General features: G+C 70.3%; 56 protein-coding genes and 1 riboswitch (1 of these 57 only partly in view). Of the genes, 27 read left to right on the top strand and 29 right to left on the bottom strand.

Annotated features, from left to right (window positions below; genetic code table 11):
* Positions 1-525, top strand: partial view of an isoprenylcysteine carboxyl methyltransferase family protein gene (locus ABD327_RS08495; RefSeq protein WP_344449672.1) — the 3' portion only. The gene continues 21 nt to the left of window position 1, outside the view; 525 of the gene's 546 nt are visible here — the last part of the coding sequence; its start codon lies off the left edge, out of view; its stop codon occupies positions 523-525.
* Between the two features lie 77 nt (positions 526-602).
* On the opposite strand, the gene ABD327_RS08490 is transcribed toward ABD327_RS08495, so the two are convergent.
* Positions 603-1,094, bottom strand: a complete 492-nt coding sequence (locus tag ABD327_RS08490) for a DUF6292 family protein (protein ID WP_344449671.1) — start codon at positions 1,092-1,094, stop codon at positions 603-605.
* 637 nt (positions 1,095-1,731) lie between these two features.
* On the opposite strand from ABD327_RS08490, the gene ABD327_RS08485 reads away from it, so the two are divergent.
* The 7 genes from ABD327_RS08485 to ABD327_RS08455 all read left to right on the top strand — a co-directional run bounded on the left by ABD327_RS08485 (position 1,732) and on the right by ABD327_RS08455 (position 7,109).
* Positions 1,732-2,580, top strand: a complete 849-nt coding sequence (locus ABD327_RS08485) for a GntR family transcriptional regulator (protein WP_344449670.1) — start codon at positions 1,732-1,734, stop codon at positions 2,578-2,580.
* Positions 2,581-2,641: 61 nt separating this feature from the next.
* Positions 2,642-3,265 carry a GNAT family N-acetyltransferase gene (locus ABD327_RS08480; protein WP_344449669.1) on the top strand — a complete coding sequence of 208 codons (624 nt, stop codon included), beginning with the start codon at positions 2,642-2,644 and terminating at the stop codon, positions 3,263-3,265.
* Between the two features lie 1,128 nt (positions 3,266-4,393).
* Positions 4,394-4,621, top strand: coding sequence for a ribbon-helix-helix domain-containing protein (locus ABD327_RS08475; RefSeq protein ID WP_344449668.1), 228 nt, complete (start codon positions 4,394-4,396; stop codon positions 4,619-4,621).
* A 140-nt stretch (positions 4,622-4,761) separates the two neighbouring features.
* The gene (locus ABD327_RS08470; protein WP_344449667.1) at positions 4,762-5,652 is read left to right on the top strand and encodes a serine/threonine-protein kinase; all 891 of its coding nucleotides are present in this window, start codon (positions 4,762-4,764) and stop codon (positions 5,650-5,652) included.
* Between the two features lie 38 nt (positions 5,653-5,690).
* Positions 5,691-6,227, top strand: a complete 537-nt coding sequence (locus ABD327_RS08465; RefSeq protein WP_344449666.1) for a hypothetical protein — start codon at positions 5,691-5,693, stop codon at positions 6,225-6,227.
* A gap of 37 nt (positions 6,228-6,264) precedes the next feature.
* On the top strand, positions 6,265-6,645 hold the full coding sequence (locus ABD327_RS08460) for a DUF488 domain-containing protein (RefSeq protein WP_344449665.1): 381 nt from the start codon (positions 6,265-6,267) through the stop codon (positions 6,643-6,645).
* Positions 6,646-6,707: 62 nt separating this feature from the next.
* Positions 6,708-7,109 carry a four-helix bundle copper-binding protein gene (locus ABD327_RS08455; protein WP_344449664.1) on the top strand — a complete coding sequence of 134 codons (402 nt, stop codon included), beginning with the start codon at positions 6,708-6,710 and terminating at the stop codon, positions 7,107-7,109.
* 84 nt (positions 7,110-7,193) lie between these two features.
* Here the strand turns inward: ABD327_RS08455 and ABD327_RS08450 are convergent, their stop codons facing one another.
* Positions 7,194-7,487: a hypothetical protein gene (locus ABD327_RS08450; protein ID WP_344449663.1), complete on the bottom strand. Its 294-nt coding sequence runs from the start codon at positions 7,485-7,487 to the stop codon at positions 7,194-7,196.
* A gap of 106 nt (positions 7,488-7,593) precedes the next feature.
* Positions 7,594-7,827, bottom strand: coding sequence for a hypothetical protein (locus ABD327_RS08445; RefSeq protein ID WP_344449662.1), 234 nt, complete (start codon positions 7,825-7,827; stop codon positions 7,594-7,596).
* Positions 7,828-8,035: 208 nt separating this feature from the next.
* Between ABD327_RS08445 and ABD327_RS08440 the strand changes: the two genes are divergently transcribed.
* Positions 8,036-10,756, top strand: a complete 2,721-nt coding sequence (locus ABD327_RS08440; protein ID WP_344449661.1) for a poly(A) polymerase — start codon at positions 8,036-8,038, stop codon at positions 10,754-10,756.
* Between the two features lie 32 nt (positions 10,757-10,788).
* Positions 10,789-11,409 (top strand): pentapeptide repeat-containing protein, encoded by a 621-nt coding sequence (locus tag ABD327_RS08435; RefSeq protein WP_344449660.1) that lies wholly within the window; start codon positions 10,789-10,791, stop codon positions 11,407-11,409.
* A 53-nt stretch (positions 11,410-11,462) separates the two neighbouring features.
* Here ABD327_RS08435 and ABD327_RS08430 read toward each other — a convergent pair whose 3' ends face one another.
* Both ABD327_RS08430 and ABD327_RS08425 read right to left on the bottom strand, forming a co-directional pair.
* Positions 11,463-11,927 carry a DUF2267 domain-containing protein gene (locus ABD327_RS08430; protein ID WP_344449659.1) on the bottom strand — a complete coding sequence of 155 codons (465 nt, stop codon included), beginning with the start codon at positions 11,925-11,927 and terminating at the stop codon, positions 11,463-11,465.
* Between the two features lie 79 nt (positions 11,928-12,006).
* Positions 12,007-12,450: an Hsp20/alpha crystallin family protein gene (locus tag ABD327_RS08425; protein WP_344449658.1), complete on the bottom strand. Its 444-nt coding sequence runs from the start codon at positions 12,448-12,450 to the stop codon at positions 12,007-12,009.
* Positions 12,451-12,742: 292 nt separating this feature from the next.
* Here ABD327_RS08425 and ABD327_RS08420 point away from each other — a divergent pair, with 292 nt between their 5' ends.
* Positions 12,743-12,952, top strand: coding sequence for a hypothetical protein (locus ABD327_RS08420; protein WP_344449657.1), 210 nt, complete (start codon positions 12,743-12,745; stop codon positions 12,950-12,952).
* A gap of 30 nt (positions 12,953-12,982) precedes the next feature.
* Here ABD327_RS08420 and ABD327_RS08415 read toward each other — a convergent pair whose 3' ends face one another.
* Both ABD327_RS08415 and ABD327_RS08410 read right to left on the bottom strand, forming a co-directional pair.
* Complete coding sequence (locus ABD327_RS08415) at positions 12,983-14,080, bottom strand: protein kinase domain-containing protein (protein ID WP_344449656.1); 1,098 nt, start codon at positions 14,078-14,080, stop codon at positions 12,983-12,985.
* 99 nt (positions 14,081-14,179) lie between these two features.
* A complete protein-coding gene (locus ABD327_RS08410; protein WP_344449655.1) occupies positions 14,180-14,758 on the bottom strand; it encodes a hypothetical protein in 579 nt (192 codons plus the stop codon).
* 246 nt (positions 14,759-15,004) lie between these two features.
* Here ABD327_RS08410 and ABD327_RS08405 point away from each other — a divergent pair, with 246 nt between their 5' ends.
* Both ABD327_RS08405 and ABD327_RS08400 read left to right on the top strand, forming a co-directional pair.
* Complete coding sequence (locus ABD327_RS08405) at positions 15,005-16,534, top strand: type 1 periplasmic-binding domain-containing protein (RefSeq protein WP_344449654.1); 1,530 nt, start codon at positions 15,005-15,007, stop codon at positions 16,532-16,534.
* A gap of 22 nt (positions 16,535-16,556) precedes the next feature.
* Positions 16,557-18,305 carry a protein kinase domain-containing protein gene (locus ABD327_RS08400; RefSeq protein ID WP_344449653.1) on the top strand — a complete coding sequence of 583 codons (1,749 nt, stop codon included), beginning with the start codon at positions 16,557-16,559 and terminating at the stop codon, positions 18,303-18,305.
* Here the strand turns inward: ABD327_RS08400 and ABD327_RS08395 are convergent.
* Positions 18,286-19,911 (bottom strand): phytoene desaturase family protein, encoded by a 1,626-nt coding sequence (locus ABD327_RS08395; RefSeq protein ID WP_344449652.1) that lies wholly within the window; start codon positions 19,909-19,911, stop codon positions 18,286-18,288. The two genes, ABD327_RS08400 and ABD327_RS08395, sit on opposite strands and share 20 nt — an antisense overlap.
* A gap of 202 nt (positions 19,912-20,113) precedes the next feature.
* Between ABD327_RS08395 and bdeA the strand changes: the two genes are divergently transcribed.
* The 5 genes from bdeA to ABD327_RS08370 all read left to right on the top strand — a co-directional run bounded on the left by bdeA (position 20,114) and on the right by ABD327_RS08370 (position 26,964).
* The gene (gene bdeA, locus ABD327_RS08390) at positions 20,114-20,983 is read left to right on the top strand and encodes a bis(hydroxyethyl) terephthalate hydrolase (protein ID WP_344449651.1); all 870 of its coding nucleotides are present in this window, start codon (positions 20,114-20,116) and stop codon (positions 20,981-20,983) included.
* Between the two features lie 113 nt (positions 20,984-21,096).
* The gene (locus tag ABD327_RS08385; protein ID WP_344449650.1) at positions 21,097-22,263 is read left to right on the top strand and encodes an acyl-CoA dehydrogenase family protein; all 1,167 of its coding nucleotides are present in this window, start codon (positions 21,097-21,099) and stop codon (positions 22,261-22,263) included.
* A gap of 25 nt (positions 22,264-22,288) precedes the next feature.
* A complete protein-coding gene (locus ABD327_RS08380; RefSeq protein ID WP_344449649.1) occupies positions 22,289-22,876 on the top strand; it encodes a TetR/AcrR family transcriptional regulator in 588 nt (195 codons plus the stop codon).
* Positions 22,877-22,988: 112 nt separating this feature from the next.
* Positions 22,989-25,565 (top strand): protein kinase domain-containing protein, encoded by a 2,577-nt coding sequence (locus ABD327_RS08375; RefSeq protein ID WP_344449648.1) that lies wholly within the window; start codon positions 22,989-22,991, stop codon positions 25,563-25,565.
* Positions 25,558-26,964, top strand: coding sequence for an extracellular solute-binding protein (locus ABD327_RS08370; RefSeq protein ID WP_344449647.1), 1,407 nt, complete (start codon positions 25,558-25,560; stop codon positions 26,962-26,964). The genes ABD327_RS08375 and ABD327_RS08370 overlap by 8 nt, the downstream gene beginning before the upstream one ends.
* A gap of 6 nt (positions 26,965-26,970) precedes the next feature.
* Here ABD327_RS08370 and ABD327_RS08365 read toward each other — a convergent pair whose 3' ends face one another.
* The 8 genes from ABD327_RS08365 to ABD327_RS08330 form a co-directional block, all read right to left on the bottom strand.
* A complete protein-coding gene (locus tag ABD327_RS08365; RefSeq protein ID WP_344449646.1) occupies positions 26,971-27,777 on the bottom strand; it encodes an acyl-CoA thioesterase in 807 nt (268 codons plus the stop codon).
* A 129-nt stretch (positions 27,778-27,906) separates the two neighbouring features.
* Positions 27,907-28,734 (bottom strand): acyl-CoA thioesterase, encoded by an 828-nt coding sequence (locus ABD327_RS08360; RefSeq protein WP_344449645.1) that lies wholly within the window; start codon positions 28,732-28,734, stop codon positions 27,907-27,909.
* A 71-nt stretch (positions 28,735-28,805) separates the two neighbouring features.
* Entirely contained in the window at positions 28,806-30,506 is a 1,701-nt protein-coding gene (locus ABD327_RS08355) for a PD-(D/E)XK nuclease family protein (protein WP_344449644.1), read from the bottom strand.
* 203 nt (positions 30,507-30,709) lie between these two features.
* On the bottom strand, positions 30,710-31,210 hold the full coding sequence (locus ABD327_RS08350; protein WP_344449643.1) for an NUDIX hydrolase: 501 nt from the start codon (positions 31,208-31,210) through the stop codon (positions 30,710-30,712).
* Between the two features lie 69 nt (positions 31,211-31,279).
* Entirely contained in the window at positions 31,280-31,477 is a 198-nt protein-coding gene (locus ABD327_RS08345; protein WP_344449642.1) for a DUF397 domain-containing protein, read from the bottom strand.
* Entirely contained in the window at positions 31,474-32,430 is a 957-nt protein-coding gene (locus ABD327_RS08340; protein ID WP_344449641.1) for a helix-turn-helix domain-containing protein, read from the bottom strand. The genes ABD327_RS08345 and ABD327_RS08340 overlap by 4 nt, the downstream gene beginning before the upstream one ends.
* Before the next feature lie 213 nt (positions 32,431-32,643).
* Complete coding sequence (locus tag ABD327_RS08335) at positions 32,644-33,537, bottom strand: pyridoxamine 5'-phosphate oxidase family protein (protein WP_344449640.1); 894 nt, start codon at positions 33,535-33,537, stop codon at positions 32,644-32,646.
* A 10-nt stretch (positions 33,538-33,547) separates the two neighbouring features.
* Positions 33,548-33,982: a VOC family protein gene (locus ABD327_RS08330; protein ID WP_344449639.1), complete on the bottom strand. Its 435-nt coding sequence runs from the start codon at positions 33,980-33,982 to the stop codon at positions 33,548-33,550.
* Between the two features lie 112 nt (positions 33,983-34,094).
* Here ABD327_RS08330 and ABD327_RS08325 point away from each other — a divergent pair, with 112 nt between their 5' ends.
* Positions 34,095-34,640 carry a CGNR zinc finger domain-containing protein gene (locus ABD327_RS08325; protein WP_344449638.1) on the top strand — a complete coding sequence of 182 codons (546 nt, stop codon included), beginning with the start codon at positions 34,095-34,097 and terminating at the stop codon, positions 34,638-34,640.
* Positions 34,641-34,679: 39 nt separating this feature from the next.
* Here ABD327_RS08325 and ABD327_RS08320 read toward each other — a convergent pair whose 3' ends face one another.
* On the bottom strand, positions 34,680-35,003 hold the full coding sequence (locus ABD327_RS08320) for a DMT family transporter (RefSeq protein ID WP_344449637.1): 324 nt from the start codon (positions 35,001-35,003) through the stop codon (positions 34,680-34,682).
* Between the two features lie 19 nt (positions 35,004-35,022).
* A riboswitch (guanidine-III (ykkC-III) riboswitch) is annotated at positions 35,023-35,088 on the bottom strand.
* 152 nt (positions 35,089-35,240) lie between these two features.
* Here ABD327_RS08320 and ABD327_RS08315 point away from each other — a divergent pair.
* Both ABD327_RS08315 and ABD327_RS08310 read left to right on the top strand, forming a co-directional pair.
* Positions 35,241-35,714, top strand: a complete 474-nt coding sequence (locus ABD327_RS08315) for a TspO/MBR family protein (protein WP_344449636.1) — start codon at positions 35,241-35,243, stop codon at positions 35,712-35,714.
* Between the two features lie 96 nt (positions 35,715-35,810).
* On the top strand, positions 35,811-36,242 hold the full coding sequence (locus ABD327_RS08310; protein ID WP_344449635.1) for a TspO/MBR family protein: 432 nt from the start codon (positions 35,811-35,813) through the stop codon (positions 36,240-36,242).
* Between the two features lie 69 nt (positions 36,243-36,311).
* Here the strand turns inward: ABD327_RS08310 and ABD327_RS08305 are convergent, their stop codons facing one another.
* Together ABD327_RS08305 and ABD327_RS08300 are read right to left on the bottom strand one after the other, a co-directional pair.
* Positions 36,312-36,851, bottom strand: coding sequence for a Pvc16 family protein (locus ABD327_RS08305; protein ID WP_344449634.1), 540 nt, complete (start codon positions 36,849-36,851; stop codon positions 36,312-36,314).
* 169 nt (positions 36,852-37,020) lie between these two features.
* Entirely contained in the window at positions 37,021-38,379 is a 1,359-nt protein-coding gene (locus ABD327_RS08300; protein WP_344449633.1) for an MBL fold metallo-hydrolase, read from the bottom strand.
* Positions 38,380-38,534: 155 nt separating this feature from the next.
* On the opposite strand from ABD327_RS08300, the gene ABD327_RS08295 reads away from it, so the two are divergent.
* From ABD327_RS08295 to ABD327_RS08285, 3 genes are all read left to right on the top strand, one after another.
* Positions 38,535-39,110, top strand: coding sequence for a hypothetical protein (locus tag ABD327_RS08295; protein ID WP_344449632.1), 576 nt, complete (start codon positions 38,535-38,537; stop codon positions 39,108-39,110).
* 97 nt (positions 39,111-39,207) lie between these two features.
* Positions 39,208-39,738 (top strand): copper chaperone PCu(A)C, encoded by a 531-nt coding sequence (locus tag ABD327_RS08290; protein ID WP_344449631.1) that lies wholly within the window; start codon positions 39,208-39,210, stop codon positions 39,736-39,738.
* Positions 39,738-40,931, top strand: a complete 1,194-nt coding sequence (locus ABD327_RS08285) for a Dyp-type peroxidase (RefSeq protein ID WP_344449630.1) — start codon at positions 39,738-39,740, stop codon at positions 40,929-40,931. Before ABD327_RS08290 ends, ABD327_RS08285 begins: the two co-directional genes overlap by 1 nt.
* Positions 40,932-41,192: 261 nt before the next feature.
* On the opposite strand, the gene ABD327_RS08280 is transcribed toward ABD327_RS08285, so the two are convergent.
* The 7 genes from ABD327_RS08280 to ABD327_RS08250 form a co-directional block, all read right to left on the bottom strand.
* Entirely contained in the window at positions 41,193-41,882 is a 690-nt protein-coding gene (locus ABD327_RS08280) for an N-acetylmannosamine-6-phosphate 2-epimerase (RefSeq protein ID WP_344449629.1), read from the bottom strand.
* A 79-nt stretch (positions 41,883-41,961) separates the two neighbouring features.
* The gene (locus ABD327_RS08275) at positions 41,962-42,891 is read right to left on the bottom strand and encodes an ROK family protein (RefSeq protein WP_344449628.1); all 930 of its coding nucleotides are present in this window, start codon (positions 42,889-42,891) and stop codon (positions 41,962-41,964) included.
* 94 nt (positions 42,892-42,985) lie between these two features.
* The gene (locus ABD327_RS08270; protein ID WP_344449627.1) at positions 42,986-43,924 is read right to left on the bottom strand and encodes a dihydrodipicolinate synthase family protein; all 939 of its coding nucleotides are present in this window, start codon (positions 43,922-43,924) and stop codon (positions 42,986-42,988) included.
* Positions 43,921-44,952, bottom strand: coding sequence for an oligopeptide/dipeptide ABC transporter ATP-binding protein (locus tag ABD327_RS08265; protein WP_344449626.1), 1,032 nt, complete (start codon positions 44,950-44,952; stop codon positions 43,921-43,923). The genes ABD327_RS08270 and ABD327_RS08265 overlap by 4 nt, the downstream gene beginning before the upstream one ends.
* 14 nt (positions 44,953-44,966) lie before the next feature.
* A complete protein-coding gene (locus ABD327_RS08260; RefSeq protein WP_344449625.1) occupies positions 44,967-46,943 on the bottom strand; it encodes a dipeptide/oligopeptide/nickel ABC transporter permease/ATP-binding protein in 1,977 nt (658 codons plus the stop codon).
* Entirely contained in the window at positions 46,943-47,899 is a 957-nt protein-coding gene (locus ABD327_RS08255; protein WP_344449624.1) for an ABC transporter permease, read from the bottom strand. Before ABD327_RS08255 ends, ABD327_RS08260 begins: the two co-directional genes overlap by 1 nt.
* 21 nt (positions 47,900-47,920) lie before the next feature.
* On the bottom strand, positions 47,921-49,519 hold the full coding sequence (locus tag ABD327_RS08250; protein ID WP_344449623.1) for an ABC transporter substrate-binding protein: 1,599 nt from the start codon (positions 49,517-49,519) through the stop codon (positions 47,921-47,923).
* Positions 49,520-49,694: 175 nt separating this feature from the next.
* On the opposite strand from ABD327_RS08250, the gene ABD327_RS08245 reads away from it, so the two are divergent.
* Positions 49,695-50,435 (top strand): FadR/GntR family transcriptional regulator, encoded by a 741-nt coding sequence (locus tag ABD327_RS08245; protein ID WP_344449622.1) that lies wholly within the window; start codon positions 49,695-49,697, stop codon positions 50,433-50,435.
* A 30-nt stretch (positions 50,436-50,465) separates the two neighbouring features.
* On the opposite strand, the gene ABD327_RS08240 is transcribed toward ABD327_RS08245, so the two are convergent.
* From ABD327_RS08240 to ABD327_RS08230, 3 genes are read right to left on the bottom strand one after another with little or no spacing between them, the layout of a single operon-like run.
* Positions 50,466-51,647, bottom strand: coding sequence for an alpha/beta hydrolase (locus ABD327_RS08240; protein WP_344449620.1), 1,182 nt, complete (start codon positions 51,645-51,647; stop codon positions 50,466-50,468).
* Positions 51,644-52,738, bottom strand: coding sequence for a homogentisate 1,2-dioxygenase (locus tag ABD327_RS08235; RefSeq protein ID WP_344449619.1), 1,095 nt, complete (start codon positions 52,736-52,738; stop codon positions 51,644-51,646). The genes ABD327_RS08240 and ABD327_RS08235 overlap by 4 nt, the downstream gene beginning before the upstream one ends.
* 5 nt (positions 52,739-52,743) lie before the next feature.
* Positions 52,744-53,343, bottom strand: coding sequence for a TetR/AcrR family transcriptional regulator (locus ABD327_RS08230; protein WP_344449618.1), 600 nt, complete (start codon positions 53,341-53,343; stop codon positions 52,744-52,746).
* 115 nt (positions 53,344-53,458) lie between these two features.
* Here ABD327_RS08230 and ABD327_RS08225 point away from each other — a divergent pair, with 115 nt between their 5' ends.
* The gene (locus ABD327_RS08225; protein WP_344449617.1) at positions 53,459-54,253 is read left to right on the top strand and encodes an SDR family NAD(P)-dependent oxidoreductase; all 795 of its coding nucleotides are present in this window, start codon (positions 53,459-53,461) and stop codon (positions 54,251-54,253) included.
* Between the two features lie 211 nt (positions 54,254-54,464).
* Complete coding sequence (gene trxA, locus ABD327_RS08220; protein WP_344449616.1) at positions 54,465-54,830, top strand: thioredoxin; 366 nt, start codon at positions 54,465-54,467, stop codon at positions 54,828-54,830.
* Positions 54,831-54,909: the final 79 nt, after the last annotated feature.

Here is a 54,909-nt window from a genome sequence, read left to right as displayed (position 1 = left end):
CTCATCCTCCTGGTCGCGGCGGAACGCCTCGCCGAGGTCGCCGTGGCCCGCGCCAACACCCGCTGGAGCCTCGCCCACGGCGGAGTCGTCACCGGCCACGCCCACTACCCGTGGCTCGTCCTCCTGCACACCGCGCTCCTGGCCGGCTGCCTCCTGGAGACGGCCCTCGCCTCCCGCCCCTTCGTCCCGGCCCTCGGCTGGCCCATGCTCGCCCTCGTCATCGCCGCCCAAACCCTGCGCTGGTGGTGCATCCGCTCTCTGGGCCGCCAGTGGAACACCCGGATCATCGTCGTCCCCGGCCTCCCCCGCGTCACCCGGGGCCCCTACCGCTTCTCGTGGCTGCCGCACCCCAATTACCTGGCCGTGGTGCTGGAAGGCATCGCCCTTCCCCTGGTCCACTCGGCCTGGATCACGGCCCTGACCTTCACGGTCCTCAACGCGGCCGCCCTGTCCGTCCGCATCCGCTGCGAATCCCGGGCCCTGCGCACCCACCTGCGGCCGGCCCCCCCTCCCCGAAACGCCTGACCGCCGCCCTTCCCTCGGGAAGGCCGACGGCCGGGTCAGACCTCACGCTGAAGGGGAAGCGGGGGCTCCGGTGAGGCTCATGCCACCAGACGATAAGTCGAAGGTCGTTCCCGGAGGCCCTGGCAGAGGGTCGGCCATTCCAGAAGTCTGTTCGGAACGGGGACCGGCCGCCTCGGCTCACGGGGCGGGTCAAAACTTCGGAGGGTCTCCTGGAAACCGTCACGAGCCCTGATCTGACGGGTGACGAGGGGTTTGCTCTGCCGGAGGATCGTCCGGGACGCGATCTCGTCCGGCGAGGGGAGAACGCCGCCGCCCAGAAGAAGCGGGTCGGCGAGCACGGTGCGGACGCCTTGTTCTCCAGAGACGAACTCGCCGATGGCCCAGCCTTGCGTTTCGTTCCAGACCAGCGCCTCTTCGCCGGCGCGGATGGTCGCGTCCACGGGCAGGCTGGGATCGAGCCAGACATGGTCGATGGCGGTGCCTCGAAGGGCTAGCGCACGAACGACGGCGGTGATGTAGCCCCTGGACTCGTCGACCTCGGGGTCGGGATGGGGCAGCGGTATCTTCACGGTCACGTTGATGCCTCTCTGCGGGGTAAGAAGCCAGACCTTGAAGAAAAGATACAGGCGCCTTGAATGTGCGTCTATATCATTTAATGCGTGTTATTTGTACTTTGCTAACCTGTTTGTAGGTTTTGTCCGATAAGGCGGTATGGGTTGGCCGAAAGGCCGGACGAGACCCCTTGGCCCCGCAGCACATCGGGGTCTCGCTCACTTCGGCCCGGCCCTTCGGCGTCTTTGCCCCCGCTTGTTTCGAAGCGAACCGATGCCGGACCTATCGACGGGCGCCCTCGCTTACGAGGCCGAGGTCGGCCCGACTGGTGGGCGACTCCCCGGACAGGTCGAGGTGCGGTACTTCCACTTTCCCCTCCGCCCCCGTCTGCGCCGGGCTCGCTTCACTGCTGTTCACGGTGCCTCTCCTTGTCCGGCGGTCATCCGCTTCGAGATTGATGAGCCTGATCCCCGCTGGAGTGATCTGTTGACCTCTTCTGGATTGTGACTCATCTGACCTATACCAACAACTGGATTATTCCAAACTCTTTCCCGCGTGGGCATGTCGAATCTCTATGCTGGGTATCTCATCGGGTGCAGGTCCGAGGTCTGGCAAGTCGACCTCTGTGGAAGTTCGAGTCGAAGGAGCGTACGGATGGTCAGGCACGCCAAATGGCGGACAGTCGCTGATGACCTGCGCAAACGCATCGAGTCCGGTGAGTTCAACGTCTCGACGGGGCGTCCCCAGCTGCCCAAGGAGCTGGACCTCCAGAGCCATTACGACGCGTCCCGCAACACGATTCGCGACGCACTCCGTTGGCTGGCGGACCAGCGGGTGGTGGAGACCGAGGCCGGCAAGGGCACTTTCGTGATCTTCCAGACCGAGCCGTTCCATGTGACGCTCTCGCCGCGCAGTCTGATCCAGGGGCGGGATGGCATCACGGTGCCTGGCGGTGGTGAAGGCGTCGACTACAGCAAAGACGCCCTGGTCCAGGGTCGCACCCCTTCTGACACCGAGCCCCGGGTCGAGGTGCAGTTCGCTTCGGGGAAGGTGGCGCACTGGCTCGGCCTGCGTCCCGAGGAGCAGGTGGTCCTCCGGCATCAGACCCGGTCCATCGAAAGCAAGCCGTGGCTCATGCAGACCAGCTACTACCCGCTGGAGTTCGTCACCAAAGGGGCCACCAGGCTGCTGGAGGCCAAGGACATCCCTCAGGGAGTGGTGGCCTACCTCGGGGAATCGAAACTCGGGATCGTCCAGGTCGGCTACCACGATGAGATCAATGTCCGCCCGCCGAATCGGACAGAAGCGGACTTCTTCGGACTCCCTGAAAGCGGGTCTGTCCCTGTTTATGAAACTTTCCGCACAGCCTACGATCAGAACGGAAGAGCTTTCCGCTTCACTGAGACGATATGGCCTGCTGACCGCAACCGTCTCCACTATAACGTCGGTAGGGTTCCTCAAAAAGTGATCGAAGAACCCGGGCAGGCGAGTTCCGGCGTCTGACCCATTTCCGCTGTGCCCTTCTCGAAGGCGAGGAGGGCCTCGATCATTTGAGAAGACGACCGTGCTCTTTCAGCTCCATCTCGCGACCGCCGAAGACGTCGGAGAGATCACCCGCCTCATCGATGAGACGGGGACCTGGTTGCGCAAGAAGATCAGGACCGACCAGTGGAACCGCCCCTGGCCGAATGAGGCGGCCAGGAACGCGCGAGTGCGGGACGGGGTGGACAGGAAGCGGACCTGGCTGCTCCGCTACGGAAGGTCGCTCGTCGCGAGCGTCACCGTCGAGGTGGAAGGCAAACCAGGGCTGTGGACCGAGACGGAACTCAAGACCCCGGCCGTCTACCTGCACCGCCTGGTGGTCCACCCCGACTACCGGGGAATGCGGATCGGGGAGTTCCTGATCGGCTGGGGGGCGCATCTGGGGTTGTCGGAGAACCCGTTGGCGGAAGAGCTCCGCATCGACACCTGGAGCAAGAACCACAAACTTCACGAGTACTACATCGGCCAGGGCTTCTCCAAGGTCGGCGACGCCCGTGTCACGGAGGACAGAACGCCGTCAGGCCAGCTCCTCAGCAAGCCGGTCGACGCCATACCTTCGCGGGAGGAGCTGGATCGGATCGTCCAGGTCGAGGAGGAGAGCGCGCCGCTCCATGCCCAGCAGGCAGAGCCAGCCGGTCACCTCTGACTCCTTCACCCGGGCGGTGATCCGCCGGTAGGAGGCGGGCGACAGCTCGTCCTGCGAGTGCTTGATGATCGTCTCGTAGACCGTCGAGGACGCGACGAAGGTCAGGTCGGCACCGCTCCTACGCTGCTCCTCCTTGGCCGACGGAGCGTCCAGGAGCCGCGCGGCGCGGATGATCGCCTCCCCCATCACCCCGTAGGAGGCGGACTTCACCGGTCCCACGTGCAGGACCACCCTCAGCTGGATCCGCGTGCCCTCCGTCGACCGGAGGTTGTGCTCGCGCAGGAGTTCGGCCAGCGGGAACAGGAAGGGACTCAGCGCGTTCCCGGTTGGGGTGAGCAGGGGGAGGACCATCAGCATCCCGTCGCCCCTGTCCTCGAGATGGCAGCGAGGCCAGGGGATGCCGGCCCGGGTGCAGGCGAGGCGGACGATGTCGTACAGGGCCTCGTGGACGACCTCCCGGTCGGCGTCGGTGCGGGCGAGGGAACCGAAGCCCACGATGTCGACGAACAGGATCGAGGCGTGCTGGCCGGCGAAGCGCGGCCGGGGGCCGGTGAACCGGTCGGCGAGGAGGGCCGGGCGGCTGAAGGCGCGGACGAACGCCAGGGTCACCAGGTCCATCAGGTGGCGGACCTCCTCGGCGGACGTGGCGAGCTCGGCGGCCCGCCGGAACAGGGTCAGCTGGATCCAGGCGAAAGGGCCGATGCAGGCCGTGCTCCACAGCAGCACCAGGACCAGGGCGGGGATCGCCAGGCGGGGCTCCCGCATGGCGGCTCCGCCATAGAAGGCGGTTCCGTTGGTGAGGACGACCAGGGCGGATGCCCACAGCCGCCGCGCCCTCCTGCGCCGGGCGGCCGGTGAGCCTGCTTTCTCTTCCCCCATGGCGTGGATCCCCTTCCGATACGGGTCCCCGCCTTCGGTCCGAGCAGTCAGGCGGGTCTTGTGCAGCCATCATGCATATGATGTATGTATAGATAGCGTGTACTGTGACACTTATAGCTGTGTATCTGCACGGAACCAAGGGGTTTACTTTGCCTGTTGTGTGGCAACAAGACATACTGAGCGTGCCTGTGCTCTGCGGTCAGCTTGCTGACAGGAAGAGATGAACCCGTGCCCGGCGAAGGAGACCGCATGTCGAAGGCCGAAGCGTCCGTCAGGGAACGCATCACGGTGAATCTCACGCCCAAGTCGGTGCAGGCGCTCGAAGCGCTCACCGGCAACACCGGGGACACCAAGACCGACACGATCAACCGCGCCCTGCAGCTCTACGAGTTCCTCGACCGCGTCACTCGCGAGGGCGGCAAGGTCTACGTCCAGGAGTCGGAGTCGGAGACCCTGGAGCGGGTGCGCTTCCTGTGACCGGTTGATCTGTCCTTTCTCGCGGCGGAGGCGGGCCGGGACCTGGGTCCCGGGTGGCCGGGCAGGACAGGGCCTGGCACTCAGGTGTTCTTGTTCCTTATGTCGGATTCTGGGTTCGGTCGTGGAAGGAGACCGGACTCATGGACGACTGGGACGTGCCGGGATATACGGCGGTGCGGGAACTGGGGGCGGGGGCTTTCGGACGGGTGGTGCTGGCGACGCGGAACGCCGACGGGCGGCGGGTCGCGGTCAAGTGCCTGACGGACGCGGGACACCGGGAGGAGTTCGCCGAGGAGGCGCGGCTCCTGGAGGCGGTGCGCTCGCGTCACGTGGTGCGGCTCGTCGAGTACATCGATCATGCGGGGGACGTCGGGTCACCGGCGATCGTCATGGAGCTGCTCTCCGGGCGGACGCTCAAGGAGGTGCTGGCCGCGCGGGGGGCGTTGCGGCCGGAGGCGGCGCTCATGCTGTTCCGCGCGATTCTGCGCGGGTTGTCCGACGCGCACCGCGCCGGGGTCGTGCACCGGGACTGCAAGCCCAGCAACGTGCTGATCGGCGAGCGGGGTTCGGTGACGCTGGTGGACTTCGGTGTCGCCGGCAGGGTGGGCGAGGAGGCCGCCTCGATCGGGACGCCCGCCTACATGCCGCCGGAGCAGTGGCAGGGCATGCCCGCCTCTCCCGCAGGTGACCTGTACGCGGCGACGGCCGTCCTCTTCGAATGCCTGACCGGCCACCGGCCCTACGAGGGGCGCTACCTGATGCACCTGGCGGCCCAGCACCTGCATGCCCCGGTCCCCGACGAGGAGGTGCCCGAACCGCTACGGCACCTCATCCGGTGGGGTCTGGCCAAACTGCCGGAGGACCGGCCCCGCGATGCCGCCGACTTCCTCGCCGAGACCGAGTCCGCCGCCCGCCGCGCCTACGGGCGCTTCTGGGAGCGAAAAGGCCGTGCCGCCTTCGCCGACGCCCCTGTTCGCGGACGCCTGCGCACACGGTTCTTCCTCAACGGACACTGGGCACTGGCCGCTTGATCATGCGTGATGGAGGTCGTATGCGGAGGGAGAAGCCCATGGCGACAGGGAGGAAGCCCGCGGACTCCGGCGGTCTGGGGGGCGGGCTCGGCCTCCTGATCGCGGGTGGTCTGTGGCTCTGCCTCGGTCTGGCGCCGTTGTGGTACGGCTGGCCGGACATCCGGTTGGCGTTCGGCCTGACAGGGCAGCCCGGAACGGCCGTGGTGGAGAAGTGCGTGACGACGGGTTCGGGCAAGCAGACCCGCACGGACTGCCGCGGCTGGTTCACCCCGAATGAGCCGAGCCTTTCACCCCAGTACGTTCAGCTTCCCCCGGAGTCGGAGGAAGGAGAGGAATTCCGCGCCCAGATGCGCCGGGACGGCGAGTGGGCGCGTCCGTCCGATACCGCGGGAAGGTTCGCGACCCTCGCGCTTCCGGCGTTCGGCCTTCTCGTCCTCTCCCCGGTGCCCTTGGTGCTGGTCTTCCTCCTCGGAGAGGAACGCCGCCCCGGCAAGGTCTTCGTGCGCCTGACGATCGCGGCCGCGGTGGCCGCGACCGTTCTGTGCGTGGCCGGAATGATCGGCGCCGAGATCTGACCGCCGCGTACCCTGAAGGGACGGGGAGGTTCCTGACATGACCAAGCGGATCACCTATCGCCGGGTCCAGGAGGAGACATCGCCTCAGGACGGCCGGCGCGTGCTCGTCGACAGAATCTGGCCGCGAGGCGTCAGCAAGGAGAAGGCGCATCTGGACGAGTGGCTGAAGGACGTCGCGCCCTCGACCGAACTCCGCCACTGGTACGGCCACGATCCCGACCGTTTCGCCGAGTTCCGCCGCCGTTATCTGAGGGAACTCCACGACACCGGCCACCGTGAGGCCGTCGAGCACCTGCGCGACCTCGCCGACCATCATCGCCTCACACTCCTGACCGCCACCCGCGACGTGGACCACAGCCAGGCAGCCGTCCTCGCGGAATGGCTGGAATCTAGCTGCACCCCCCTTTCGTCTGATTGATCTGCTTCTGAGTGGGGACGGGGGTCTCCGGGGGAAAGATCGACCGCAATGAAGGGGGAAGAATGTCTGTTGCCAAGATGATCGAAACGTATCCGGCCGAGATCAACCTCGACCGGAAGGCGATCGCCGACACGGTGGAGGTGCTCCTGGAGTGCTCCCAGGCGTGCACCGCGTGTGCCGACGCGTGTCTGAGCGAGGAGAATCCGGGGGATCTGGCCAAGTGCATTCGCACCGATCTGGACTGCGCTGACATCTGCGCCGTCACGGCCCGCGTCCTCTCGCGTCACACCGGCTATGACGCCAACATCACCAGGGCGCAGCTCCAGGCCTGCGCGCAGGCCTGTTCGTCCTGTGCCGCGGAGTGCGAGCGCCACGCGGACCATCACGAGCACTGCCGGGTCTGTGCCGAGATCTGCCGCCGCTGTGCCGAGGCCTGCCGGGCGCTCCTCGCCAAGATCAGCTGATCGCGCGGCCGGGTGCCGTGCTCGTCCTGGCCCCGCCGGAGTCCTTCCGGCGGGGTCTTCATGCTCCGGGGCTCGGGGCGGGTCTCACTCGGGGAGCTTCTCCCGGCCGTCCGTGCCGGCTCGGGGACTCTTCTCCCAGAGCAGTCCCTTCCGGTCGCGGGTGTCGCGAAGAGGTCGGTCGGCGGGGTCGGAATGGATGACGGTGCTGCGGGTGCGCACTCCGAATCCGATGACGTGTCCGAGAAAGAGGCCCAGAAGAAAGGTCGCCGTGATGGTGATGGCCAGGATGGTGATCATTTCCGCCTCGGGTTTTTCCGTGTCGTCCCATAAAAGCGATACCTCTCGAAAAAGGGGGTAAAACAGTGGGACGTGCGGCATGCTCAGCGGAATAAGTCAAGCGGCATAGGAAAAGGAACGCCTGGGGCTGCGGTGACGGAAGTGGCGGGAGACGCGGATCGGCCCGAGGGACTCCGGAGCCTGCCGGTCAGCTCGTGTTCTCGGGTTCGTGGGGGGCCTGCTCCGGCGAGGGGCCGCCGGCGGGGGGCGAGGCGGAGCGGGTGACGACCCAGAGGGTGCGCTTGCGGCGGCGGGAGGGGCTGTTTTCGCGGTCGGAGTGGAAGACGGTTCCCCGGGCACGGAATCCGAAGGTGAGGGTCAGCCAGAGATAGGCGGCCAGGAAGAGGAGGGCGGTGCAGGTGATGGCGATGATGACGATCATTTTTTCGCTCCGCGTTCTTGATTTGAAGGGCGATACCTCGCTGGGGTCGGGGTAAACCGGGGTGAAGTCCTTAGGCTCAGGTTAAGGGGTCAGGTGACATATTCGGCGGGGGATTTCCGCGGCGTGGAAGGCCGCGGGGCGGAAGAAAATGCGGGGAACGGGTTTAACCGGTGGCCTCGGGACGGAGGGGCGGCCTAGAGTTCGCGCCGTGAGGACCAGCGAGGAGATCTATCACCGGGTCAAGTGGGATCCGCGGTTCGATCCCGCGCGGTTCGTGCTGGGGGTGGCGACGCGCGGGGGGCCGCTCAAACGGGTGGCGCTGGCGGGGTTCACACCGGGTGGGGACATTCCCTGGCACCGGATCGTGTACATCGAGGCCGACGGCGAGAGGGTGTGGGACCGGGAGAGTGGAGTGGACCTCCTGGGGGCCTCCCCGGCGGGGCTCGTGCGGGTTTCCCGGTTGCTGCCGGCCCGGTTCTTCGAGACGGGGATGGCGTTCTCCTGGGCGGGGGAGGACGGCTGGCGGGCGGGGGAGAGCGGGCGGAAAGGCGCCGACGGGCCGTTGAGGCTGTTGACGTGGAACACGCTTTGGGACCGGTACGACGGCGACAAGGTGTTCACGGAACGGCGGAGGCCGAGGCTGCTGGAGGAACTGGAGCGGGCCGACGCGGACGTCGTCGCGCTTCAGGAGGTCGAGAAGCCGCTGCTCGAGATGCTGATGCGGGCGCCGTGGGTGCGGGAGCGGTACACGCTCAGCACGGGGAAGGCGCTGCTGGATGTGGCCGACAGCGGTCTGCTGCTGCTCAGCAGGCTGCCCGTACGGGAAGTGGGGCGGCATTCACTGGGGCCCTACAAGGCGGTCGCGGCGATGACGGTCGAGACGGCCGGCGGGCCGGTGGTGGTCGCGACGACCCATCTGAGCAGTGACCATTCCCATCGGGGGGAGGTCCGGCGGCGGGGGCAGCTCGGGCGGCTCGCGGAGATCCTGGCGGGGCTGGACTGCGACGTGGTCCTGATGGGGGACTTCAACGACGGGAGCGCGCTGCCCGCCGAGGTGCTCGGGCTGCGGGACGTCTGGGGCGAGGCGCGCGGAAGGGAGGACACGACGCCGACGTTCGACCCGGTGGTCAACCCCCTTGCCGCCGTGTCGTCGCTTTCGGGGGTGCCCGCCAGGCTCGACCGGGTGCTGCTGCGGGGGCCCGATCTGCACGTCGGTACGGCGGAACTCGTGGGCGACGTCCCTGACGGAGAAGGGCTGTACATCTCCGACCACTACGGGGTGTTCGCGGAGTTGTACGCCGAGGACGTGCGGAGCGCGGACGTCGGTGCGCGGCCCACGGCGCGTACGGCGGTGGCCTGGGTTCCCGGTGAAGAGGTGCAAGAAGCGGTCCAGCCGATCCGGAGGGAACGAGACCCGCAGGTGGACCGGTGGCCTCCGCACGTCAACGTACTGTTCGGTTTCGTGCCGGAGTCCTCGTTCGAGGACGCCGTACAGGGGCTCCATGACGCCGCGGTCGAAGTGGCTCCGTTCACGGCCCGTCTGGAAGGGGTGCAGACGTTCACCCACCGCCAGGACGCGACACTCTGGCTGGATCCGGCCGCGGCGGGAGCAGGGCCCTGGAGGGACTTGCGGCGGGCTTTGGAGAGCCGGTTCCCGCAGTGCGAGGGACGTGCGGAGGGTTATACGCCGCATCTGACGCTGGGGAAGGCGCCGCTGGACGAGCCCGTCCAGGTGCGTGTTCCTCCGATGAAAACCCGGGTGGAGGAGCTTCTTCTGCTGTCACGGCGGGGTGGTGAGCCCATGCGGGCACGCGCCTCACTGACGCTGGGAGACGGAAAGCTGCGCTGGCTCGACCCTTTGGGCGGCCCTTTGCCGGGGAGGCCGCGCCGTGACGGGCGGGCCGAGGACGTTCTGCGCCGGTTGCGGGAGGCCGTGCCGGAAGGCGTCTTCGAGATGACGGGCTCCCGGAGGATGGGCTGCGAACTGGAGGAGTCGGATCTCGATCTCGTCGTGAGCCTGCCGGAGGACGTGGATCTCCGGCGGCGGGTGGAAGGGGCGTTCCCGCAGGCGCGCGTGACGGCCGTCGAAGGGGCCAGGGTGCCGGGGCTGCGGTTGCGCGTCACGGGGCTCGGGGTGGATCTCGCCGTCGTCCGCACCGGTGGGGAACCCGGCGAAAGCGAGAGGATCGCGCTCAGCGCCGTCAGCGACGCGGACGAAGTGGTCGCCTCGGTGGGGGAGCGGAGGGAGGAGTTCGCCTCGCTGGCGCGGGCCGTCAAACTGTGGGCGCGGGCGCGCGGCCTGGATTCGGCGCCCTTCGGAGGGCTGCCCGGGCTCGCGTGGGCGGTGCTGGCCGCGCGGACCGTCCAGGAAGGCGGCCCCGAGGAGGAACTGCCGGCCCTGTTCTACGCCATGTGGGCGGCCTGGGACTGGAGGCGTCCGGTGGCTCTGCGTCCGGACGGCCCCGCCGCGCCGGACGGTTCTCCGTTGCGGATCCTGACGCCGACCGCGCCGGTGCGCTCCTGCACCGAGCAGGTCGGCCCGGACATGCTCGATCTGCTGACGAGGGAGTTGTTCCGGGCCTGGGAGCTCCTGGAGTCCGGCGGAGACCCCTGGCCTGAACTGCTCGCGCCGCCGCCGATGCACCGCCGCCACGCGGCCTGGGCCGTCCTGACCGTTCAGGAGGAGGCCGTAGGGCGGGCGAGGGGGCGGGTCCGGGCGCTGCTGACCCTTCTGGAAGAGGCCGGAGCGCGGGACGTCCACGCCTGGCCGCGGCCGTTCGAGTCGGGTCCCGGCTGGATCCGGTACGCCGTCGGGCTGGGCCGCGACCCTCTGGACGCGGCGGATCTGGCCGACGTGGCGGAGCGTTGGACGGTGCCGGGCACGCGGGTCACGTGGGCGGCCAACGGAGAGGTCCCCACTCTGCGGTGAGGAATGTCAGAGGGGCCTTTTAGGGTGCGGACATGGCAGAGCGCAAGCACGGGGCGGCGGCTCCTCCCACGGAGACGACGATCAGATCCCGCGAGTGGGAGTTCCGCGACCTGGAGAAGGAGACCTTCCAGCGGGTGCTGTTCGTCGACGTCGACCTGACGGAGACGGTGAACCGCGGGTCGGTGTTCGAGGAGTGCACGTTCCGCGGAGTGCGGTTCAACTGCTCGGTACATGAGGACGCGGCGTTCCTCAACTGCACGTTCACGCGGTGCGCGCTGTTCGACGCCGCGTTCACGCGGTGCAAGCTCACCGGGAGCATGTTCAGCGACTGCACGTACGGCGCTCTGAAGGTCTCCGGAGGCGACTGGTCCTTCGCCGGCCTTCCCGGCGCGGACCTGCGGGGAAGCCGTTTCTCCTCGGTCCGGTTGCGGGAGGCCGACCTGACGGGCGCCCGGCTGGAGTCGGCCGAGGTGCGCGACTGCGATCTGTCGGGGGCGTGGCTGCACAGCTCCGATCTCACCGGCTGCGACCTGCGCGGCAGCGACCTCGCGGCGCTCGACCTGGACAGCGCGCGTTTCCGGGGCGCCGTCATCGACCCGGACCAGGCGATGACGGTCGCGGCGATGTTCGGCTTCGACGTGCGGCCCGGCTGACCGGAGCCCGGGCGGGCCCGGCCGGGCCGGGCCGGCCGGGAGCGCGGGCCCGGCTACCAGGCCTCGTTGCCGGTGTCGGAGACGGCGTCGCGGTCTCCGGGGTCCAGGAGGCTCCTGACGTCCTTGGGCAGCTGGTCGAAGGCGTGGTCGAGCGCGCCGCGGCCCAGATGGCGGCGCATGCAGCGGGTGACGGAGGCCAGGGCGGGCGCGGCGGCGGGGCCTCGGATGGAGGAGGAGTCGCAGAACGCGTCGAGGTACTGCTCGCGGTTGTACTTCATCGGGACGCTGGAGGGCGACCAGCCGTCGTAGTAGACGCCCCGGAAGATCTCGGGGAGCTGGGCGGCGAAGTGGGCGCCGGTCTGGACCGTCAGCCGGTCCCTGAGCGTGTGGAGCCAGCCGCGCAGCGCCCGGTAGGCCTCCCGGCGCTCCTCCGTGCCGAGTTCCTTGGCCAGGTCGTCCAGCCAGCGGTTGGTGGTGTCGATGCTGTGGTCGAGGTGGTCGACTCCGGTGAAAGCCATGGATCTTCTCCCTGGGTCGTCGGTCGGGCGGGAAGAACAGGAAAGGGGCGCCGGACGGCTCCGGCGCCCCGGGCGCGGGTCACTTCTCGGAGGACTCGCTTGATTTCTCGGACTCGCCGGAGATGGCCTCGGCCGCCTTCTTCACAGTGATCCGCTGGGCTTCGGGCTTGTCCTGGGGCAGCGGCATCCGGACGGTCAGCACGCCCTGGTCGTAGGAGGCCTGGACGTCCTGCGCGCTGATCCCGTGCGGCAGCACCAGCGAGCGGGTGAAGGCCCCGTAGCGGAACTCCGAGCGCTGCCCCTCCCGCTGCTCCTGCCGTCGTTCGGCGTGGATGCGCAGCACGTCGTCGTCGGAGACGGTGATCTCGACGTCCCGGTCCGGATCGATTCCGGGCAGCTCCGCGCGCACCACGTAGGTGCCTTCGTCGATGTAGTCCTCGACCCGGATGGCCTGGACCTGCTCGGTCAGCGGCGACAGGAGCGACTGCCAGTCGCTGAAGGGGAAGTCCAGCAGCTCCGACATCGGGAAGAGCCGACGTGTCTGTTGTGCTGGAAGGGCCATGACAACCGACCTCCTGACAGAACTTCCAACGGTTTCTCCTCTTCCGTATTAATACGACTTAAGGCCCAAGTTGGGACAAAAGGGATAAAAATCTAGAAATGTTCCATGTAAGAGGGCTTTGTCAAGTCCAGAAGATCCCCCGGCGGCCCATCCGGATCGTCCGACCGTGAGACTCGTGACATCGATCGTCTGATTAGCCGGAGGGCTGGCGGGCAGGGCAGTAACCGGACCACAGTCGACACGGGAGGTGAAGGTGGCGACCGCAGAGGACAAGAAGGCGCGGCTCAAGGAGATCGAAGAGGACATCGAGGGGCTGCGCCGGGAGTTCCCCGACCGCACGGACGACCCGCAGGACTACGGGGACGAGGGGGCCGCCCTGTCCCAGCGCCAGGAGCTCTCCGCCCAGCTCGAGGTGCTGGCCACCGAGCGCGACCGGCTCAAAGAGGAACTCGGCCTCGACTGAGGGCGTCCGAGGGCATCTGAGGGCGTCCCGTCAGAGAGGGCGGACCCGGAGGGCTTCGGGGCCGCGCTTGCCCTCGACGGCCTCGAAGGAGACCCGCTGGCCCTTCTTCAGCTCCTTGTAGCCCGGCATCTCGATGCGCGAATAGTGCACGTGGACGTCGCCGGAGCCGGGGGCGTCCGGCGTGATGAGGCCATGGCCCTTCTCGGACTTGAACCATTTGACGGTTCCGTACCGGGTGGCGTCCTCCGCGTCCCGATCGGGCGTGCCCGCGGGCGTCTCCGGCGGGGCCATGCCCTGGCCGGCCCCCTGCCCGAGCAGCGGCTTGAGCGCCTCGGCGGCTTGCGTCACGGAGGGCCGGAGCCCCGGATCCTTCTGCAGTAGCGCGCTCAGCAGCGGCTCCAGCGCCCCCGCGTGCCGGAAGGGCCGGGCAGGGGTGTTGAGGATCGCGTGGAACAGCGACGCCAGCGTCGGCGCGCTGAACGGCGTCTCCCCCTCGACCGCCGTGTACAGCGTCGCCCCGACCGACCACAGGTCGGCGGCGCCGGTCGCGGGGAGCCCTTCGATCTGCTCCGGGGCCATGTAGAGCGGCGTCCCCAGCACCGTGCCCGCCTGGGTGAGGGCGGTGCTGTCGGCCAGGCTGGCGACGCCGAAGTCGGTGATGATGACCCGCCGCCCGTCGATCATGATGTTGTCGGGTTTCAGGTCCCGGTGGACGATCCCGGCCGCGTGCGCCGCGCCGACCGCGTCCAGGAGCTCGAACCCGATCACGGCCGCCCGTTCGGGGGAGAGCCGGCCCTCACGCCCGATCAGCGCGCCCAGCGACCCGCCCCTGACGAACTCCATCACCAGCGTCGGCACGCCCTTGTGGTGGACGATGTCGTGGACGGTGATGACCCCGGGATGGCTGAGCCGCGCGGCGGCCCTGGCCTCCCGCATCACCCGCCCCACCATCAGCTCCTGCTGCGCGGGCGTCCATCCCGGCCGCACGAGGAACTCCTTCAGCGCCACCTCGCGCTCGAGCACCCCGTCCAGGGCCCGCCACACCCGGCCCGCGGCTCCATGCCCGAGCGGCTCCATCAGCCGGTACCGCCCACCCACGAACTCCCCGGCCACGGCAGCATTCGTCACGCCCGCCACCCTAACCCGACCCCGGACCCGCCCCGCAGGTCACGGCACCGCAAGGCCCTGGGCGGAGGGTTCCGGTCCCAGGGCCCGGGAGCTCACCGGTCAGAGGCGGGTGTAGCGGACGGTGGAGTGGAACTGGTATTCGCCGCTGTACCAGCTCTTGCTGAGCCTGAAAGTGAGGGTCTCGGCGGTGCAGGTGTAGGACGCCTGCTTCAGGACGATCGGGTCCCACGTCTTCTTGCGGATCAGTCCGGCGAGGCCGACGCGGCGTCCGGGCGCGTTGCTCCGAGTGAGCGTCGCTTTGCCGGAGGCGGTCTTCGTCTTCAGGGACAGACGCCCCTTGCCGCCGCCTTTGAAAGCGGCTTTGACCTTCAGCCTCTTGTCGTACTTAGACCACTCTTCGATGGGCTTTCCGCTGTCGACGCCGGTGGTGACGAGTTTCTTCGAGCGGGTGAAGTCGTAGGAGAGGGACGACTTCGTGACGGTCAGGCGCGTGCCCTTCAGTCCTTTGCTCTGAGACTGGAACTCCACATAGCCGATGGTCTTCGATGCGAGGCCGGCGAGCTTCCACTCGCCGACGACGCAGGGCCTGGCGGCGGCCTGGGCCGGGGCGGCGACGGAGAGGCACGCCGACGCGGCGAGCACGGTGGACAGGGCGAGGCGGGGGATCGGTCGGGCCATGGCTCCTCTTGAAGGCGTGGTCGTACGTCCTGGTCAGCGTGCCGATCTCCGGAGGCGTCACTCCGGTGCTTCGTCGCGGACGGCACAACGCCTGACTGAATAGTGGAATACGGTCGGCCGTAATAAAAAGACGAAGGGTTTTCTATTCAGAAGAAAGCGAACACGGTGATAAGTTTCCGCCAATCCGGCGGGCACGTCGACGATGTGGGGAAGAAGTCCTTGGCATTGTTCAGAGGTGGCAGGGCCATGGCGTGGACCGTGGTCGGGTCGGTGTTCCTCAGCGTCGTCATCGTCATGTCCGTCGCGTACTTCCTCAGGCCTTCGGAGGGGTGCGAGGGCGCGCCCGAGGGCGTCCGGCTGAACAGCGCCGAGCACGGTGAATGCATCGGGATCACCGACGGCGGCTACCTCTTCACCCCGGTGGACGGCGACCTCGGCGGCGCCGACCGCGCGACGGCGACGGAGATCGGCGAGGTCCAGAGGAAGATCGAGGCGGAGAACCACCGCGTCGCCAAGACGAAGAACCATGTCAAGGTGGCGCTGCTCTCGCCGCTGACGGTGTCGAAGAGCATCCCGTCGACCATGTCCCTCCAGCAGATCCGGGACACGCTGCAGGGCTCCTACACCGCGCTCGTCCGCGCCAACCGCTCCTCGGCCTTCAGCGACCCGGCGGCCGTGCAGATCCAGCTCCTCCTGGCCAACCAGGGCAGCCGGCAGGAGGCCGGAACGGAGTTCGTGGACGAGTTGATGGCGGTCTCCGAGCCGGACCACCCGCTCGTGGCCGTCGTCGGGCTCGGCTCCAGTGTGGCCAACACCGAGAAGGTCGCCCGGGATCTGGCGGGTCGCGGCGTCCCGATGGTCAGCGCCGTCACCTCGGCCGACACCCTCACCGGCATCCAGGGGCTGTGGAGCGTCTCGCCGGGCAACAGCCAGTACGCCCAAGCGCTCAAGACGTTCCTCGACCGGCCCGACCAGGAGGAGCTCAGGACCGGCATCATCGTCCACGACCTCAACGAGGACCCGTACACCACCACGTTGAAAGCCGCCTACCAGACCGTCCTCGGCTCGTACGTGCGCTACCCCGGCCAGAGCTACGCGGGGAGCACGGCCGAGCAGCCTCTGGCCCCCAACGCGTTCCGGCCGGTCATCAACAACCTCTGCGAGGCGATGGGGCGGCAGAAGAACCCGCTGGACATGGTGTTCTTCGCCGGGCGTCTCGCCGATTTCGAGGTCTTCGCACAGTACCTGGACGAACGCATCTGCCGGGACGATCCGCTGACGATCCTGGTCGGCGCGACGGGTTTCGCCGGCGCCGAGAAGTACGGCGACCTCCTGCGGGAGGCGAACGTCACCGTCGTCTACGCCACCTCCTCCGACTCGCAGAGCTGGGACGGCAAGGAGAAGGGCACGCCCCGCTACTACCCGGACTTCCGGAAGGCGTTCCTTTCGCACGCCTTCGACGCCGCAGACCTGCGCGACGGGTACGCGATCGCCCACCACGACGCCCTCGCCACGGCCGCGACGGCGATCGGGCTCGCGGCGGTCCCCCGCAAGCAGGACACGGCCGCGCGGCTCCCCACCCCCCAGGACGTCAAGGCGCAGTTCGGCAGGCTGAACCTCGCCAACGTGGTGCGTGCCGCCTCGGGCGAGCTGAGCTTCGAGCCGGCGGGCGGAAGGGCCGCCGGACGCTCGATCCCCCTGCGGCAGGTCGGATCGAACTCCCAGGTCCCCGAGCTCCCCGAGGGGCTCGCCCCCTACGTGGTGCCCGCCCCCTGACCGGACCGGAAAGGGAGTCGCCTTGCGTCGGCACATGATCCTGGAGGACCGGTACGAACTGGTCGACCTGGTGTCGCGCGGCGGCATGGGCGAGGTCTGGAAGGGCTTCGACCGGCGGCTGAACCGGCCCGTGGCGATCAAGGGCATCCGGCTGGGCCTGGCCGCCTCGGACACGGTGGTCGCGCTGTTCCAGCAGGAGGCCAAGATCGGCGCCAAACTCCGGCACCCCGGCCTGACCGTCATCCACGACCTCATCGAGTACCGGCTCGACGATGCCGACGGCGAATTCGCCGCCCGCGAGAAGGGCCTGGCCCTGGTCATGGAGTTCCTCGAGGGCGAGGACCTGGGCCGGCTGCTGGAGGAGCGGACGTTCTCGGTCCGGGAGACCCTGGAGCTGGGCGCGAAGATCATCGAAGCGCTGCGGGCGGCGCACGCCGCCGAGGTGATCCACCGCGACGTCAAGCCGAGCAACGTCATGGTGCTGCCCGACGGGCGAGTGAAGATCTGCGACTTCGGCATCGCGAAGGCCCGCGACTCCACGAAGGGCCTGACCGCCGACGGCATGCTCGGCACTTACGCCTACATCGCCCCCGAGCGGATCCAGCGCGCCAAGACCGACGCGAGAGTGGACCTCTACTCGTTCGGCATCGTGATGTACGAGCTGCTGCGGGGCCGCCCGCCCTTCGAAGGCGAACCCCCGGCCCTCCTGCACGCCCACGTCGCCGAGCGCCCCCGCAGCCTCCGCTCGGGCCCCGACGGGCTGCCCGGCGTGCCCGAGGAGCTCGACCGGCTGGTCCTGCAGCTCCTGGAGAAGGATCCCGAAGACCGTCCCCGGGACACCGGGACCGTCCTGGAGTGGATCAAGCGGATCGAACGGTCCCTCCCCCGCCTCCTGGGAAACCGGTACGAGCTCGTCCGCCGTCTGTCCTCCACGGACCTCGCCGACACCTACCTGGCCAGGGACGTCCGGTCCCACCGTGACGTCGCCCTCAGGCTCCTGCGCTCCGACCTCCTGGGCGACCTCTCCTCACGGGAGGAGTTCCTCCGCGAGGTCGAGGCGCTCCCGTCCGGCTCCGGCGCGGTCACGGGAATCGAGGAGACCGGCGAGAGTCCCGTCGTCCTCACACTGCCCTTCGCCGTCTTCGGCCTGGACCGCACCCGGCCCCTGCGCTCCCGCCTGGCGGACGGCCCCCTCCCCGCCCAGGATGCGGTGAGGCTGGTCGAACGCGTCCTCCAGGCCCTCGAACGCGGCCACGCAGACGGCCTGGCCCATCCAGGGCTCACCCTCGACACCGTCCTGCTCACCGGTGACGCGGCGCATGAGCGGGTCAGGTTCCTCACCTTCGCCTCCCGCTCACCGGCCGTCCCCGGCGACGCGCCGCTCGGTCCCGACCCGCGCGACGACCTCTACGCGGTGGCCGGCATCTTCCACGAGCTCCTCACCGGCTCGCCGCCTTTCCCCGGCCGGGTCCCGGGCTCCCGCGCGGGTCCGCCGCCCGCCCTGCCCTCGGCGCTCAACCCCTTCGTCCCGGCATGGTGCGACGAGATCGTCAGCAGAGCCATGGATCCCGACCCGGAGCGGTCCTACCAGACCGCCGCGGAGTTCGGCCGCGCCCTTCGGGAACGCCCCCAGGCGGCGGTCCGCACCCCTCCGGTTCGCGGGCAGCGGTCCCCGGGCGCCTCACCCCTCCTCTACCTGGGGGTGGGCGTCATGATTGTCATCACCCTGGTCTCCACCGGCCTTCTGCTGCTCACCCTGCTCCGCGGATGAGCGCGCGCTGCGCGAGCGAGAGGGCGGGCTTCAGCAGGTGCCGGCGCAGGGCCCCGTCGGCCCTGATCGCGGCGCGGGCGGCGTTGGAACCGCAGGCCCCGTGCACGCCGCCGCCCGGGTGGGCCGAGGAGGACGCCAGGTAGAGGCCGCGCACCGGGGTCTCGGGACGGCCGGTGCCCGGGACGGGGCGGAAGAACAGCTGCTGGTGGATGCCGGACGTCCCCCCGTTGATGGAGCCGCCGACGAGGCTCGCGTTGTGCTCCTCCAGAGTGCGGGGGGAGAGGATGCGGCGGCCCACGATCCGCTGCCGGAAACCGGGCGCGCGGCGTTCCACGACGGCCTCCACGCGGTCGGCCATGGCCTCTTCCTCGCGCTCGTCCCAGACGCCGGTGATGCCGTCGGGGCCGCGGTCGGAGCTCGTCCGGATCGGGACGTGCGTGTAGGCCCAGGCGGACTCCGTGCCCTCGGGGGAGCGGGTGTCGTCGGTGGTCGTCATCTGCCCCATGAGCAGGAACGGATTGTCGGGGACCTGGCCGGTGACGATCTGGGAGTCGTACTCCGTCATGGAGTTCACGCTGTCGGCCACGTGGACCGTCCCGGCGCGCGAGGCCTGCCGGGCCGTCCACGGGATGGGGCCGGACAGCGCCCAGTCCACCTTGAACGCGGGCGCGTCCCACTGGAAGCGGCGCATGTCGTCGCGCAGACGTGAAGGCAGGTGCTCCCAGCCGACGAGACCGCCGTACAGGCTGGTCGCGGGGACGTCGGCGAACACGCCCTTGACGGCGCGTACGGACTCGCCGTCAGCGGTTCGCACTCCCAGAGCACGCCCTTCCCGTACGATCACCGACGTGACGGGGGTCGAGCACTGCACCTTGCCGCCGCGTTCCTCGAGCCTGCGGACGAGCGCCCTGGTCAGTTCGCCCGCGCCGCCCTCGGGGGCGGGCCACCCGTACTGCTGGCCGAGCATCGTCAGGAGCCAGCCGAAGACGGCGCTGCCGGCGGCGTCGGGGAACAGGTCGGTGTGCAGGGCCGAACCCGCGAACAGCAGCCGTCCGCCCTCGCTCGCGAACTCCTCCTCGCCGAGGCGCCGGACGGGCAGCGTCAGGAACCGCAGCAGCCTCAGCCCGCCCGCCGCCCGGAGCCGGGCCGCCAGGGCGATCCCCGGCCGCACCGGCGGGAAGGGGGTGAAGAGGGCTTGCAGCAGATCGTCGGAGAGCGCCTGCCACTGCCCGTAGAGGCGCAGCCACGCGTCGCCGTCGCCGGGGCTGAGCACGTCCAGGCCCGCGGCGGTCCGCTCGGGGTCGCGCTCCAGCACCGCGCAGCGCCCGTCGGGCAGCGGATGAGCCAGGACGGCGGGGGCGTGCCGCCACCGCAGCCCGTACCGCTCCAGCTCCATGGCCCGCATGGCGGGAGAGGCCACGCCGAGCGGATAGAAGGCGCTGCAGGTGTCGCTCACGTAGTCCGGGTGCGCGCCGCGGTCGCTGCGCACGGCGCCGCCGGGCTCGTCCTGGGCCTCCAGCACCAGGACGTCCCAGCCCGCGTCCGCCAGGACATTGGCGGCCACGAGCCCGTTCGGCCCTGCGCCTATCACCACCGCGTCAGGCACGAGTGTCTCCCCCTTCACCGCGACCCCGTCACTATCCCGGAGACATGCCCGCACCGCCCTGGTTTCGCACGTGCCAATCCGGGACGCCGGGCGACTGGTGATTTCCCCGATGCGCGGATCTGACAGGAAGCCCAGACTCCTGGTCACGGCCCGCGGTTCCCCGCCCTTTCCGCCCGGGCCAAGACCCACAGAGGAGTCCCCCATGTTCGGCAAGCTCAAGGCGCTGCGCCTGTCCGTGCTCGCCGCGGCCGTGACCGCCGCCGGCGTCGTCGCAGCCCCGCCCGCCCACGCCGCCAACCCCTACGAGCGCGGCCCGGCGCCCACCAACAGCAGCATCGAGGCGAGCCGCGGCCCGTACTCGGTCTCGCAGACCTCGGTGTCGTCGCTCTCGGCGAGCGGCTTCGGCGGCGGTACGATCTACTACCCGACCACCACCGGCGACGGCACGTTCGGGGCGGTCGCCATCTCGCCCGGCTTCACCGCCTACGAGTCCAGCATCTCCTGGCTCGGCCCGCGCCTGGCCTCCCAGGGCTTCGTGGTCTTCACGATCGACACCATCACCACGCTGGACCAGCCCGCCAGTCGCGGCGACCAACTGCTGGCCGCTCTGGACCACCTGACCCAGCGCAGCTCCGTCCGCTCCCGCGTCGACGCCACCCGTCTGGGCGTCATGGGCCACTCCATGGGAGGCGGCGGCACCCTGGAGGCGTCCAAGGACCGGCCGTCCCTGAAGGCCGCGATCGGCATGACGCCGTGGAACCTGACCAAGAACTGGTCGGGCAACCGCGTCCCGACGTTCATCATCGGCGCGGAAAGCGACTCGGTCGCCCCCGTGTCGTCGCACGCCGAGCCGTTCTACGACAGCCTCTCGGCCACCTATGAGAAGGCGTACCTGGAACTGAACAACGCGAGCCACTTCGCGCCCAACAGCTCCAACACGCCCATCGCGAAGTACTCCATCTCCTGGCTGAAGCGCTACCTCGACAACGACACGCGCTACACCCAGTTCCTGTGCCCCGGCCCGAGCCGGAGCACGGACGTCGAGGAGTACCGCTCCAGCTGCCCCATGTGAGTCTCGCTTCCCGCGGCGGCCGTCCCTCGGGGCGGCCGCCGTCCTTTTCCGGCCGGAAATTCAACCAAGCACTTACTTGGCAGCGAACATACTGCTGAGTATGGTTCCGTACCATGGAGTATGGAAATGAGGTCCTCGCCCGCGTGCGCGACCTGACCCCGGTGCTGAACGAACGCGCGCAGGCCACCGAGGACGCCCGGAGACTGCCCGACGAGACCATCGCCGACCTGGCCGCGACCGGGGTGTACGACGTGCTCGTCCCCAAACGGTTCGGCGGCCCCGAACTGGCGCTCGACACCCTCGTGGACGCCTGCCGCGAGATCGGGTCGGGCTGCGGCTCGACCGGCTGGGTGACGACCATCTACGCCATGCACAACTGGATGCTCGCCCTCTTCCCCGAAGAGGCCCAGCGCGAGGTCTGGGCCGACCGCCCCTACGGGCTGATGCCCTGCGCGCTGTCTCCGGGAGGCACGGCCGAGGCGGTGGACGGCGGCTACCGGGTGACCGGGCGCTGGTCCTGGGGGAGCGGCGTCATGCACGCCGACCACGTGATGGTCATGGCGCTCGTGACGATCGAGGACACCCTCGAACCCCGCGTCTTCCTGCTGCCGCGCGAGGACGTGACGGTCCACGACGTGTGGCACACCAGCGGAATGAGGGGAACCGGAAGCAACGACATCGAGGTCCCCGGCCGATTCGTCCCGTCGTACCGCTCTGTCGCCCTGCAGGACCTCACCGAAGGCAGAAGCCCCGGCGCGCAGGTCAACCCGGGCATGATGTACCGCGTCCCGCTCGTCCCGGTGTTCGTCCTGACGGCCGCCGCACCCGTTCTGGGCATCGCCGAAGGACTGCTCGCCCGCTTCGCCGACCGCATGAAGGGCCGCGTGATGGCCTACACGGGCGTCCGCCAGCGCGACATGATGAGCGGCCAGATCCGCCTCGCCAAGGCCACCGCCGACCTCGCCGCCGCCCGCCTGCTCCTGGAGGACGAGGTGCGGCGGCTCATCCGGACGTACACCGACGGCGGCTCCTACGACCTGGCGCAGAGGGCCAATTCACGTCTGGTGGCCGGACACGTCACCGCCGTCGCCCGTACTGTGGTCAACGAGCTGTGCGCGGTCTCCGGGGCGAGCGTGCAGTTCACGCACTCGCCGTTCCAGCGCGCCCAGCGCGACGTGAACACCATCGCGGGCCACGTGGTGTTCGACATGGACGCGACGTACGCGCTGTACGGCAAGATCGCTCTCGGCATGACCCCCGACGCGATGACCCTGGTCTGAATCCGGGCAGGGCTGGGAGGACGAAGTGGAAGCAGTGAAGCGGTCCCGGCCCCGGGTGAGCAGGCGGGACTGGATCGAGGCCGCCTACCAGGAGCTCATCAGGGCGGGCGAGCCCGGCGTCTCCATCAACGCGCTGGCCGCCCGCCTGGGCGTCACCAAGGGCAGCTTCTACTGGCACTTCCGCGACCGCCCCGAACTCCTGAGCGCCCTCCTCGACCGCTGGGCCCACGAACGCACCGGCGAGGTCCTCACCCTCGCCCTCGGCACCACCCCCGACCCGAGGGAACGCCTCCGCCGCATCCTGGCCCTCGGCCGCGAGGTGGCCCCCCTCGACCGGGCGATGCGCCTGTGGGCCCAGCACGACCCGGCCGCCGCCGAAGCCGTCCGCCACGCCGACCGCACCATGCTGGACCACCTCGCCTCCTGCCTCACCGACCTGGGCTTCCCCGCCCCCGACGCCCGCCTCCGCGCCCTCCTCATGCTCCGCGCCTGGGTCGGCGGCTACCTCGTGGCCCCTCCGGACGGGCCCTCCCTGGACGGACCCTCTCCGGACGGGAACGACGCGCTCACGGACCCCGATGCCCTGCTGGATCTCTTCCTCGGCCGGCCGTGAGAGCGGAAGGCAACAGATTGGTCTCATTCATGGGAATTGCATGGAGACTCTGATCACATGGGACGGCATGGACGCTGCCGTCGGTGGGGGTTGATGTATGGAGGTCTGATCCGTGGATCCGCTGCAACCGGGTGACCCGAGACAGGTGGGGGAGTACCGGCTCGTAGGACGGTTGGGCGAGGGCGGGCAGGCGGTCGTCTACCTGGGGGAGACGACCTCGGAGGAACACGTCGCGGTCAAGCTCCGCGACCGGGTTGAAGGCGGGTCCGAGCGCAGGTTCAACAACGAGGTGGAGGCGCTGAAGACGGTGCCGAAGAGGTACACCACCGAGTTGCTGGACTACGGGCGGACCCGAAAGTACCTCTACATCGTCACCGAGTACGTCGAAGGCGAGAGCCTGCGGCAGATGCTCGACCGCAGGGGAAGAGTCGACGCGGCACTGCTGAAGGAACTGGCGCTCGGCACGATCGCCGCGCTGGCCGAGTTCCACGAGAAGGAGGTCGTCCACCGGGATTTCAAACCGGAGAACGTGCTCTGCGGATCGCAGGGTCCGCCACGGGTGATCGACTTCGGGATCGCGCGCGCTCCGGACTTCACGGTGACGGAGGACACCTGGCCGGTCGGCACGATCGTCTACATGTCGCCCGAACAACTTTCGGGGGGTGAGATCGGGCCCGCCTCGGATGTGTTCAGCTGGGCCGTGACCATGGCGTACGCCGCCACCGGGAAGCACCCATACCGCACTGAAGGCGGGGATCCGGTGGCCCGGCGGATCCGGCACGAGCTCCCCGACCTCGGCTCCTTCAGGGAGGAATGGCGGCTGCTGCTCGCCCGGTGCCTGGACAGGGACCCGTCCGAGCGTCCCACCGCAGCCGAGGTGCTGAACAGCCTGGGGGCGATGAGAGAGCCCGGCGCGGCCGTCCGCGACGTCACGCTCAAAGAGCCCGAACCCGCCTCCGGACCTGGTTCCAGAGGGGGATCCGGCGTGGTCCCTCCACGCCGCCCCGACCTTTCGAGCGACCCCCCTGGCCCGTCCGGGCGGGAGCTGCGTCTGCTGCCGGTCCTGGCGGTGCTGGTCGCGGGGGCACTGGTGGCGGGCCTGGGATGGTGGGGCGCCGTCAAGGCGTTCGGCGACTGCCCGCAGCCGGCCGAGCTGCGGGTCATGGTGCCGCCCGAGGACCAGGCGAGGTTCCAGCATGAGTACGCTCCCGCCTTCGAGGCGGAGAAGTCCGGCGGAGGGTGCAGGCGGGTGCACCTGACGGTGTTCGCGCAACCCTCGCTGGAGGCGCTGCGCGCGGCGTTCGAGGGGGGCTGGTCCGGCCGGCTGCCCATCGACCCGCAGCCGGACGTGTGGCTGCCCTCGAGCTCGGCCGAGAAGGACTACGTCGACCCGGCGCACCAGAAGACCGGGCCCCCTTCCGGTTTCCACAGACCGGCGCTGAGTGTTCTCGGCCGTACCGAAGGCTCGTTGATGGTCGCGGCGGCGACGCCTCTGGCGAAGGAGCGGCTGAAGGGATGGGAGTCGGGGCCCCGGCGGGGCTGGCCGGAGCTGCTGAACCAGGCCGAGGCCGAGGGGGTCGAGGTGGTCCGCCCGAACCCGGACGCCTCCGCTACGGGGACGCTGGGAAGCACCGGCCTGTACACCGATCCGGAGGTGCTGGACTCCGAGGACGGCGGGAAGCCGAAGGTGGACCTGCAGCCTTTCGAGCGCCATATGACGAAGACCTCGCCCCAAGACGCCCACGACGCGTTGTGCACGGCCAACCTGAAAGGCCGGGCGGCGGTGGCGATCGTCTCCGAGCACACGATGAACGAGTACAACGACGCGCCCGACAAGGGCTGCGGCGAAGGACGCGATCAGGGGTTCGACAAGCTGTCCGCCCTCTACCCGGAGACGACGTACCGGCTGGACCATCCGTTCGTGCGCATCTCCTGGCCGGAGGACCGAGAGGAGGAACGGGACTCCTACGCGCGGGACCTCTACGGGTGGATGGCCGAGAGGCTGCCCGCGACCGAGAGATGGCGTGAAGGATCCCGCCCACTCGGAAAAGCGCAACTGGAAGCCACCCAGCGGCTGCTCAAGGAGGCCGGAGGCGGACGCACCGTCGAGTTCCTCTTCGACCTGACCAGCTCGATGGAGTGGACGACGAAGGGAACCCCCCGGCTGCGGATCGCCCAGGACCTGGTGCACTCCGTCCTGCCCGAACTGTGGGGCAAGGACCGGATGGGACTGTGGGCGTTCCCCGGCGCGCGGGGATCCGGGCCGGAGCTGCGCACTCCGAGGCTCCCCGGCGCGAAGGACCGGGTGGAGCACCTGGGGACGGACCAGGGATCGAAGAAGGCCCTCGGCGACGGAGTGGACGGTCTCCGCGCGGACCGGGACCTCGCGCCGCTGTACGAGGCCATCGCCGTCAGGGCGGAATCGCTCGACTCCGCCGATCCGCCCGGCGTCCTCGTCGTCTTCACCGACGAGGCCGGCGTGGACTCGACGTTCTCCTCGGCGGACCTGCGCTCGAAGCTGGTCTCGCTGAAGGACGTGCGGGTCGTGGTGGTGGTGCTGTCGGGCGAGGAGTGCAAGGGGGAGCTCACCCTGCTGGCCGCGCCGGAGACGAACCTGAAATGCCTCGCCTTCGGCGATGAGGTGCGGTCCGAAGTGCTCACCGAGATCCGGAGGATCTCCGATGAATAAGCAGAAGGCCGTCGTCGCTGGAGCGTTCGTGACCGGAATGGTCCTCGTGCTCGCCGTCCTGGTGACGCTCAAGATCTGGCCGGACGAGCACGAGTGCCCGAAGCGCGCGGGAGAGCTCGTGGTGCTGGGCGGCAAGGACGTCAGCGTCGGCAGAGAGCTCCAGTCGTTGATCGAGGGCTGGCCGGGCGTCGGAGGCACCGGGGGAGACGCGGTGAAGGCCCGGTTGCGGGAGCTGCCGGGAACCGCCGATCTCCAGCACTCCCAGGCCTCCGCGACGGCCCAGGGCGGAGGCTGCGGCGTCGACGTCTACCTCCTGGACACGCCGTGGATCCCCCAGTTCGCCAAGGCGGGCTGGCTTCATCCCCTCGCCGAGGGGACCTTCGAGGAACTGAAGGAGCACGAGCTGATCAAGCCGCTCGTCGCGGGGAACCTGCGCCGGAGCGGCTACTACGACGGCAGGCTCTGGGCCGTCCCGCTCCACGTCGACGTCCCCTTGTTGTATTACCGCAAGGACCTGCTGGAGAAGTACGGCGGTGCGCAGGGCCGGCTGAGCCTCGGTTCCTGGGAAGAGGTGTGGAAAGGCGCGGAGCGGGTGCTCGCAGGGGAGACCGGCGAGACGCTGAAAGCGGGGTACGCGGCCCAGCTGGCCGATTACGAGGGCTTCACGGTCAACGTCCTGGAACTCACCTGGGCCCACGGCGACGCGGACGGAGACGGCGCGGTGCCCGGCGGCGCGGCGCTCCAGGCGCTGCGGTCGAGGCTTCAGGCGCTCACCGGTGAACGGCCGCTCATCGACCCGCGGTCCTTCTCCTGGCACGAGGACGACGCGACCGAGGCGTTCCGGAACGGTGAGACGGTCTTCCTGCGCAACTGGCCGACCGCCTATCCCCGGCTGGTCCAGGGGCTGAGCGGGGGCGCGAAGGAGTTCGGCGAGAAGTACGGGGTCGTCGCGCTGCCGCCCTCGGGCGAGGACGGGGTGAGGGGCGTCCTGGGCGGCCAGAGCCTGGCCGTCGCCGCGAACTCCCCGTACCGGAAAGAGGCGTTGGAGCTGATCCGATATCTGACCGGCGCGCAGGCCCAGCGCAGCCTGTTCCGGTGCGGCGGGTTCGCCCCGGGTCGGGCCCAGATCTACTACGAGAGCGGCGAGGACTGCGCCGCGCATGGATCCGGCGCGAAGTCCGAAAACGTGGTCCGCGGCCTTCCCGCCCAGTACATGCCCACCTTGCTGGAGGCCATCAAGGGGGCCCGTCCGCGCCCGTCCAGCCCCTATTACACGCATTACAGCCGGGTCTTCCGGGCACTCCTGCGCTGCGGTCTCCAGACCCCTCCGTCCCCCGACTGCGGCGAAGGGGACGAGGACTGGGAGGAGACTCTGGCCAAGGCGCTGGAGGGACGCTGAACCGGGTCAGGCGCGCGGGCGCAGGAGGGTCTCCTGGGCGATCGAGGCGACGAGGGCGCCGTCGAGGGTGTGCATGGTGCCCCGTGCCAGGCCGCGGGCGCCGTGGTTGATGTGGGAGTCCATGGAGTAGAGCAGCCACTCGTCGGCGCGGGCGGGGCGGTGGAACCACACGACGTGGTCGAGGCTGACCGCCGTGGCGTAGCGGGCGGTCGAGCCCGGGGCGCGGGAGGAGTCGACGACGGCGATGTCGGAGACGTAGGTCAGGACGCACGGGTGCAGAGAGGCGTCCTCGACGGGCTCGAGGGAGCGGAACCAGAACGGGTGGCGCAGGGGGAACTCCTCGTCGCCCGGGGGGTTCACCGGGCGGACGTCGAAGTTCGGGATGTCGCCGAACCAGGAGGGCAGCCGGTAGGCGGGGAGCTCCTCGGGTCCGGGCACGCCGAGCGGCCCGGACGGCTGCCACTCCTCGCCGTCCTCCGGGTCCTGGAAGGAGGCGACCAGCTCGAAGATCGCCTTGCCGTCCTGGATCGCGGTGACGTGCCGGGTGGAGAACGTCCGGCCGTCGCGGGTGCGCCGCACGTCCAGGTGGAGGGGCTTGGCGGGCTGGCCGCCGCGGATGAAGTAGGCGTGCAGGGAGTGCACGGGGCGTTCGGATGGCGCGGTCAGCTGGGCGGCCCGGAGGCTCTGCGCGGCGACCTGCCCGCCGAACGTGCGCTGCATCTCGGACTCCAGGGGCTGGACCGTGAACCGGTCCTCGTCCCGCCGTTCCAGCGCGAAGATCTCCGCCAGTGCCCCGTTCATGGTGCCGCCCATGTACCCCGTGTCCTTCCTTGGCCTTCGCCGGAATCGTACGGAGCGCCGTCCGGGCGGCGGGCGGCGGCCCCCGGGTTCATGACCTAACGTTCATTAGATTGATCTTGACGGGGCGGCGGTTCCGGCTGTTCAGAACGCCGGCCCGTCACCGGTGAGATCCGGGCGCAGGAGGGTCTCCTGGGAGATCGAGGCGACGAGGGTGCCGTCCAGGGTGTGCATGGTGCCGTGGGTCATGCCCCGGGCGCCGTGGTTGCCGGCCGGGGCCATCGTGTGCAGGAGCCACTCGTCGGCGCGGGCCGGGCGGTGGAACCACACCGAGAGGTCGAGGCTGGCGAAGCCGGAGTAGGCGAACGGGGAGCCGGGCGGGCGCGAGGCGTGGACCAGGCCCATGTCCGAGAAGTAGGTGATGAGGCAGGGATGCAGGACCGGATCGTCCACGGGGGAGGAGAGGCGGATCCAGTAGGGGTGGCGCAGCGGGAAGCCCTCCTCCTCGGCGAGCGGGGCCACCGGCCGGACGTCGAGGTGGGGTGCGAGCCGGAAGAAGAACGGAGAGGACTCGAAGGGGGCGATCTCCTCGGGGAGCGGCGCCTCGGGCCTCCCCGGCTGCCAGTCCTCCCCCTCCTCCGGTTCGTGGAAGGAGGCCGTCATCTCGAAGACGGTCCGCCCCTCCTGGCTCGCGGTGACGTGGCGGGCGGAGAAGCCCCGCCCGTCCCTGACCCGCCGCACGTCCAGGTCCAGGAGTAGGGATGAGTTCCCGACCCGGAGGAAGTGTCCGTGCAGGGAGTGCGCCGGACGTCCTCTGGGGACCGTGACACTCGCCGCCAGCAGGCTCTGCGCCGCGATCTGCCCGCCGAAGGAGCGCGTCATCACCCCCTCGACGGGATGGGCGGTGAACCTCTCCTCGGCCCGTCGTTCGAGCGCGAACAGCTCTTTCAGGGCCCCGGCCATCGTGCTCATGTCTCCGCCCCTCTTCGCAATGGTCGTTCTCATTATAGGAAACGCCATTCTCGTCAGGGTCGGGAGGTCGCTCAGAACGGGGGCTCGTCGTCGGCGTCCGGCTCGGAGATCCCCGCCGCCACCGCCTGGGCCAGGCCCGTCACCGGCGCCTCGTTGAGGATCTCACCGGTCAGCGGGTCGATGAGCACCCCGTCGACGTCGATCGGGCCGGAACCCGGGGACTCGTACCGGTCGGGGCACCAGCGCGCCACCGGGCAGGTCGCGCAGTGCTCCCCGGGGACGGCGCGGAACTCGACGTCGGTGTGCCAGGCGCCGGTGAGCTTCGTGAGCTCCGCCCGCGCCCGCACGACGACGTCGGCGTCCCCGGTGTCGAAGGAGAAGAGGGACGCGCCCACGGGGGTCATGACCTCCAGCTCGACCGTCCCGGCGACCGGTGCCTCACCCCCGAACGCCCCGTCGGCCACCAGGCAGACGGCCAGCGCCAGCTGCGGCACCCGCTCGAAGAGCCCGTCGGCCTCCCAGCCGTCGGGATCCCCCGTGGTCTTCTGCTCCCGGTAGACCGTCCGCCCCTCCTTGACGTAGACGAGGTCGGGCCGCGCCACCACCAGCACGTCCGCCTGCGAGTCGTAGGCGGCGACCGACGGCTCGACCGTCACGGAGGTGACCCCGGCGGGCTCCCGCAGCGGGCACGCCTCCAGATGGCTCAGCAGGTAGGGCCGGACCTGCCGGTACTCGTCCGCCGTCATGAACTCCGCGGCGAGCCCGATCCCGTGGTTCCCGGCCTCCGGCAGGTCGTCCTCGGAGCACCCCCGGTACGGGAACCGCGCGTGCGCCGCCTCCAGCCAGGAGTGCACGAGCGTCCCCCGCCGGATCGCCGGATGGTCGCTCCAGTCCCCGGGCAGCCGCTGGTCCCGCAGATGGGCCTGAGCCGGGCAGATCCGGTACTGCCCCGCCGTCGAAGCCGACCACACCCGCCGGTGCGTCCCGCGCCCGCCCAGCCCCAGCAGCCCGGGCACATGCGGAAGCGCCCCGCACTCGGCCCGCAGCTTGCAGTCCGCACAGTCCGAACCGGGCCGCCTGCTCCCGCCGAACACGATGTCCGCGGCCACCGGCTGGGCCCGCTCCCGGTACACCCGCGCGACCTCCCCGGGCGCCGCGTCCACGACGACCTTGGGCACCCGCTCGTCGCTCACCACCACTTCGACGACCCGCACCCGCCGGGCCTCGGCGGGATCCGCCCGCACCTCCACCGGCAGATCCCGGTAGACGGACCCGGCGGCCCGCGCCCCGAACGCCGTCACATGGGCCAACGCGAGATTGGACGGGTCCTCGCCCGTCCCCATCCGCCCCACCCGCAGCCGCCGGACCTCCCGCACGGACCCGTCCGCGGAGGCGTACCACCGCCCCCACCCGGTGAGCGCCCGCACCTCCAGAGCCGACCCCACATGCTGGACGACCCGCGCCTCCGGATGCGGAAGGAGAACGACGTCCCCCACCTCATCGGCGAGCCACCGAGAATCCTCCAGGTAAGTGGCGACCGCATGACGCACCCAGGTCTCCACCCCCGGATGCACCATTCCCCGCGCTTCTTCGAGCACTTTCTGAACGGAGACCTCGGCATCGAGCCCGCCGAATTCGACCCCGTCCAGCGCCGACATCACCAGCCCGAGCGGAAACGTCTCCCACGGCGCGTACCGGCGCTCCTCGAAACTCCGGGGCCACACCCTCGGCCGGGCCTTGAGCGCCGCGAACTCCGAACACCCGCCCTGCACGTCCAGCTGACTGGCCGAAATCCGAACCAGCCCGGCAGGCCCTTTGAGACTGGAATGCGGCACCCAGGACATCACTCGCTCCGAACGATTCGTCTTCCGTGATCAACGCCCAGTAGACCACATGTGTACACGGTCAACACCCGAATCCCGACAGTTCCACAGGCGCCCGAAAGGATGGCGGAGCTTCTGTATCGGGGATGCGATCACACCTTTCCTCCGGGCGGAGCCGAGGGATCGAACGCCGTGTGGACGAGGCGGGCTATCGCCAGGTCCAGCGCCTGGGCCCCGGGAGGGGGAGGGGTGGACTCGTCCCACCAGAGGCAGGCGCCGATCTCCTCGCCGGGAACGAAGCCGTCTCGGGGCCGGACGACGCTGCCCGTGAAGATGGCAGCGTATTCGACCCGCTGCTCCGGGCCGAGCCGGAACCGGGCGTACCCGGCGAAGGAGAGGTCCTCCGCCTCCTGGCCGCTCTCTTCCAGGAGCTCCCGGACGGCGGCCTCCCGAGGAGTCTCCCCCGGATCGATCCCCCCGCCGGGAAGCTCCCATTGCCCGCGCCAGTTGTCGAAGACCAGCAGCAGGGAGGCGCCGCAACGGAGCACCACCAGCGAGGCGGGCAGGGGTGTTGGAGGCGTCGGGGATTCCTGTGTGCAGGGGAGGAAGCCGGTCAGGGCGTTCCCCTCGGCGTCCGTGACCAGATCGTCCATGGCTTCTCTCGTTCCGGGGAGGCGACGACCGGAGGCGCATCGTCAGGCGAGGGGAGGGACGTGTCTCGGTTACAGGACGTGCGGCTGGGAGCGGAGGCGTCGGGTGAAGGCCGCCCATTCGGCGTGGGTGAATTCCAGAATCGGTCCGGTACCTCGGTCCTTGGTGTCCCGTACCCCGATGGCCTCGGCAGTGCCGGCGATCTCGACGCAGTTCATGTTGGGCTCGCTGCGTGATGCTTTACGCCAGTTGCTGTACGTGTGGATCACAGGTGGGGTCCTGCCTCGTGGAGGATCTGGTTCGCGATCTCGAGCAGAAGGCCACGGCTCTCCTCTTCGGAAAGCGCGGCGCTTCTGACGAACTCGTACCTTCGAACATACTTCACGAACTCATCGGGCCGCGTGCGCACATGGTCGGCTGCGGTCGCCTCCTCGATGACCACAGACGGGTCCGCGGGATCTGAGAAGGAATAAAGAAAGAAGGCCGATTTCGGAAGCGGAACCGAGGTCCGGCCCGTCCTGATCGGAAAGACCTTCAGGACGAATTTCGGTCGTAGGGCTGATTCCTCGACCAAATGCACCAGCTGGTCGTGCATGATCTTCGGCGGGACGCTGAAGCGACGAAGCCCGACCTCATCGAGGACGACCTCGTAGTCAGGCCCGTCAGGCCGGAACACCGTCTCCTGACGTCGACGACGGGCCTCGATGAGCCGCTCGGGTACGTAGCTGATGGGTCCTGCGGCGATGTCGTCTTCGATGAGGCTCTGGGTGTAGGCGGGAAGCTGAAGATTGCCCGGCAGCGCGGTCGGAAAGTACTCGCGGATGGTGGCCGCGCCGGATTCGATGTCGGCGTAGAGGCGCTGGCGGTCGCCCATGGCGTCACCGTAGGCGTCCCACCAGCCTTTGCCGGCGGCCTCACGGGCGATCGAGATGATCTCGGCACGCTTGTCGTCGGTGGGCCCCAGGAGGTCGAGCAGGTCCATGACCTCGACGAGGTCGGGCCGGACCTGGGCGTTCTCCAGCCGGGAGATCTTCATCCGAGACTGGTGGAACAGCCCGCCGAGCTGTTCGGTGGTGAGCCCGCGCCGCTGCCGCAGCGCGCGCAGCTCGGCGCCGAGCCGCAACCGGCGGACGAACGGACTGGACAAGGGCGTTCCTCCTCGCGAACCGTCATCCATGCAGGTCAGAGAGCTTTCGTTCACCCTTTCGACCGCACTCCGCATCGAACAGCAACGCTCCGTGCCCGTGCAACCGCTTCACCGATCCCGCCCGAGAAAGTGCGAGCCCCTCCCGCACGCTCACCGCCCGTGCGCACGCCTCCCGTGCGCGGCTGCGGCCTTGTCGGCCGCCTACTCCGGTCGCTATTGCGGCCGGATTTGCCTGCGGGACGGGGCGCCGCTCGATCGCCTTGAGGACGGGCGGGCGGCGGTGTCAGGTCACGGGGTCGGCGGGTTGAACTTGGAGTAGGCGGGGGGCGTCCAGGCCAGGGGCATGGCGGCGGTGGCCTCGCGGACCTCCTCGACGGTGAAGTCGACGAGGCGTTGGGCGCCGGGGAAGGCGGAGGTCTCGGCCTCGTTCCAGACGGTCTCGGCGGTGCCGGTGAGGTGGAGGAGGGAGCCGGTGGTCCAGTCGGGGACGACCAGGCCGGCGGCGGGGTTGAGCTCCAGGTTGCCGAGGGTGAGGAACATGGTGTTGCCGGGGTAGTCGGGCCAGCGCAGGCGGGTGGGGGAGAGGGTCTGGAGGAAGCCCGGATTGCCGCCGCGGTGGGAGGCGTCGGCGTCGCCTTCGGGGGAGGCGGTGGCTATGAAGAAGGTGTCGGCCTCTTCGATGGCGCGCTGTTGGCGAGGGGTGAGTTCGGAACCGCGCAGGAGCTCGCGGGGGCCGGAGAGGACCGGGGCGGGCGTGCGCTGCTGGATGTACTTCGGGCAGTTGGAGATGACCTGGTCGGGGGTGATGAGCAGGCCGTCGGGGGTGGGGGAGGAAGTGCCGTTGACGCGCATCCGGCGGCGGGTGCCGGGCTCGATGGCGATCATGCCGACCTTCGCGGGGGCGGCGAGGACCCCGGCCAGGGGGTCTTGCGGATGGGGGCGGGCCCCGACGGCGAGGGTCGTCTCGGTGGCCTGGAGGAAGCCGGGTTCGCCGGTGAGGAGCGTGGCCCACAGGCGTCCGGAGGGGTCGGCCGCGCCGATGACGATCATCGGCTGCTGGGCGAGGAAGGCCACGGCGACCTCCGGGAAGGTGGTCTTGATGGCGCGGAGGGCGGATTCGGCGCGGCCTTGCAGGCCTGCGCGGCGCTGTACGGAGAGCTCGCCGCCGTGGTAGGTCGCCATGGCCGGAACCCTAGAAGAAACCGCAGGTCGGAGCGGTTCCGAAGGGGGCGGAGGCCGTCTCGGCGCCGGACGGGGCGTAGATCTCCAGGCGGATGCCGTCGGGATCGGTGAAGAAGATGCCGCCGGAGGACGCGCCCTCGCCGTGCGGGACGACGCCGTCGTGGGCGAAGCGGGCGCCCAGGCCGCGCAGGACCTCCTCGGCCTCGCGGACCTCCTCGATCGTGTCGACCTGGAACGACAGGTGGTGCAGGCCCGCCACGTCCGTGCGGGCCGCGGTCTCGGTCTGCCGCCACAGGGTGACGGCCAGCCTCCCGTCCTTGCCGAGGAAGGCGTGGGTGTCGGCGAGGCCGGCCACCTCGAAGCCGAAGACCCGCGTGTAGAAGGCGACGGAGCGGTCCAGGTCGGTGACGTTCAGGCCGACGTGGCCGGTCTGCAGGGTGCTCATGGGTGGTCCTTCCTCCGATCGGAGACGATCTCTAACCGGTAATCGGGACTTTAAAGGTTATGTATCCGATCGTCAACCGGTCTGGTGGGCTTGAGTGGTTAGCATGGGAGACATGGACCCCCGCCCGCTGACCGGTGAACCGATCTCCGTGGAACTGCTGAACACCCGGTGGATGCAGGACGGGGAGCCGCAGGACCTGCTCGCCGCCCCCGGCGGCCTGGCGGTGTGGCTCGCCTCGCCCACGGTCGCCTCGGAGCTGGAGGAGCACCCCGTCCGGGCCGACGAGGAGACGCTCGCCGCGCTGCTACGGGCGCGGGACGGTCTGATGGAACTCCTGAACGACCCCGCGAGCACGGCGACGGCCGACTCCGTGCTCGCCCGCGGAAGGCTGAGGCTCTCCGCGTCGCCCGGCGGGCCCGTGGAGCGCCTCGAACTGGACGACCTCGCCCACTACCCGGCATGGACGGCGGTCCGGAACTACCTCACCCTGATCGGCGACCGCCCCGACAGGCTCCGCCGGTGCGCGCACGACGCCTGCGTCCTGCACTTCTTCGACACCTCGAAGAACGGCACGCGCCGCTGGTGCTCCATGACGCTCTGCGGCAACCGCGCCAAGGCCTCCCGCCACTACGCCCGCACCCGCTCCGAGCAGCCTTGACCGCTCGGAGCGGGGACGCGATGGCAGGCGGGACCGAGGTCAGTGGCCTCCGCCGGTCAGGTTGAGGCCCACGACTCCGGCGAGGATCAGGAGGATCGAGGCGATCTTGAGAGGGGAGGCGTTCTCGCCCAGGACGAGGATGCCCAGGGTGGCGGTACCGACGGCGCCGATGCCGGTCCAGACGGCGTAGGCCGTTCCCACTTCGAGGCTGCGGAGGCCGAGGGAGAGCAGGCCGAAGCTGAGGACCGCGAAGACGGCGAAGAGGACGCTCGGGACGGGAGCCGAGAAGCCCTTGCTGAGCTTCAGCGAATAGGCCATGGCGACCTCGAACAGACCGGCGGTGATGACCATGAACCAAGCCATGACGGCTCCTCCTCGCGGAAAAGCGTCGTCTTTGCAGGCCGGGTACGGCGCGTCTCGTCCGGACGGGCCCCGCTCGGGCCCGCACCCTCGAAAACGGCCGGATGCCCCGGGGTGTTCCCGGCTTCCGTTCGGGTTCGGGAAGCGTGATCGGATGTTTATGGCCAGGCCGTGAGCGGATGCCAAGGGCTGTGGGATCGGCTACGGGTTCCGTGACGGGCAGTCGGGTAGGGCTCGGATATGACTACAACGAAAGCGAACACCCTGCTCAAGACGTCGGTGGCGGTCGGAGTGGCCGCCGGGGCCGGCGGGCTCGCCACCGATCCGAAGTCGGACTGGTACCGCGAACTGGACAAACCGGCCTGGCAGCCGCCGCCGCAGGCGTTCGGGATCGTGTGGCCCGCGCTCTACAGCATGATCGCCTACTCGGCGGGGCGCGCCATGGACCGCGCGCCCCAGGCCGAACGCAAGCGCATGGTCAGGGCGCTCGGCGTCAACCTGGCGCTCAACACCGGCTGGTCGGTGCTGTTCTTCGCCGCCAAGTCGCCGCGCGCCGCGCTCGGCGAGATCCTGGCGCTCAACCTGTCCAACGCGCTGCTCGTCCACCACGCCTGGCGCGTCGACCGCCGCGCCGGAATGTTCCTGCTGCCCTACGCGGGATGGACGGCCTTCGCGACCTTCCTCAACGGGGCGATCGCCCGCCGCAACCGGTAGGCGGCCGCGATGCCGTCGGCGGATCTTCGCTCCGGGGCCGCTGGAGAGCACCGGAGTACACGGAAGACGAGGGCCAAGACCCTTTTGCTGACCGCGGTGGCCGTTCTGGCCACCGCGGTCGTCGGCAACCTGGCCAACGACACCGACTCCGCCTGGTACCGGGAGCTGGCCAAGCCGTCCTGGCAGCCGCCGGGGCCGACGTTCGCCCTGGTGTGGACGCCGCTGTACGTCCTCATCGCCTACGCCGGGGCCCGCGCGATCGACCGGGCGCGGCCCGACGCCCGGCGCGGAGTGATCCTGGCGCTCGCCGTCAACCTGGTGCTCAACGCCGGCTGGTCGGTGGTGTTCTTCGTCTTCAAGTCGCCTGAGGCGGCCCTGGTCGAGATCCTGCTGCTCAACCTGGCGAACGCGCTGCTCGTCCATCGGGCATGGCGTGCCGACCGGACCGCCGGGATCCTCCTGCTGCCGTACGCGGCGTGGGTGGTCTTCGCGACCGCCCTCACCGGGGCGATCGCCTGGTCGAACTGACGGATCGCCTGGTCGGACCGGCGTCGCCGGAGACAGGCGCCCGGTCCGAGCCCGGGCGCCTTCGCGCTTTCAGGGAACGGGCTCCAGGAGACTCGCGCGCGGTTTGAGGAGGACCTCCACGTCCTCCTGCTCGGGCGGGCACGTCAGGGCGACGTCCGCCTCGTAGTAGAGGGCCAGCCGCATGGGACGGCCGTGCGCCGACCACAGGGCCGTGCGGTCGGACAGCGGCAGGTCCAGCAGGCGGACCGTCAGCCTGCGCAGCCGGGACGCGAGGCGGGGCCCCAGGTCGTCGGGGCTCAGCGAGGGCACCGAGTGGAAGATCTGCGCCACCCGGCCCAGCCGGGACTGCAGATCCAGGGGCTGGAAGCCCAGACCGGTGACCACGTAGGTCATCCGCAGGCCGAGCGGCGGGCGCTGGAGCCGCCCGGGCGGCCCGGCGAGCGGGGCGTTGCGCAGGTAGGGGTGCTCGGTGACGCCGCACAGGCACAGGTGGATCTGGTGCGGGGTCAGCGCGGCGCCCGCCTCCAGGGAGCCGATCGCCACCCAGTCGGGGTCTTCGCCGCGGACCCGCAGGAGGTCGGCCAGTGCCGAGGTGACTTCGTCGATCATGACGGCCACCGGATTCTCCGTTCGCCCATCGGGCGCACCTCGTCTCTCTCGCGGCATGGCGGCCCGGATCGAAACGAGGGTCGTCACGCTGAGTGTTGTTCCGTGAACGAAATGTAACACCCGGCGAGTCGGTCCTGGCAAGGGGTGTGGAAACCGGCGAAAGGGAGGCTCAGCCGGTGACCTCCAGGCCACTCCGGCCGGCGTTGGCGAAATCGTCGTCGATCACCACGACGCGGCGGCCCGCGGCGCTCAGGAAGGAACCCGCGATGGCGGCCCGGTACCCCGAGGCGCAGTGCGTCCACACCTCGCCGTCGGGCACCTCCTCCATCCGCGACAGCAGCTCGTGGAGCGGTATGTGGACGGCTCCCGGCAGGTGCGACTCCTCCCATTCCTGATCACGCCGGACGTCCAGGACGACGACCGGGCGGTGGTGCCGCACGGCTCCGAGCTCGGCGAAGCCCGCGAGTCCGACCTCGTGCAGGGGTTCGCCTCCCGTCCAGGTGGACAGGTCTCCGGTGACCGCGGAGGCCGGGCGGTCGATCCCGATCCGGACGAGTTCGCGCTGCGCCTCGGCGATCTCGTCCGGGGTCTCCGCGAGCAGGCTCACCGGCGTGCCCCAGGGGATCAGCCACCCCAGGTAGGTCGAGAAGGCGCCATCCAGGCCGAAGTTGAACGACCCGCCCAGGTGCCCGGCCGCGAACGCCTTGCGGGAACGCAGATCGACCACCCATTCACCGGCTTCCAAGCGGCGCCGGAGCTCGGCGGCGTCCGCCCTGTGCGGCTCCGACAGGTCGGGCGCGTCCGGGCCTTCGGCGTTGAGCGGGGCCATGTGGGCGTAGTAGGCGGGGTAGGCGCCGAGGCCGGCCAGCAGGGTCTCCACGTACTCCCGCTCGTCCTGGGTGAGCACCGGGTTGATCTTCCGCTCCCGCCCGATCGTGGACGCCGAGGCGTCGGACTGCGTGGAGGAGCAGAAGCTGCCGAAGCCGTGCGTCGGGTACACCTCGGTGCCGTCAGGGAGATCGGAGGCGAGCTTCTGCGCCGTCCGGTACTGGGCGTGCGCCAGGGCGTCGGTGTGGTCGGGGCCGAGCAGGTCGGGGCGGCCGGTCGAGCCGTACAGCAGGGAGCCGCCGGTGAACACGGCGACGGTCTCGCCCCCGGATTCGAGAACGTAGGACAGGTGGGTGTGGGTGTGCCCCGGGGTCGCCACGACCCGCACCCGCATCCGGGGGCCGATCTCGATCACGTCCCCGTCGCGGACGGGGGAGTGCTCGAACCGCACGGGGTCCTCGGCGTTGACGTGGTAGGCCGCCCCCGTGGCGCGGGCCAGGGCCAGGCCGCCCGTCACGTAGTCGTTGTGGATGTGGGTCTCGAAGACGTGCCGGATCATCACGCCTCTGCTCGCGGCGAGATCCAGCATGCGGTCGATGTCGCGCTGGGGGTCCACGACGAAGGCCGTCTCGCCGTCGGTCGCCAGGTAGCTGCGGTCACCCAGTGTCGGGGTTTCTATGGGAATGATGTTGATCGCCATTTATTAGCCCCCCTTGCTTACGTTCAGGTCTTATACCCGTCAACATACCCCCGGGGGTATGTATTCCGGTGTCGTGTTCCTGAGAACGGGACACGGGCGGTCTTCCACAACCCGGTGGGAGGAGATCGCGAAGCCGTGGCAATATGACGGACGAGATGAACACCCGACCCCCGCTCCGTCTTGCACGCGCCTCGGTCTTCGCGGCCGTGTGCGTGCTCCTGACGTCCACGGGGCACGCGACGGCCTCCGGGGAGCCGCTGGGGCCGGGAAGCGTGCTGGCGGGATTCGCCGGGGTGCTGGCCGTCGCTTTCGTCCTGGCCGGGCACGAACGTTCCCTCGCCACGATCACCGGGGGGCTGCTGGGCGGGCAGTTCATGCTGCACACCCTGTTCACGGCCGCGGCCACGGGGTTCGGCCACCACGGGAACCTCCAGCAGCTCGTCGCCGAACCCGCCGGAGGCGGCACGGCCATGACGGCGGCGCACCTGCTCGCCGCACTGGGATCGGGCTGGTGGCTGCGCCGGGGCGAACGAGCCGCCTGGAAGCTGGCCCGGCAGACGGCCAAGGCGCTGCTGCGGCCGTTCCGGCCCGTCCCCTCCCTGCCCGCCGAGACGGTGCGGCACGTCGCCGTGCCGTCGGAAGTCGTCAGGCCGCGTGCCGTCATGGTGCTGCGGCACGTGCTCGTCCTCCGAGGGCCGCCGAAGGGTCTCCAGGTGCTCGGCCTCGGCTGAGCACCACCGAAGTCACCGGCCCGAGGGCCGTTCTTCACGCCCGCCTTTCGCGCGGGTCTCAGGAAACCCTTCGACAGAGCACTCATGGAGAAAACGCATGTCCTCTCGACTCGTCACGCTGTTCGCCGCCCTCGCTTTCGGATCCGCCGCCCTCACCGGCTGCGGCTCTGACGACACCTCCGCCAAGGAAGGGAGCACCGCTCCCTCCGTCTCCGCCTCCGAGAGCAGCGCCGCCGCTCCGCTGACCTTCGAGAACGCCTGGGTGAAGGCCGCCGAGAAGGGGATGACCGCCGCGTTCGGCACCCTCGTCAACACCACGGGCGCCGAGGTCACCGTGGTCTCGGCGACCACCCCTGTCTCGCCGATGGTCGAACTCCACGAGGTCACCGGAACCGGTGGCCAGACCGAGATGAAGGAGAAGGACGGCGGGTTCGCCATCCCCGCCGGAGGCCGGCTGGAGCTCAAGTCCGGCGGCTACCACATCATGCTCATGGGCCTGAAGGAGAAGCTCGAGCCGGGCGGTGAGGTCGCCTTCACCCTGAACCTGAAGGACGGCACGAAGGTCGACGTCACCGCCGTGGTCAAGTCCTTCAAGGGCGGCAACGAGACCTACGCGCCGGGGCACTGATGTCCGGACCGAGACTGAGCCGGCGGGGACTCCTCGCCGGCGGCGCGGTGGCGGCGGGCGGGCTCGCCGCCACCGGCGGTTACCTCACCGGCAGGGGGACGGCGCCCGGCGAGTCCGAGGCGAACGCGGCCGAGCAGCCCGGGACCGTCCCGTTCCACGGGGTCCACCAGGCGGGCGTCGCCACGCCGCCGCAGACCTACGGCGCGTTCGTCGCCTTCGACCTGCGGCGGGGGACCACCCGGGAGTCGCTGGGACGGCTGATGCGGCTGCTCACCGACGACGCCCGGCGGCTCACCGAGGGCCGGGCCGGGCTCGCCGACGCCCAGCCGGAACTCGCCGGCATCCCGGCCCGGCTGACCGTCACGTTCGGGTTCGGCCCCGGCCTGTTCACCAAGGCCGGCCTGGACCACCAGCGTCCCCTCACCGACCTGCCGGAGTTCAAGGGAGACCGGCTGGAGGAACGCTGGAGCGGCGGCGACCTCCTGGTCCAGCTGTGCGGGGAGGACGCCGTCACCCTCGCCCACGCGCTCCGGCTGGTCGTCAAGGACGCGCGGGACTTCGCCACGGTCCGCTGGGTCCAGCGGGGCTTCCGGCGCAGTCCACAGGCCCAGCCCCCCGGGCAGACCCAGCGCAACCTCATGGGCCAGCTCGACGGCACCGTCCAGCCCGTCGACCTGGAGCGGGCGGTCTGGATCTCGGGGGGCGGCCCCTCCTGGCTGAAGGGCGGCACCTTCATGGTCCTCCGCCGCACCCGCATGGACCTCGAGAAATGGGACGCCGCCGACGAGGCCGCCAAGGAGTTCGCCATCGGCCGCAAACTGGCCGACGGCGCCCCCCTCACCGGAGACGGGGAGAACGACGACCCCGACTTCACCGCGAAGGACTTCGCGGGCTTCCCCGTCATCGACGACCACGCCCACATCCGCCTGGCCAGAGTGGAGGATCCGGCCCTCCGCATGCTCCGCCGCGCCTACAACTACGAGGAGGACGTCACCCCGGACGGCGTCGTCGACTCGGGCCTGCTGTTCGTCTCCTACCAGGCCGACCTGGCCCGTCAGTTCACCGCGGTCCAGGAGCGCCTGGCCGGATCCGACCTCCTCAACGAGTGGATCACCACCACCGGCTCGGCCGTCTTCGCCCTGCCCCCCGGCTGCACCGAGACGGGCTGGATAGGCGAACCGCTGCTGTCCTGACCCGCCCTCCCCCGACGGCGAGCCCCCGACCCACCCGGGCCGGGGGCTCGCGCGAGTCCCGTCCCGTCCGGGCCCGACGGCGGGCCCCTGAGGCGGCCGCCCCGCTGGCGAGTCCCCGGTCCCCGACCCACTCGGGCTGAGGGCTCGTGCGGGTCTCCTCCCGTCCGGCCCGACGGCGAGCCGTCGAGGCGACTGCCACGGCGACGACGAGCCCCCGACCGGTTCAGGTCGGGGGCTCGTGTGTTTCAGGTCGTCGAGGCCTCAGGCGGGCAGGGCGGCGGCGAAGGAGGCGGTGATCCAGGCGGGGTCGGTGATGGCGGTGCCGACGACGACGGAGTCGGCGCCGGCCTCCAGGGCGGCGGCGGCCTGGGCGGGGGAGTGGTAGCGGCCCTCGGCGATGAGGAAGGCGCCGGGCAGCGCCTCGCGCAGGGCGCGGACCAGGGCGAGGTTGGGGCCTTCGCTCTTGGGGCTGGCGGGGGTGTAGCCCGAGAGGGTGGTGGCGATGACGTCGGCGCCGGCCTCGGCGGCGGCCAGGCCCTCGGCCAGGGTGGACACGTCGGCCATGACCAGGGCGTCCAGCTCGTGGACGGCCCGGACGGAGTCGGCGAAGGCCAGCCCGTCGGGGCGGGGGCGGTCGGTGGCGTCGATCGCGACGACGTGGGCGCCCGCCCCGACGACGGCCCGGGCGGCCTCGACGGTCGGGGTGATGTAGACGCCTTCCGTGCCGTCCTTGGTGAGCCCGATGACCGGCACGTCCACCACCGCCGCGATCGAGGCGATGTCGGGGGTGCCGCCCACGCCGCCGCAGCGGATGGCCGCGGCCCCGCCCTTGACGGCGGCCTGCGCCATCCGCGTGAGCGCCGCGGTGTCCCGCAGCGGGTGCCCGTCCCACGCCTGGCAGGAGACGATCAGCCGTCCGCGGACGATTCCGGCGAATTCACTCGGGGTCATTGATGCTCTTTCTTTCTGGCGAATGGCGGTTCGGCGTTCGGGCGGGCACGGCCTCACGGACGGAGGCGGTGCCCCGGTGTCACGGGGCCTCTTCGGCGAGGGCCGCCATGGCCTGGAGGGCGGCGCCTATGAGCGGGGCGTCGGTGCCCAGGCGGGCCGGGAGGACGGGCAGGGCGCGGAGCGGGGGAAGGGCCTCGGCGTGGAGCGCCTCGGTGAGGGGTGCGAGGAAGTCGGGGCCGATCTGGGCCGCGCCGCCGCCGATCACCAGGGCGTCGGGGTCCAGGACGGCCAGGAGCCCGGCGAGGGCCCGCCCCAGGAGGGCCGCGGCTCCGTGGACGACCTCGCGGGCGGCGGGGTCGCCCGCGGCGGAGAGCGCGGCGATCTCGGGCAGGGGCAGGGCGCTGCCGGTGCGGGCCGCGTAGGCGGCGGCCATGGCGGGGCCGGAGGCGACGGCCTCCAGATGGTCCCGGCGGCCGCAGCCGCAGGGGATGGCCCCGGTGGCGGGGACCAGCAGGTGGGCGCTCTCCCCCGCGGTGCCGTGGGCGCCGTATTCGAGGCGTCCGTCCCTGGTGAGGGCGCCGCCGACGCCCGTACCGACGGAGATGTAGAGGACCCTGGCGAAGCCGGCGCCGGCGCCCGCCTGCGCCTCGCCGTAGGCCATGGCGCGGACGTCGTTGTCGACCGTGACGGGAACGCCCGTCAGCGCCTCCATCGTGGAGCGGACCTCCATGCCGGCCCAGCCGGGGAGCACGTCGGTGGCGGAGACGACCCGGCCCGCGGCCCGGTCGATGACGCCGGGGGAGCCCACGCCGATGGCTGTGACGGCCCCGTCGCCGAGCCCGGAGCAGAGCTCGGCGACGAGGCGGGCGGCGGCGACGGGCACTGTCGCGCCGCCCTCGGCGGGGGTCGGAGTGCGGGACTGCCGCACGATCCGGCCCTGGTCCGAGACGAGGGCGGCGGCGATCTTGGTGCCGCCGATGTCCACCCCCGCGTAGAGCGTTCCGGTCATCGGACTGGCGGCGTACGGCCTCGCCTCGCGACGGAGAGGTACGCCGCTCCCCCCTTCATAGAGAGCGATCTCGAGATGGTCGAAGACCTCGGCCCTAGAGCAGGCCGGCGGCGTCCAGGCAGCCGCGGACGTGGTCGGTCTCGGCCTCGTTCAGCGGGATCTGCGGGGGAGCGGCCAGGGGCGAGGCGATGACGCCGCGCAGGTGCAGGCCGGTCTTGAAGGCGCCGAGGGCGGAGGAGCCGCGGCCCATGCGGTCGGCGGGGGCGGCGTTGACGAGGTCGAAGAGGCGCAGGAGGCGCTCCTGCTCCTCGCGGGCGTCGTCCCACTTGCCGGCCACGGAGAGCTGGGCGAGGCGGACGTACCCGGCGGGGTCGACGTTGCCGAGGCCGGGGACGACGCCGTCGACGCCCATGCGGTAGGCGGAGTCCACGGTCAGCTCGGAGCCGGTGAAGACCCGGAACTGCGACAGGCCGGCGTCGTTCCGGGCGACCAGCAGGCAGCGCAGCCCGTTGTCGTCTCCGGTGGAGTCCTTGAGGCCGGACAGCACGCCCTCGGCGGCCAGGCGCAGCAGCATCGAGATGTCGAGCTTGGAGTGCACGCAGACCGGCACGTCGTAGGCGTAGAGGGGCAGCGAGGTGGCCGCGGCGATCCGCCGGAAGTGGTCCTCGATCTCCACCGGGTGGGTGCGCGTGTAGAACGGCGCGGTGGCGACGAGCGCGTCCACGCCGGCCTCGGCGGCGGTCCTGGCGTGCTCGATCACGCGCAGGGTCGTCATGTCGATGATCCCGGCGATCACGGGCACCCGTCCTGCCGCCCGCCGCACGATGGTCTCCAGGGCGATGCGCCGCTGCGCGTCGGGCAGGAACGCGACCTCGCCGGTGGAGCCGAGGGCGAACAGGCCGTCCACGCCGTTGTCGACGAGGAAGTCGACGAGCCGCTCCAGCGACGGCACGTCCACCTCGAAGTCCGAGGTCAGCGGGGTGCAGATGGGCGGGATGACACCGCTGAGGGCGGTGGCGGCGACGGTGGTCACAGGATCTCCTGATCGAAGGCGGCGGCGAGGTCTGCCTCGCCGGTCACGGGGTGGTGGCACCGGTAGCGGTGCGCGGGAAGGTCACCGGAGGCGTAGGCGGGCATGGAGTCCGCGCACGTCTCGTCGGCCCGCCAGCAGCGGGTGCGGAAGGGGCAGCCGCTCGGCGGGGTCACCGCGGACGGCACGGGGCCGGTCAGCGGGATCGGGTCGATCGGGTCGAGCAGGCTCGGCGTGGCCGAGAACAGCGCCCGGGTGTAGGGGTGGCGGGTGGCGTCGGGGACCGCGACGGCCGGGGCCTCCTCGACGATCCGCCCGAGGTACATCGTCACGACCCGGTCGGACACGCGCCGGACGGTCTGGATGTCGTGGGACACGAAGACCATCGACAGTTCCAGCCGCTCCTTCAGGTCGAGCATCAGGTTGAGGATCTGGGCCCGGACGGAGACGTCCAGCGCGGAGGTCGGCTCGTCGGCGACGAGGAGCTGCGGCTCCATGGCCAGCGCCCGCCCGATCGCCACGCGCTGCCGCTGCCCGCCGGACAGCTGGCCCGGCAGCGCGTCGGCCAGCACGGGCGGCAGCCCGACCAGTGACATCAGCTCCCGCACGCGCTCGTCGCGCTGCGCGGGGGTGCCCTTGCGGTGCACGTCCAGCGGGTCGCGCAGGATCGTCCGGATCGGCAGCCGCCGGTTCAGCGCGGTCGACGGGTCCTGGAAGATCATGCCGACGGACGCCCCGAGCACCCGCCGCCGCTCCCGCTCCGGCAGTTCGGTCACGGGCGTGCCCCGGTACAGCACCGTCCCGAGGGTCGGCTTCTGCAGCCCCACCAGCACCTTGGCCAGCGTGGACTTGCCGCAGCCGGACTCCCCGACGATCCCGACGGTCTCCCCGCGCGCGATGGCGAGGTCGACTCCGGTCATCGCGTGGACCCGGGACCTGCTGAACAGCCCTCCGCCCCGCGTCGGATGCTGGACGTGCACGTCCCGCAGCTCCATCACGGCCGCGTCCCGCGTGTCAGGCGCCTCTTTCACGCTCGCCGCCTCTTTCATGAAAGACCTCCCGCGAGGGTCTTGGCCGGTCCGGCGGCCGCCCCGCCGGCGGGGGCGCCGCCGATGGGGTGGTGGCAGGCGAAGGCGTGGACGGAGCGTTCGCCGTCCAGCTCCGGGTGGGTGGTGGCGCACAGGTCGGTGGCCGCGGCGCAGCGGTCGGAGAAGCGGCAGCCCTTCGGGAAGGCCGACGGGGACGGCACGACGCCGCGGATCTGGGCGAGCCGGACGTCGGCGGCCTCCAGGGAGAGGACCGAGTCGAGCAGGCCCCGCGCGTAGTGGTGGCGGGGAGCGCCGACGACCTGCGGGGTGGCGCCGCACTCGGCGATCTGGCCGCCGTACATCACCACGACGCGGTCGGTGACGTCGGAGACCAGGGCCAGGTCGTGGGAGACGAGGATGAGGGCGAAGCCCAGCTCCTCGCGCAGGCGCAGCAGGAGCCGCATGACCTGGGCCTGGACGGTGACGTCGAGCGCGGTGGTCGGCTCGTCGGCGACGATCAGGCGCGGGTCGCGGGACAGGGCCATGGCGATGAGGACGCGCTGGCGCTGGCCGCCGGACAGCTCGTGCGGGTAGCTCCTGAGGGTGCGCGCCGGGTCGAGGCCGACGAGCTCCAGCAGCTCCTCGGGGGTGCGGGTGCCGCCGCGCCGGTGCACCTGCTTGAGCTGGGACCTGATGGTCATCGCCGGGTTCAGCGAGGACAGCGCGTCCTGGTAGATCATCGCCATGTCGTGGCCGAGCAGCCTGCGCCGCTCGCCCTCCGGCAGGGTGAGCAGGTCGCGCCCGTCGAAGAGGATCTGCCCGCCGATGCGGGCGCCCTTCGGCTCCAGGCCCATGATCGCGAGGCTGGTGAGGCTCTTGCCGCAGCCGGACTCGCCGACCAGGCCGAGCACCTCGCCGGGCCGCACCTCGAAGCTGATCCGGTCGACGATGTCGACGCCGTCGTGCCGGTCGGCGAAGCCGATCGCCAGGTCCCGGACCCGCAGCAGCGGTTCGCCCTCGGGCAGCGGACGCGCCCGTTCGGCCAGCCGCTCGCCGGCCCTGCGCAGGCCGTCGCTCAGCTCGACCACGGCGGTCGGCGCGGTGGCGGCCTCGGGGGACTCCAGCGGGTCGACGACCTTGCCGGCGGGGTTGACCCGCGCGGTCGGGGCGGCCCAGGCGTCGGAGACGCCCTCGGACAGGACGTTCAGCGCCAGCACCGTCAGCAGGATGAACACGCCGGGGAAGAACGTCGCCCACCAGCCGCCGGACAGCACCAGCGCCTTGCCGTAGGCGATCACGCTGCCCCACGAGGGGTCGGGGTCCTGCACGCCCGCGCCGATGAACGACAGGCTCGCCTCGAACACGATCGCGTTGGCGACCAGGACGGTGCAGTACACCAGGATCGGCGCCGCGCAGTTGATGACGACGTGCCTGCTCAGGATGTGGAAGCGCCCGGCGCCGATGACCCGCTCGGCGTTGACGTAGTCCTCGCCGTACTGCGACAGCACGTTGGCGCGGATGACACGGGTGATCTGCGGGACGAACAGGAACGCGATCGTGCAGATCAGGACGGGCAGGCTGTTGCCGAAGACGGTGACCATGACGGCGGCCAGCGCCACCATCGGGAACGCCATGATGACGTCCAGGCCCCGCATGATCACTTCGTCGACGGCCTTGCGTGAGGTCGCGGCCAGCGAGCCGAGGACCGCGCCGGCGATGAGCGCGAGCGCGGTCGCGCCCAGGCCGATCGCCAGCGACCAGCGGGTGCCGTGGGCGATCCGGGAGAAGACGTCGCGGCCGACCCGGTCGGTGCCGAACCAGTGCTCACCCGACGGCGGCTGCTGCGGGACGCCGGTGAGCAGCGGGTCGTGGACGGCGATCAGCGGGGCGAGGAGCCCCATCGCCGCCACGACCAGGACGAAGCCCAGGGCGATCCGGGACGCCGTGGAGAGCTTGCGCAGGGTTCCTGCGAGCCCGGAGAGGATCGTACGCATCAGGAGGCACCCCTCAGACGCGGGTTGGCGAAGAGGTAGAGGATGTCGACGGCCAGGTTGACGACGACGAAGGCGAGGGCGATGTAGAGCACCACGCCCTGGACGAGGCCGGGGTCTCCGGCCGTCACGCCCTGCATGATGAGGGTGCCCAGGCCGGGAAGGCCGAAGATCGCCTCGATGACGACCGCGCCGCTGAGCATGTAGCCGACCTGCAGCCCCAGCACGGTCAGCGGGGTGATCAGCGCGTTGCGCAGCACGTTGCGCCCCACGACGACCACGCGGGGGAGCCCGCTGCCGATCGCGGTGCGCACGTAGTCGCGGTCGAGTTCCTCGACCATCGAGGTGCGGATGATCCGGGTCAGCAGCGAGGCCACGGGCAGGCCCAGCGAGATCGCCGGGAGCGCCATGCTCTTCAGCCAGCCGGAGACCGACTCGGACGGGTTGACGTACCCGCCGGTCGGCAGCAGCTCCCAGTTGAGGGAGAACTGCTGGATGAGCAGGATGCCCAGCCAGAAGGAGGGCATGGCCACGCCCGCCATCGACACCACGCGGATCACCTGGTCGGGCCACCGGTCCCGGAAGAGGGCGCCGGTGACGCCCAGGACGGTGGACACGACCACGGCGAGCAGCACGCCCAGCAGGGTGAGCTGCAGGGTCAGCGGGAACGCGGTGGCGATGACGTCGGTGACCGGCCTGCTCGGCGGCGAGGTGACTCCGAGGTCGCCCTGGACCAGGTCGCCCAGGAACCTCAGGTACCGCACGAGCAGCGGGTCGTTCAGGCCGTTGGCCTCGGCGTACGCCGCGCGGGCTTCGGGGCTCGCCCCGTCGCCCAGCGCGTTGTACGCGGGGTCGTTCGGTGAGAAGCGCAGGACGACGAAGACGAACAGCGTGATCCCCAGCACCAACGGCACCAAGGTCAGCAGGCGTCGCGCCGTCATGCGGAGGATCGCGCTCATGGTCTACGCCGTCCCGTCGCTCTAGGCCCGGCCGACGTTCAGCAGCGACATGCCGGTGGTCGGCAGCGGCTTGAAGCCCTTGAGCGCCTTGTCGTCCCACCCGGTGTTGAGCTTGCGGTGGAAGATCGGGTACAGGGCGGCGTGCTCGGCGACGGTGTTGAACGCCTCGGTCCACAGGTTCTTGCGGGCGGCGGCGTCGGTCTCGCGGGCGGCCTTGTCGAGCAGCTCGACGACCTTCTTGCCCTCGGGGGTGCCGTCGCTGTTGTGCCGGGTCTTGGGCCAGGTGCCGACGTAGAACCAGCGCATGAGCAGGTCGGTGTCGTTGCCGAAGACCGACGGGTCGCCGGGGGCGGCCATGACCTGGTACTTGCCGGTGTCGACGAGGTTGGTGTACTGGCCGCCGGACTGGCCGATGTTCAGCGTGGTCTTCACGCCGATCGCGTCCCAGCTCTGCTTGATCAGCGGGGCGCAGTCCTTGACGAAGTCGGTGTCGGTGAGGACCAGGTCGATCGCGAGGTCCTTGACGCCGGCCTCCTTGAGCAGCGCCTTGGCCTTGTCCGGGTCGTAGGTGTAGACCGTCTCGGCCTGCACGTAGTCCGGGTGGCTCTTGGGCAGGTAGCCCGTGGCGGCCTCGGCGTTGCCCAGCAGCGCGGTCTCGATGAGCTTGCCGGTGTCCAGGCCGTAGTGCAGGGCCTGGCGGACGCGGACGTCGTCGAACGGCTTGGACTTGAGGTTGAACATCAGGAACATCAGGCCGAAGCTCTGCACCGCCTCGACGGTGGAGTTCCTCTTGAGCTCCTCGACGTTCAGGTACGGCACGGCCTCGATGGCCTGGACGCGGCCGGACTGCAGCGCGGTCACGCGGGCCGACGGGTCGGTCAGCAGCTGCCAGTTCATCTTCTTGACCAGAGCGGGACGGGGCCCGTTGTAGTCGTCGAACTTGGCGAACACGATGCCGTCGGTGGCCGAGGCGCTGACGTACTTGAACGGACCCGAGCCGATGGGCATCGCGTCGTACTTCTTCTGGTCGGCCTCGACGACGGCCTTCGGCACGACCTTCACGACCGCCAGGCGCTCGGCGAACATCGGGAAGGCGTACTTGAGCTTGAACTCGACGGTGGTCTCGTCGACCTTCTTCACCGAGTCCAGGAAGGGCAGGAACTGGGAGAACAGCGAGGCGTTCTCGGGCTTGAGGACGCGCTCGAAGCTGTAGATGACGTCCTCGGCGGTGACCGCGGAGCCGTCGTGGAACTTGGCGCCGTCGCGCAGGACCACCCGGTAGGTGGTCGGGTCGACCTCCTCGGGCATCGCCTTGGCGAGCGCGGTGTAGGCCTCGCGGGTGGCCGGGTCGAGGTCTACCAGGGACTCCAGCGTGTGGAGGTTGGCCGCGGTGGCCACGGCGCTGGAGGCCGTCATCGGGTCGAAGCCCGTGGACAGCGCGTAGGCGAGGGCGACGTCGATGGAGTCCTTGGACCCGGACGAGGAATCGCTGCTGCCGGTGGAGGAGGGTCCGCCACAGGCGGAGAGCGAGGCCGCGATGGCGGCGCCGCCGGCGACCAGGCCGGAGTACTTGAGGAAGTCACGGCGGCTCGCACCGTGTCCGTTTTGTGCCTCTGTCACATCTGCTCCCAGGCAATGAGGGGGTTTGCGGGGGATACGCAATATATCCGCAAAGAACCGATGACGGATGTAGGACATCCAACGTCGAGTGTCCGGTGTAGGCTAAGCCTCGCTCTAGGCCGGGTCAAGATGTCGCCTGTGGAAGAAACGGGGTCGGTATGTGGAGCGTGAACGGATGACGGCAGCACGGCCCGGACGCCGTGCGAGCCGGTCGCCGCGCAGCAGCCGCACCGAGGAGGTCCAGCAGCGGATCAAGCAGTTGATCCTGGAACGCAACCTCGCGGTGGGAGACCCCATGCCCACCGAGTTCGAACTGGTCGACGAACTGGACGTCAGCCGCAACTCGCTGCGCGAGGCGCTGAAGGCCCTGCAGGCCGTCGGGATCGTCGACATCAAGCACGGCTTCGGCATGTACGTGGGCTCGATGTCCCTGGGCGCGCTGGTCGACGAGCTGACCTTCCACGCCAGGATCTCCCAGCAGAACGGCCACAACGACCTGGCCCACCTGGTGGAGGTCCGCGAGGTCCTGGAACGCGGCCTGATCGACCAGGTCATCGAGCGCGGGCTGGCCGACGAGACGCCCGAGCTGGACGAGATCATGGTCAAGATGGAGGCGGAGGCGGCCGCGGGCGGCGTCACCCCCGACACCGACCGGCGCTTCCACGAACTGCTCTACCAGCCGCTGGCCAATCCGATCGTCAGCCAGCTGCTGAACGCCTTCTGGGACGTCTACAACGCCCTGCGCCACGACCTGGCCCCCGCGGACGAGAGCCCCCTGGAGATCGCCCTGCGCCACCGCGAGATCTATGACGCGCTACGCGCGCACGACCGTCCGGCCGCGGCCGTCGCGATGTCCGCCCACTTCCGGGGCATTCACGTCCGCCTGGCCAGGATGGGGGAGCACAGCCCCACCTGACCGGGCGGACGCGGGATCACACGGATCACGTCAGGCGGACAGGCCGTGGCGGCCCAGCCAGTCACCGACCAGGCCCACGGCCTCCTGGAGGTGGGGCAGCTGGTCGGGCCCCATGTAGTAGTGGGTCGCGCCCTTGATCTCGTGGATCTCCTTGTCCTCGTGGGTGAAGGCCGCGAAGATCCGGCGGGTATGGCTGGGCGTGCAGGCGTCGTCGGCGGAGTTGCCGATGACCAGGACGGGCACCGAGACGTCCGGCGCGCAGCGCTCGGCGTCGGCGTGCGCCTCGTCGTAGCTCCACTGCGACAGCCAGCTGCGCAGGGTCGTGAAGCGGGCGAGGCCGACCGGGCTCATGTTCACCACGCGCGGATCGCCCTGGTAGCACCAGTTGGGGCGGCGGTCGTTGGGGTCCACGGACGGGTCCAGCCAGCGGGGGTCCGCCATGGTCCCGTGCACGACGAACCCGAACTCGTCATGCGGGCGTCCGGCGGCCTTCAGGGCGGCGAGCTTCGCCTTCACCCAGGCGGTGATCCGCCGGTTCCGGGCGATCTGCGCCTCCCGGTAGCGCTCCAGGAACTCCTGGCTGTAAGGAGGCTGGTTCGGGTTCTCGGGATTGTAGAGATCCAGTTCGGGGTCCCGGACGGACGGGTCGTGCTCGTCGAGGAGGGACGGGTCCATCCACTCGGTGAGGGTCTGGTGGCGGCTGACGTGCGCGGCCAGCAGCATCAGTCCGTCCGCGGGGATCAGGCCGGACGCGGTGAGGTCGGGGAAGTCCCCCGCCGGGGTGCGGGTGACCGTCGGGTTCTCCGCCTGGGCCTGGTAGAAGGCCGACAGCGCGCCGCCGCCGCTCCAGCCGGCCAGGACGACCTTGGAGTAACCGAACTTCTCCTTGGCGTGGCGGACGCACGCGCCGAGGTCCTGGGTGACCTTCTCCATGATCAGGGCGCTGTCCACGCCCCGGTAGCGGCTGTTGCAGTAGATGACGTGGTGCCCGGCCTTGGCCAGCGCGACCGTCATCGGCAGGTACGCGCCGCCGCCGATCGGGTGCATGAGGATGATGACGGTGTCCGACGCCTTCTGCGGGCGCAGCAGGTGCGCCTCGAGCACGACGAACTCGCCGGTGCCGCCGTAGGTGTCGCGCACGGGGGAGTCGTCCAGGAAGGTGACGAGGAAGGGCACGCGGTCGTAGGACCTGGCCCGCGCGGTGTCGCTCATGCGTTCACGCTCGCTTCGGGGAGGAGGGCGGGGTTGACCTTCAGGGGGCGGCGGACGTCGATCGACATCACCGACCAGCCGATCTCGTCGTACTGGTCGAACTTCCGGCGGGAGCGCTCGCGCGCCTTCTCCGGCGGGCCGTGGTGCACGCCCTGCGGCGAGTGGGTGATCAGCCCGGCGGGCATGTCGATGCCGAACAGGCTGCCGCCGTGGAAGAGCGCGACCTCGTCGTAGTCGGCGTTGCGGTGGTACCAGGGCATGCGCTCGGCGCCGGGCCGCCTCTCGGCGGGCCGCGGCAGGAAGTTCAGGACGACGACGCCCTCGGCCTGCAGGAAGAGGTGGACGGTCGGCGGGAGGTGGATCCCGGGCGACATGATCGCGTTGTAGTCCCGGATGTTGTACTTGAAGGGGAAGTAGTCGCCCTTCCAGCCCTCCACGTCGCAGGGGTTGTGGGGGTAGAAGATCGAACCCTGCTGCTCCCGCCGGGTCAGGCGGATCTCCCACTCGGGGCCGCCGTCGGTGAGGACCTCCGGCTCGGGCACGAAGACGGTCGAGGAGTCGAACGGGAAGTGCCTGCCCAGGATCCCGGCGGGCGGGGTGCGCAGTTCGTCGACGGTCTCGATGATGAGGAAGGCCCCGTCGGACCCCTCGTCGGGCAGCTGCCGGTAGGTGACGGCCTTGGGCAGCAGCACCCAGTCGCCCGGCTCGTAGGGGATCGGGCCGAACTCCGTCTGGAAGACGCCGGTCCCGCGGTGGACGAAGAAGAGCTCGTCGCCGCCGACGTTGCGGGCGAAGAACGGCATCGCCTCGGCCCGCCGGCTCAGCAGGAACCGCACGTCGTCGTTCTCATAGAGCGGCAGGGGGTTGCCGCGCGGATCCGTCAGGTCGGTGGGGTCGAGCTGGTCGACGAACGCGGCGTGCAGCTGGATCGGGCCCTCGGCCCGGTAGACGGTCGGGTCGTTGCGCCGGTAGAGCTGGGCCTGCCGGCCGGTGAAGCCCATCCGGCCCAGCTCGTCGTCCTTCAGGCCGTCGAGGTCCCGGTGGACGTGGTCGGGTGTCGTCCCCTTGCGGAACTGCACGAACGATTCCATGTGCCTTACTCCTCGGCTGCGGGCGGTGCGGGGTGGGGCGGGAGCAGGACTCCGCGCAGGAAGATGTCGCAGTACAGGTCGGCGATCCGGTCGGTGCCGAGCCGTCCCTCGGCCTCGATCCACAGGTACGAGTAGTTGAACATCCCGAGGATTCCGAGGACGGCGACGCGGGGCTCGGCGGGCTGGAGGATCCCGCGCTCCACGCCCGAGGCGTAGACGCGCTGCCAGATCTCGGAGTACCGGCGGCGCAGCTCCAGCACGTGCTCCAGCCGCTCGCCGGTGAGGGCGTTGAAGTCGCGGTAGTGGACGGTCCACTCCAGCCGGTGGTCGGCGATGTTGCGCAGGAGGGCGCGGGCCAGCCGCCGGAAGCACTCGGCCTCGTCGGGGGTCTCCTCGACGATCTTCGAGGCGATGCCGACCATGTGCTCCAGCTGGGTGCGGCTGATCTCGTAGAGCAGGGACTCCTTGTTGCCGATGTGGTGGTACAGCGCGCCCCGCTTGAGGCCGACCTCCTGTTCCAGCAGGGCCATGCCCGCGCCGTGGTAGCCGTCCCGCGCGAAGAGGCGGGCGGCTGCCTTGAGGATGCGTTCACGTTGCGGGGACAACTCGAGACCAGGCCTTCGCTCGTGCGGACGGGGACAGAGGCCATATTGCGTACCGACCGATCGGTACGGTACAAGTGGGATCATTTCCTCGTCAACGATCTGCGGGAGAAGAACCGTGAACGCACAGCCTGAGAACGCCCTCCCGACGGGTCCGGGCTCGCTCACCGCCGACCTTTCCGGCCGGGTCGCGGTCGTCACCGGAGCCTCCAGCGGACTCGGCGCCCGGTTCGCCGAACTGCTCGCCCGCTCCGGCGCCACCGTCGTGGCCGCCGCGCGGCGCAAGGACCGCCTCGAGGAGCTGGCCGAGCGGGTGCCCGGCATCGTCCCGGCGGTCTGCGACGTGACCGACGACGCCTCGCGCCGGGAGCTGCTGCGCACGTCCCTGGCGCAGACGGGCCGCGTCGACGTGCTGGTGAACAACGCCGGACACGGCTACCAGAAGGCCGCGCTGGACGAGACCGTCGAGGAGTTCGAGGGCATCGTCGCGCTGAACCTCACCTCCACCTTCGCCCTGGCGACGCTCTTCGCCCGCGAGATGATCCCCGCGGGCGGGGGCAGCATCATCAACATCGCCTCCATCCTGGGCCTGGTCGCCGCCTACCCCTCCTCGCAGGCCTCCTACGTGGCCGCGAAGTCCGGCGTCGTCGGCCTCACCCGCGACCTGGGCGTGCAGTGGGCGCGGCACGGCGTGCGGGTCAACGCGCTGGCCCCCGGCTGGTTCCCCAGCGAGGCCACCGACGACATGTTCGCCGACGAGCAGAGCCACCGCTGGCTGGTGCGCAACACCCCCATGGGCCGGGGCGGCCGGACGGGCGAGCTCGACGGCGCGCTGCTCCTGCTGGCCAGCGACGCGTCCACCTTCATGACCGGCCAGACCGTCACCGTCGACGGCGGCTGGACCGTCCGCTGACCCTCTCCCGGGCTCTTCTTCTTCCGGGGGACGGCACGGCCGGTCCTCGCTTCGCTGCGGTCGGCGGATCTTCTTCTTCCGGGGGGCGACCCCCGGGCCCCCGGAGGCGGCACGGCCGATCCTCGCTTCGCTGCGGTCGTCCGTGCCGGGGGAACAAATAAGCCCTCGCCGGTGTTCTGATACCCGTAGGGGTATCCAGAGAGGAGAGAGCATGACGACCGTGGAGCTGACCAAGGACACCTTCCAGGAGGCCGTGGACCAGGGGGGTGTCGTCCTGCTGGACTTCTGGGCGTCCTGGTGCGGTCCGTGCCGCCAGTTCGCGCCGGTCTTCGAGCGGGTCTCGGAGCGGCACGGCGACGTGGTCTTCGCCAAGATCGACACCGAGGCGCAGCCGGAACTGGCGAGCGCCTTCCAGATCACCTCGATCCCCACGCTGGCCGTCATCAAGGACAAGGTCGTCATCTTCTCCCAGCCCGGCGCGCTCCCCGAGCCCGCGCTGGAGGACCTCGTCGACCAGGCCAAGCAGCTGGACATGGAAGAGGTGCGGCGCCAGATCGCCGAGTCGGAACAGGCCTGAGAGCCGTCCCGAAAGTCTTCTCGGGCATGTCCCCGGAAGGCATCGCCGCCGGACGCCCCGCGTCCGGCGGCGGGCCCCC

Source organism: Actinocorallia aurantiaca (genome assembly GCF_039533685.1).
GTDB lineage: Bacteria > Actinomycetota > Actinomycetes > Streptosporangiales > Streptosporangiaceae > Actinocorallia > Actinocorallia aurantiaca.
The sequence above is the reverse complement of the archived record's forward strand: the minus strand, read 5'-3'. Positions and strand labels throughout refer to the sequence as shown.

Excerpts from the sequence above, each read along its gene's own strand:
- ABD327_RS08485 (WP_344449670.1), top strand. The coding sequence starts at position 1,732 with ATGGTCAGGCACGCCAAATGGCGGACAGTCGCTGATGACCTGCGCAAA.
- ABD327_RS08475 (WP_344449668.1), top strand. The coding sequence starts at position 4,394 with ATGTCGAAGGCCGAAGCGTCCGTCAGGGAACGCATCACGGTGAATCTC.
- ABD327_RS08470 (WP_344449667.1), top strand. The coding sequence starts at position 4,762 with ATGGACGACTGGGACGTGCCGGGATATACGGCGGTGCGGGAACTGGGG.
- ABD327_RS08465 (WP_344449666.1), top strand. The coding sequence starts at position 5,691 with ATGGCGACAGGGAGGAAGCCCGCGGACTCCGGCGGTCTGGGGGGCGGG.
- ABD327_RS08460 (WP_344449665.1), top strand. The coding sequence starts at position 6,265 with ATGACCAAGCGGATCACCTATCGCCGGGTCCAGGAGGAGACATCGCCT.
- ABD327_RS08455 (WP_344449664.1), top strand. The coding sequence starts at position 6,708 with ATGTCTGTTGCCAAGATGATCGAAACGTATCCGGCCGAGATCAACCTC.
- ABD327_RS08450 (WP_344449663.1), bottom strand. The coding sequence starts at position 7,487 with ATGCCGCACGTCCCACTGTTTTACCCCCTTTTTCGAGAGGTATCGCTT.
- ABD327_RS08445 (WP_344449662.1), bottom strand. The coding sequence starts at position 7,827 with ATGATCGTCATCATCGCCATCACCTGCACCGCCCTCCTCTTCCTGGCC.
- ABD327_RS08435 (WP_344449660.1), top strand. The coding sequence starts at position 10,789 with ATGGCAGAGCGCAAGCACGGGGCGGCGGCTCCTCCCACGGAGACGACG.
- ABD327_RS08430 (WP_344449659.1), bottom strand. The coding sequence starts at position 11,927 with ATGGCTTTCACCGGAGTCGACCACCTCGACCACAGCATCGACACCACC.
- ABD327_RS08425 (WP_344449658.1), bottom strand. The coding sequence starts at position 12,450 with ATGTCGGAGCTGCTGGACTTCCCCTTCAGCGACTGGCAGTCGCTCCTG.
- ABD327_RS08410 (WP_344449655.1), bottom strand. The coding sequence starts at position 14,758 with ATGGCCCGACCGATCCCCCGCCTCGCCCTGTCCACCGTGCTCGCCGCG.
- ABD327_RS08405 (WP_344449654.1), top strand. The coding sequence starts at position 15,005 with ATGGCGTGGACCGTGGTCGGGTCGGTGTTCCTCAGCGTCGTCATCGTC.
- bdeA (WP_344449651.1), top strand. The coding sequence starts at position 20,114 with ATGTTCGGCAAGCTCAAGGCGCTGCGCCTGTCCGTGCTCGCCGCGGCC.
- ABD327_RS08385 (WP_344449650.1), top strand. The coding sequence starts at position 21,097 with ATGGAGTATGGAAATGAGGTCCTCGCCCGCGTGCGCGACCTGACCCCG.
- ABD327_RS08370 (WP_344449647.1), top strand. The coding sequence starts at position 25,558 with ATGAATAAGCAGAAGGCCGTCGTCGCTGGAGCGTTCGTGACCGGAATG.
- ABD327_RS08365 (WP_344449646.1), bottom strand. The coding sequence starts at position 27,777 with ATGGGCGGCACCATGAACGGGGCACTGGCGGAGATCTTCGCGCTGGAA.
- ABD327_RS08360 (WP_344449645.1), bottom strand. The coding sequence starts at position 28,734 with ATGAGCACGATGGCCGGGGCCCTGAAAGAGCTGTTCGCGCTCGAACGA.
- ABD327_RS08350 (WP_344449643.1), bottom strand. The coding sequence starts at position 31,210 with ATGGACGATCTGGTCACGGACGCCGAGGGGAACGCCCTGACCGGCTTC.
- ABD327_RS08340 (WP_344449641.1), bottom strand. The coding sequence starts at position 32,430 with ATGCGGAGTGCGGTCGAAAGGGTGAACGAAAGCTCTCTGACCTGCATG.
- ABD327_RS08335 (WP_344449640.1), bottom strand. The coding sequence starts at position 33,537 with ATGGCGACCTACCACGGCGGCGAGCTCTCCGTACAGCGCCGCGCAGGC.
- ABD327_RS08330 (WP_344449639.1), bottom strand. The coding sequence starts at position 33,982 with ATGAGCACCCTGCAGACCGGCCACGTCGGCCTGAACGTCACCGACCTG.
- ABD327_RS08325 (WP_344449638.1), top strand. The coding sequence starts at position 34,095 with ATGGACCCCCGCCCGCTGACCGGTGAACCGATCTCCGTGGAACTGCTG.
- ABD327_RS08320 (WP_344449637.1), bottom strand. The coding sequence starts at position 35,003 with ATGGCTTGGTTCATGGTCATCACCGCCGGTCTGTTCGAGGTCGCCATG.
- ABD327_RS08315 (WP_344449636.1), top strand. The coding sequence starts at position 35,241 with ATGACTACAACGAAAGCGAACACCCTGCTCAAGACGTCGGTGGCGGTC.
- ABD327_RS08305 (WP_344449634.1), bottom strand. The coding sequence starts at position 36,851 with ATGATCGACGAAGTCACCTCGGCACTGGCCGACCTCCTGCGGGTCCGC.
- ABD327_RS08300 (WP_344449633.1), bottom strand. The coding sequence starts at position 38,379 with ATGGCGATCAACATCATTCCCATAGAAACCCCGACACTGGGTGACCGC.
- ABD327_RS08295 (WP_344449632.1), top strand. The coding sequence starts at position 38,535 with ATGAACACCCGACCCCCGCTCCGTCTTGCACGCGCCTCGGTCTTCGCG.
- ABD327_RS08290 (WP_344449631.1), top strand. The coding sequence starts at position 39,208 with ATGTCCTCTCGACTCGTCACGCTGTTCGCCGCCCTCGCTTTCGGATCC.
- ABD327_RS08285 (WP_344449630.1), top strand. The coding sequence starts at position 39,738 with ATGTCCGGACCGAGACTGAGCCGGCGGGGACTCCTCGCCGGCGGCGCG.
- ABD327_RS08280 (WP_344449629.1), bottom strand. The coding sequence starts at position 41,882 with ATGACCCCGAGTGAATTCGCCGGAATCGTCCGCGGACGGCTGATCGTC.
- ABD327_RS08275 (WP_344449628.1), bottom strand. The coding sequence starts at position 42,891 with ATGACCGGAACGCTCTACGCGGGGGTGGACATCGGCGGCACCAAGATC.
- ABD327_RS08260 (WP_344449625.1), bottom strand. The coding sequence starts at position 46,943 with ATGCGTACGATCCTCTCCGGGCTCGCAGGAACCCTGCGCAAGCTCTCC.
- ABD327_RS08255 (WP_344449624.1), bottom strand. The coding sequence starts at position 47,899 with ATGAGCGCGATCCTCCGCATGACGGCGCGACGCCTGCTGACCTTGGTG.
- ABD327_RS08245 (WP_344449622.1), top strand. The coding sequence starts at position 49,695 with ATGACGGCAGCACGGCCCGGACGCCGTGCGAGCCGGTCGCCGCGCAGC.
- ABD327_RS08240 (WP_344449620.1), bottom strand. The coding sequence starts at position 51,647 with ATGAGCGACACCGCGCGGGCCAGGTCCTACGACCGCGTGCCCTTCCTC.
- ABD327_RS08235 (WP_344449619.1), bottom strand. The coding sequence starts at position 52,738 with ATGGAATCGTTCGTGCAGTTCCGCAAGGGGACGACACCCGACCACGTC.
- trxA (WP_344449616.1), top strand. The coding sequence starts at position 54,465 with ATGACGACCGTGGAGCTGACCAAGGACACCTTCCAGGAGGCCGTGGAC.